Origin of the sequence: Moorena sp. SIO1G6 (genome assembly GCF_010672795.1) — a bacterium.
In the GTDB taxonomy this organism is placed as follows: domain Bacteria; phylum Cyanobacteriota; class Cyanobacteriia; order Cyanobacteriales; family Coleofasciculaceae; genus Moorena; species Moorena producens.
In genome coordinates, this window is the sequence record NZ_JAAHFZ010000013.1 from 95,506 (window position 1) to 141,668 (window position 46,163).

General features: G+C 43.5%; 42 protein-coding genes and 2 pseudogenes. 26 read left to right on the forward strand and 18 right to left on the reverse strand.

The features are described 5' to 3' along the window. Positions 1–276: 276 nt before the first annotated feature. Positions 277–807 (forward strand): gamma-glutamylcyclotransferase family protein, encoded by a 531-nt coding sequence (locus F6K63_RS14760; RefSeq protein WP_008190370.1) that lies wholly within the window; start codon positions 277–279, stop codon positions 805–807. Positions 808–868: 61 nt separating this feature from the next. Next, positions 869–1,084 (forward strand): hypothetical protein, encoded by a 216-nt coding sequence (locus tag F6K63_RS14765; protein WP_287312520.1) that lies wholly within the window; start codon positions 869–871, stop codon positions 1,082–1,084. A gap of 306 nt (positions 1,085–1,390) precedes the next feature. On the opposite strand, the gene F6K63_RS14770 is transcribed toward F6K63_RS14765, so the two are convergent. Further along, positions 1,391–1,765 (reverse strand): hypothetical protein, encoded by a 375-nt coding sequence (locus F6K63_RS14770; protein ID WP_287252031.1) that lies wholly within the window; start codon positions 1,763–1,765, stop codon positions 1,391–1,393. Between the two features lie 828 nt (positions 1,766–2,593). Between F6K63_RS14770 and F6K63_RS14775 the strand changes: the two genes are divergently transcribed. The 6 genes and pseudogenes from F6K63_RS14775 (at position 2,594) to F6K63_RS14800 (ending at position 9,089) form a co-directional block, all read left to right on the forward strand. Continuing rightward, positions 2,594–2,719, forward strand: coding sequence for a hypothetical protein (locus F6K63_RS14775; RefSeq protein WP_008190366.1), 126 nt, complete (start codon positions 2,594–2,596; stop codon positions 2,717–2,719). A gap of 455 nt (positions 2,720–3,174) precedes the next feature. Next, entirely contained in the window at positions 3,175–3,321 is a 147-nt protein-coding gene (locus F6K63_RS14780) for a hypothetical protein (RefSeq protein ID WP_287312522.1), read from the forward strand. 245 nt (positions 3,322–3,566) lie between these two features. Beyond that, the gene (locus F6K63_RS14785) at positions 3,567–4,850 is read left to right on the forward strand and encodes an AAA-like domain-containing protein (RefSeq protein ID WP_287312524.1); all 1,284 of its coding nucleotides are present in this window, start codon (positions 3,567–3,569) and stop codon (positions 4,848–4,850) included. 227 nt (positions 4,851–5,077) lie between these two features. Then, positions 5,078–5,272, forward strand: coding sequence for a hypothetical protein (locus tag F6K63_RS14790; protein WP_287312525.1), 195 nt, complete (start codon positions 5,078–5,080; stop codon positions 5,270–5,272). Continuing rightward, the gene (locus tag F6K63_RS14795; RefSeq protein WP_287312526.1) at positions 5,232–8,660 is read left to right on the forward strand and encodes an eIF2A-related protein; all 3,429 of its coding nucleotides are present in this window, start codon (positions 5,232–5,234) and stop codon (positions 8,658–8,660) included. Before F6K63_RS14790 ends, F6K63_RS14795 begins: the two co-directional genes overlap by 41 nt. 93 nt (positions 8,661–8,753) lie before the next feature. Beyond that, positions 8,754–9,089 (forward strand): annotated as a pseudogene (locus F6K63_RS14800) (XisI protein). Positions 9,090–9,112: 23 nt separating this feature from the next. Here the strand turns inward: F6K63_RS14800 and F6K63_RS14805 are convergent. From F6K63_RS14805 to gyrB, 11 genes are all read right to left on the reverse strand, one after another. Further along, the gene (locus F6K63_RS14805; RefSeq protein WP_287312528.1) at positions 9,113–9,436 is read right to left on the reverse strand and encodes a XisI protein; all 324 of its coding nucleotides are present in this window, start codon (positions 9,434–9,436) and stop codon (positions 9,113–9,115) included. Continuing rightward, positions 9,424–9,840, reverse strand: coding sequence for a XisH family protein (locus F6K63_RS14810; RefSeq protein WP_287312530.1), 417 nt, complete (start codon positions 9,838–9,840; stop codon positions 9,424–9,426). The genes F6K63_RS14805 and F6K63_RS14810 overlap by 13 nt, the downstream gene beginning before the upstream one ends. Before the next feature lie 114 nt (positions 9,841–9,954). Further along, the gene (locus F6K63_RS14815; RefSeq protein ID WP_287253011.1) at positions 9,955–10,389 is read right to left on the reverse strand and encodes a nuclear transport factor 2 family protein; all 435 of its coding nucleotides are present in this window, start codon (positions 10,387–10,389) and stop codon (positions 9,955–9,957) included. A gap of 361 nt (positions 10,390–10,750) precedes the next feature. Further along, positions 10,751–11,722, reverse strand: a complete 972-nt coding sequence (locus F6K63_RS14820; RefSeq protein ID WP_287312531.1) for a CobW family GTP-binding protein — start codon at positions 11,720–11,722, stop codon at positions 10,751–10,753. Positions 11,723–11,749: 27 nt separating this feature from the next. Continuing rightward, positions 11,750–11,995 (reverse strand): hypothetical protein, encoded by a 246-nt coding sequence (locus F6K63_RS14825; RefSeq protein WP_287312533.1) that lies wholly within the window; start codon positions 11,993–11,995, stop codon positions 11,750–11,752. A 5-nt stretch (positions 11,996–12,000) separates the two neighbouring features. Continuing rightward, positions 12,001–13,059, reverse strand: coding sequence for a WD40 repeat domain-containing protein (locus tag F6K63_RS14830; protein ID WP_287253020.1), 1,059 nt, complete (start codon positions 13,057–13,059; stop codon positions 12,001–12,003). Positions 13,060–13,183: 124 nt separating this feature from the next. Continuing rightward, the gene (gene cynS, locus F6K63_RS14835; RefSeq protein ID WP_287253022.1) at positions 13,184–13,627 is read right to left on the reverse strand and encodes a cyanase; all 444 of its coding nucleotides are present in this window, start codon (positions 13,625–13,627) and stop codon (positions 13,184–13,186) included. A gap of 201 nt (positions 13,628–13,828) precedes the next feature. Then, a complete protein-coding gene (locus F6K63_RS14840) occupies positions 13,829–14,713 on the reverse strand; it encodes an ABC transporter ATP-binding protein (protein ID WP_287253024.1) in 885 nt (294 codons plus the stop codon). A gap of 9 nt (positions 14,714–14,722) precedes the next feature. Continuing rightward, entirely contained in the window at positions 14,723–15,559 is an 837-nt protein-coding gene (gene ntrB / locus F6K63_RS14845; RefSeq protein WP_287253026.1) for a nitrate ABC transporter permease, read from the reverse strand. Positions 15,560–15,892: 333 nt separating this feature from the next. Then, positions 15,893–17,542, reverse strand: a complete 1,650-nt coding sequence (locus F6K63_RS14850) for an ABC transporter substrate-binding protein (protein WP_287312534.1) — start codon at positions 17,540–17,542, stop codon at positions 15,893–15,895. 380 nt (positions 17,543–17,922) lie between these two features. Then, entirely contained in the window at positions 17,923–20,370 is a 2,448-nt protein-coding gene (gene gyrB, locus F6K63_RS14855) for a DNA topoisomerase (ATP-hydrolyzing) subunit B (protein WP_287312535.1), read from the reverse strand. A gap of 198 nt (positions 20,371–20,568) precedes the next feature. Here gyrB and miaA point away from each other — a divergent pair, with 198 nt between their 5' ends. The 3 genes from miaA (at position 20,569) to F6K63_RS14870 (ending at position 22,754) form a co-directional block, all read left to right on the forward strand. Next, positions 20,569–21,567, forward strand: coding sequence for a tRNA (adenosine(37)-N6)-dimethylallyltransferase MiaA (miaA, locus tag F6K63_RS14860; protein ID WP_287312536.1), 999 nt, complete (start codon positions 20,569–20,571; stop codon positions 21,565–21,567). 493 nt (positions 21,568–22,060) lie between these two features. Further along, positions 22,061–22,513 carry a hypothetical protein gene (locus F6K63_RS14865; RefSeq protein ID WP_008190345.1) on the forward strand — a complete coding sequence of 151 codons (453 nt, stop codon included), beginning with the start codon at positions 22,061–22,063 and terminating at the stop codon, positions 22,511–22,513. 28 nt (positions 22,514–22,541) lie between these two features. Further along, positions 22,542–22,754, forward strand: a complete 213-nt coding sequence (locus F6K63_RS14870) for a hypothetical protein (protein WP_287312537.1) — start codon at positions 22,542–22,544, stop codon at positions 22,752–22,754. On the opposite strand, the gene F6K63_RS14875 is transcribed toward F6K63_RS14870, so the two are convergent. Beyond that, complete coding sequence (locus F6K63_RS14875; RefSeq protein ID WP_287312539.1) at positions 22,706–24,208, reverse strand: RecQ family ATP-dependent DNA helicase; 1,503 nt, start codon at positions 24,206–24,208, stop codon at positions 22,706–22,708. The genes F6K63_RS14870 and F6K63_RS14875 overlap by 49 nt on opposite strands. A 227-nt stretch (positions 24,209–24,435) precedes the next feature. Between F6K63_RS14875 and F6K63_RS14880 the strand changes: the two genes are divergently transcribed. The 4 genes from F6K63_RS14880 (at position 24,436) to F6K63_RS14895 (ending at position 28,590) form a co-directional block, all read left to right on the forward strand. Continuing rightward, the gene (locus tag F6K63_RS14880; RefSeq protein WP_287312540.1) at positions 24,436–25,362 is read left to right on the forward strand and encodes an Rpn family recombination-promoting nuclease/putative transposase; all 927 of its coding nucleotides are present in this window, start codon (positions 24,436–24,438) and stop codon (positions 25,360–25,362) included. Between the two features lie 114 nt (positions 25,363–25,476). Then, positions 25,477–26,316 carry an Rpn family recombination-promoting nuclease/putative transposase gene (locus F6K63_RS14885; RefSeq protein ID WP_287312542.1) on the forward strand — a complete coding sequence of 280 codons (840 nt, stop codon included), beginning with the start codon at positions 25,477–25,479 and terminating at the stop codon, positions 26,314–26,316. 259 nt (positions 26,317–26,575) lie between these two features. Beyond that, complete coding sequence (locus F6K63_RS14890; protein ID WP_287312544.1) at positions 26,576–27,424, forward strand: Rpn family recombination-promoting nuclease/putative transposase; 849 nt, start codon at positions 26,576–26,578, stop codon at positions 27,422–27,424. Between the two features lie 566 nt (positions 27,425–27,990). Beyond that, a complete protein-coding gene (locus F6K63_RS14895; protein ID WP_008190336.1) occupies positions 27,991–28,590 on the forward strand; it encodes a DJ-1/PfpI family protein in 600 nt (199 codons plus the stop codon). A 441-nt stretch (positions 28,591–29,031) separates the two neighbouring features. On the opposite strand, the gene moeB is transcribed toward F6K63_RS14895, so the two are convergent. Both moeB and F6K63_RS14905 read right to left on the reverse strand, forming a co-directional pair. Continuing rightward, the gene (gene moeB, locus F6K63_RS14900) at positions 29,032–30,204 is read right to left on the reverse strand and encodes a molybdopterin-synthase adenylyltransferase MoeB (RefSeq protein WP_287312546.1); all 1,173 of its coding nucleotides are present in this window, start codon (positions 30,202–30,204) and stop codon (positions 29,032–29,034) included. 34 nt (positions 30,205–30,238) lie between these two features. Further along, a complete protein-coding gene (locus tag F6K63_RS14905; RefSeq protein WP_287312548.1) occupies positions 30,239–30,721 on the reverse strand; it encodes a M67 family metallopeptidase in 483 nt (160 codons plus the stop codon). A gap of 63 nt (positions 30,722–30,784) precedes the next feature. Here F6K63_RS14905 and F6K63_RS14910 point away from each other — a divergent pair, with 63 nt between their 5' ends. The 8 genes from F6K63_RS14910 (at position 30,785) to F6K63_RS14945 (ending at position 37,972) form a co-directional block, all read left to right on the forward strand. Next, the gene (locus F6K63_RS14910) at positions 30,785–30,913 is read left to right on the forward strand and encodes a hypothetical protein (protein ID WP_267872113.1); all 129 of its coding nucleotides are present in this window, start codon (positions 30,785–30,787) and stop codon (positions 30,911–30,913) included. A gap of 450 nt (positions 30,914–31,363) precedes the next feature. Then, positions 31,364–32,581: a hypothetical protein gene (locus F6K63_RS14915; RefSeq protein WP_287249548.1), complete on the forward strand. Its 1,218-nt coding sequence runs from the start codon at positions 31,364–31,366 to the stop codon at positions 32,579–32,581. A 397-nt stretch (positions 32,582–32,978) separates the two neighbouring features. Then, positions 32,979–34,682, forward strand: coding sequence for an ABC-ATPase domain-containing protein (locus tag F6K63_RS14920; RefSeq protein ID WP_008190329.1), 1,704 nt, complete (start codon positions 32,979–32,981; stop codon positions 34,680–34,682). A 55-nt stretch (positions 34,683–34,737) separates the two neighbouring features. Beyond that, a complete protein-coding gene (locus tag F6K63_RS14925) occupies positions 34,738–35,109 on the forward strand; it encodes a DUF433 domain-containing protein (RefSeq protein WP_008190327.1) in 372 nt (123 codons plus the stop codon). A gap of 190 nt (positions 35,110–35,299) precedes the next feature. Further along, positions 35,300–36,157: an alpha/beta fold hydrolase gene (locus F6K63_RS14930; RefSeq protein WP_353813022.1), complete on the forward strand. Its 858-nt coding sequence runs from the start codon at positions 35,300–35,302 to the stop codon at positions 36,155–36,157. Between the two features lie 177 nt (positions 36,158–36,334). After that, complete coding sequence (locus F6K63_RS14935; protein ID WP_008190325.1) at positions 36,335–36,703, forward strand: YccF domain-containing protein; 369 nt, start codon at positions 36,335–36,337, stop codon at positions 36,701–36,703. A gap of 601 nt (positions 36,704–37,304) precedes the next feature. After that, positions 37,305–37,550, forward strand: coding sequence for a FitA-like ribbon-helix-helix domain-containing protein (locus F6K63_RS14940; RefSeq protein WP_008190321.1), 246 nt, complete (start codon positions 37,305–37,307; stop codon positions 37,548–37,550). After that, positions 37,550–37,972, forward strand: coding sequence for a type II toxin-antitoxin system VapC family toxin (locus F6K63_RS14945; protein ID WP_008190319.1), 423 nt, complete (start codon positions 37,550–37,552; stop codon positions 37,970–37,972). Before F6K63_RS14940 ends, F6K63_RS14945 begins: the two co-directional genes overlap by 1 nt. Before the next feature lie 112 nt (positions 37,973–38,084). On the opposite strand, the gene F6K63_RS14950 is transcribed toward F6K63_RS14945, so the two are convergent. The 3 genes from F6K63_RS14950 to F6K63_RS14960 all read right to left on the reverse strand — a co-directional run bounded on the left by F6K63_RS14950 (position 38,085) and on the right by F6K63_RS14960 (position 44,691). After that, on the reverse strand, positions 38,085–40,679 hold the full coding sequence (locus F6K63_RS14950; RefSeq protein WP_287312550.1) for a CHAT domain-containing protein: 2,595 nt from the start codon (positions 40,677–40,679) through the stop codon (positions 38,085–38,087). A 292-nt stretch (positions 40,680–40,971) separates the two neighbouring features. Further along, positions 40,972–44,310 carry a two-partner secretion domain-containing protein gene (locus F6K63_RS14955; RefSeq protein WP_287312552.1) on the reverse strand — a complete coding sequence of 1,113 codons (3,339 nt, stop codon included), beginning with the start codon at positions 44,308–44,310 and terminating at the stop codon, positions 40,972–40,974. 168 nt (positions 44,311–44,478) lie between these two features. After that, positions 44,479–44,691 (reverse strand): hypothetical protein, encoded by a 213-nt coding sequence (locus tag F6K63_RS14960; RefSeq protein ID WP_287312553.1) that lies wholly within the window; start codon positions 44,689–44,691, stop codon positions 44,479–44,481. 92 nt (positions 44,692–44,783) lie between these two features. On the opposite strand from F6K63_RS14960, the gene F6K63_RS14965 reads away from it, so the two are divergent. From F6K63_RS14965 to F6K63_RS14975, 3 genes and pseudogenes are all read left to right on the forward strand, one after another. Next, on the forward strand, positions 44,784–44,939 hold the full coding sequence (locus tag F6K63_RS14965; protein WP_287312554.1) for a hypothetical protein: 156 nt from the start codon (positions 44,784–44,786) through the stop codon (positions 44,937–44,939). A gap of 45 nt (positions 44,940–44,984) precedes the next feature. Continuing rightward, a pseudogene (locus tag F6K63_RS14970) lies at positions 44,985–45,242 on the forward strand (alcohol dehydrogenase catalytic domain-containing protein); the annotation flags it as partial. Between the two features lie 198 nt (positions 45,243–45,440). After that, positions 45,441–45,914 carry a pentapeptide repeat-containing protein gene (locus F6K63_RS14975; RefSeq protein ID WP_008190303.1) on the forward strand — a complete coding sequence of 158 codons (474 nt, stop codon included), beginning with the start codon at positions 45,441–45,443 and terminating at the stop codon, positions 45,912–45,914. Positions 45,915–46,163: the final 249 nt, after the last annotated feature.

The following is a 46,163-nucleotide window of genomic DNA, read 5'->3' on the forward strand; positions in this document are numbered from 1 at the left end:
TGGAATTATAGCAAGTCTTATACCCATGAGGTACAACTTGATCCCCCTAAATCCCCCTTAATAAGGGGGACTTTGAGGTTGAGAAGCGTACCTCATAAATTCTAGAAACGCTATATCTAATATCTTAAAGTTTAAACCTCTGCATACTTTGCCTTTCAATATTCAATAATTGTCCCACTGGTTTAAACGGTGGGATTTTTTTTTGCTGAAACGTTTTTGATAAAATAAGTTTTTATTTGCCAAGGTCTAGGTATAAGTTAGGAAATAGTATTGCGTATGTCAGCTGCCGAGCTAAACACTGACAGAAAACACCAACGTCACACAGAGTCAGGCTTTTACTATTTTGCTTATGGCTCTTGTATGTGTCCAGTAGATTTAAAGCGATCGCTTGGGGAAGATACTCATAATTTTGTGATTGGTACTGCTACTCTCAAGGATTATCATATTGGTTTTTATCGCAAATCTCGACGTCGTAATTGTGGGACGCTGGATGTGGTGAAAACTCCTGGGTCAAGGGTTGAAGGAGTTTTGTATCATTTACCTTGGCGGGTGAGTGAAGCTTTGGATCTGCGGGAAGAAGTGCCTCGCGGTGGCTACCGACAGGAAATGGTAAATGTCCACTGTCAAAATAAGTTGTATCAGGGCGTTCGGACTTATGTGGTGGTCAATAAGTTAGATCAGGAAATGGCTCCTAATGATTGGTATTTCCATGTGGTACTCCGGGGTGCTGTTACCTGTGGGCTATCTGAGGAGTATTGCTGGAAGTTGTTTGATCATATGCATCAGTTGCAACTAAAGGCGAGCTGAGGATTGCTAGCAAAGGGAACAGGGAACAGTTGATGTAGGGTGGGCAGTAAGTATCATCCGGATGGTAAGCTTTGGAATTGGTATTATTACTGCCCACCTTACGATTAATTTTATTATATTTTACCATGAATTTTCTGTTGGTGGGCAGTGCCGATTTAACTTTATACAAGCTGGAAAATTTCTAGGAAGCACTGCCCACCCTACGATTATTTTTACGATTAATTTTCTGTTGGTGGGCAGTGCCGATTTAACTGACTACAAGCTGGAAAATTTCTAGGAATCACTGCCCACCCTACGATTATTTTTACGATTAATTTTCTGTTGGTGGGCAGTGCCGATTTAACTGACTACAAGCTGGAAAATTTCTAGGAAGCACTGCCCACCCTACGATTCTACGATTAATTTTACTGCCCACAATACGATTAATTTTATTTTGAATAAAACAGGTATTATTCAAAAGCTGAATTCTGAATACTTACCTATCAGATACACAGATTTTTTTTACTATTCCCTATTCCCTGTTCCCTGTTCCCTGTTCCCTAAAACCCAGGAATTTATACTAACCGAATTAAACAATATAGATTTACTCGTTATCAAAATTTATCCAATCTTTCCATTCTTGATTTTCTTGATAATAGTCTTTCATGGCTTCTGCTTGTTGGGCTAAAATGCGACGACGTTCTTCTAGGGGAAGTTGTTGAAAAGCTTGGCGTTCCATTGAATTATTTTGTGCGGTTTCAGGTACGATTAAAATCACTTCTATGGTTTGTCCTACCGGTAAATTGGGAAGGGAAATCTCAAGGCGGTTGCCTTGTTGAACGGTTGTGGTTAGATAGTGGGTTTGTTTCATTACAGCAGTTTTCAATTCGTTTAGGTATAAAGTCTTGGGTTTTAGGGAGTAGGGAGCAGGGAGCAGGGAACAGGGAGCAGTTGATGTAGGGTGGGCAGTGAGTATCATCCCGATGGTAAGCTTTGGAATTGGTATTATTACTGCCCACAATACGATTAATTTTATTATATTTTACCATGAATTTTCTGTTGGTGGGCAGTGCCGATTTAACTGACTACAAGCTGGAAAAATCCTAGGAATCACTGCCCACCCTACGATTATTTTTACTGCCCACAATACAATTAATTTTCTGTTGGTGGGCAGTGCCGATTTCACTTTATACAACCTTGAAATTTTCTAGGAATCACTGCCCACCCTACGATTATTTTTACTGCCCACAATACAATTAATTTTCTGTTGGTGGGCAGTGCCGATTTCACTTTATACAACCTTGAAATTTTCTAGGAATCACTGCCCACCCTACGATTATTTTTACTGCCCACAATACAATTAATTTTCTGTTGGTGGGCAGTGCCGATTTCACTTTATACAACCTTGAAATTTTCTAGGAAGCACTGCCCACCCTACGATTAATTTTACTCTATTTTACAATTTATTTTCATTAATTTTCTGTTGGTGGGCAGTGCCGATTTCACTTTATACAACCTTAAAATTTTCTAGGAAGCACTGCCCACCCTACGATTAATTTTACTCTATTTTACAATTTATTTTAATTTATTTTCTGTTGGTGGGCAGTGCCGATTTCACTTTATACAACCTTGAAATTTTCTAGGAAGCACTGCCCACCCTACGATTAATTTTACTGCCCACAATACGATTAATTTTACTCTCCACAATCTCCATATTTCGTAATAATCAAAAAATTCTAAATCCCTTGACAAATGATTAACTTATAAATATATTAATAGTATGAACCATTTACAGGAGTCACGATTCATGACCAAGAACATTCCACCTAACTCGAATGAAAATAACACCCCAGAAAACCCTGGTCGCAAACCTAAGAAAGTCAAGCTGATCTTGATCGGTTCTCCTGAAAAAGTTTGGAAGACAATGTCTTGATGCAGTCGCTCATGGGGGGAACCCCCAAGACCGCGCTGCATCGCTTATTGCCCTTTATGGCCTTAAATACGCCTATCCCAACGAGTGGAGCACTCCCGAGCCTACGGGGAAGCCTGATGAGATTATGACTTTTTTGATTCGCTATTTTTACGTAGACTAGGATAGTAATTTGCCAGGGTTTTGACGCCCTGGCGACTATGAGTGCAATTTGTTTTGTGGAGGTTAGTTTACTGAGTTGGAATGTTGTTGTTTTGGATCAGTTGCTGAGGTAAGTGGTCAGTAGTCAGTGGTCAGCCGTCAGCCGTCAGCGGTCAGTGGTCAGCGGTCAGCGGTCAGCCTTTTGCTGATAACTGTTCGCGTAGCGTGCGCGTAGCGCTTAAGCTGATAGCTGATAGCTAATCAGCTGATAGCTGATAGCTGATAGCTGATAGCTGATAAGCTAAGCTTTAATTGTAGTGGTTTATATTATAGAATTCGGTCAAGCATTGGTTAACCAAACCTTGACCGATTTTTTTTTATTGGTAAGCAGTCAGCGGTCAGCGGTCAGTGCTCAGCCTTGGCTAAAGGCCACGCTACGGGAATGGCTGATAACTGATAGCTAATAACTGATGGCTGATAGCTGATGGCACCTCAAGTAGCGTGCGCGTAGCGCTTAAGCTGATAGCTTACAAACAAACTTCAGGTTACTTCATGGCACTTCACATTGGTGACGGTCGAAGAATATATTTGTGATTATTTTTTCACAGCTACACAAACGTTGTGAACTTGTTGTCTCAATCTGGCTCAACTAATGAATAATACTCTAAACTAACTATAGGACTAGCTAAGGCACAAGTAGCGATCGCTTATGATTAGTAAAGAAGCCTTCGAGGAAAAATTCAAGACCATGCCCTGGAAAAGGCGACAAGTGTTGGAGGCGGTGGTTGGTGGCAAGACAGATCAAGAAATCAGAGAAAAGGTGCTGAAAGTCTATGATATATCTACGGTAAGAAAGCATATTTCTAAAATCTATAAAGATTTTGATATTGAAGCTAATGGTTTTAATTGTCGTTGTGAGTTAGTTGAAATCGTTAATACCTATAAGCCAGAGTTAGTGGCTGATCAAGTATTAAATGATTGCAACTTATCCCTTCGCCCTAGAGCAACTCAAGAGATATATATTGAGCGCCCACCTATTGAAGCTCGTTGTGATCAGGAAATTGTCAAACCGGGAGCGTTAATTCGGATTAAAGCACCGAAACTGATGGGCAAAACGTTACTAAGTCATCAGATTATCGCCCATGGTGAAAAACAGGGTTATGCTCAGGTGTATTTAAATATGAATGAGCTACCTTTAAATAATTTAGATAGCTTTTTACAGTCCTTTTGTGTACGAGTTGCTGATAACTTAGGATTGTCGGATAACTTAGACAGTTATTGGAAAAAGCGTTTACCCAGCAAGGTAAACTGCAAACGATACTTAGAGCAGTATTTATTAAAGTCTTTAGATACTCCGGTAGTTTTGTGTTTGGATGAAGTAGAGCAAGTCTTTTCTCATCAAGATGTGGCTGAAGGGTTTCTGACTTTGCTGCGCAGTTGGCATGAAGATGCTAAGAGTAAAGAGGTTTGGAAAAAACTACGATTGATTGTGGTTTATGCTACGGAAGTTTACGTTAGCTTACCTACCGAACAGTCGCCGTTTAATGTGGGATTACAGATAGAGTTACTAGAGTTTAATGAACAGCAGGTTAATAGCTTTGCTGAGGCTTATGGGTTGAATTTGTCTGGGGATTCAGTAACGCAACTAATGGCAATGGTGGGGGGACATCCTTATTTATTGTCCCAAGCTTTTGATTATCTCAAGAATCACCAAGCAGGAGACAACACACTGGATACCCTTTTGGCTAATGCCCCCACAGAAGCCGGAATTTATGGCAGTCATCTCCGTGAACTGTTAACTAGTATTCAAGAGCATCCCGAATTACTGGACGCTGTTAAATTATTAGTTAGTACCACTAAACCCGTGCGCCTGGATGCTACTATTACTCGCAAGTTGGAAAGTATGGGTCTGGTGCAACGCTATGGTAATGATTGTAGTTTGATATCTAATTTGTATCGTCTGTATTTTAGCGATCGCATTAAGCAGGGGTAGGGTGCGTTAGGGACGGGCTAGACCTAGTTTGACACCGGTTTGGGTCTGGTTGAAAAACCCCGTACCGTAACGCACCACTAGATATCGTTTGCATAAGAAACTTAACTATACCTCATAAGTATGATCAACTCCAGATCATTATTATCAAAAATTATCAACAGATCAGTTTGACCCAATGGTGCGTTACGGGACGGACTTTTCTAAGCCTCGCTTTGAGGCGGAAAATAATGGTGAGTCCGTCCCTAACGCACCCTACGCAACTGTTTGACCCAATGGTGCGTTACGGGACGGACTTTTCCAACCCTGGCTTTGAGGCGGAAAATGATGGTGAGTCCGTCCCTAACGCACCCTACGCAACTATTCCCTGTTCCCTTTCCAACCATGACCAATCAACAATCAACAATCTACAAAGTAGGAGGTAGTTTACCTCAGGATGAACCCACTTATGTGACCAGACAAGCGGATGACGAGCTTTTTCAGGCATTGATGGCTGGGGAGTTTTGTTATGTGCTGAATTCCCGACAGATGGGTAAGTCTAGTTTGCGGGTAAGAACGATAAAACGCTTGAAAGAAGAGGGATTTGCTTGCGCGTCTATCGATCTGACCGTGATTGGTAAAGAAGATATCACGGTGTCGATGTGGTATGAAAGTTTGATTATGTTATTGGTGGATGATTTCGAGCTTTTCGGAAAATTTGATGAAGACAGTTGGTTAGACGAGCGTGCTCAAATCTCTCCGGTGTTGTGCTTAAGTAAGTTTATTGAGCAGATCGTATTAAGCAGTATTCCGGGAAATATTGTTATTTTTCTGGATGAAATTGATAGTATTATTAAAGTTAGGTTTAAAGATGATTTCTTTGCCTTAATTAGAGCCTGTTACAATCAACGAGCTGAAACGCCAGCTTACAATCGTCTCACCTTTTGTTTGCTGGGGGTGGCAACTGCTGCAGATTTAATTCAGGATAAACAGCGCACTCCGTTTAATATTGGTCAGGATATTCAATTAACTGGGTTTACCTTTGAGGAGGCTAAAGGGCCGTTGGTTCCAGGTTTGGTAGGTAAGGTTAATAATCCTGAACAGGTGTTGGGTGAAATAGTAAACTGGACGGGAGGACAACCGTTTCTGACTCAGCGCGTGTGTCGTTTGGTAGTGCAGACCTGGGAATCGGGTAATAGTCTTTCCCTAGACCAGATCGTGCGTAGCAAGATCATTAACAATTGGGAAGCCCAGGATGAACAGGAGCATTTGAAGACTATACGCGATCGCATTCTCAGAAAAGAGCAACGGGCTGGGATGCTGTTGGGTTTGTATCAGCAAGTGTTGGAGCAAGGGTGTATAGCTGCTGATGGTAGTCAGGAACAGACGGAATTAAGGTTATCGGGGCTGGTGGTTGAGCGCCAGGGTTGTTTAGAGGTTAACAACCGGATTTATGGGGAGGTTTTCAATTCCAATTGGGTCAATCAAGAATTAGCTAGACTACGCCCCTACTCTGAAGCGTTTACCGCTTGGGTTGATTCTAGGTTTAAGGATGAGTCTCGATTGTTGCGGGGGGGAGCATTAGACCAGGCGGAACAATGGTCTAGGGGAAAAGCCTTAAGTGATTTGGATTCCCAGTTCTTAAGAGCTAGTCAGGTTTTAGATAAGGGAGAAGTCCAAAAGGCTTTGGCTGCTGAGAAAGAGGCTAGTGAGATATTAGCTAAGGCTAAACAGGAAGCGGAAGCGTTGCTAGCAGAAGCCAAATTATTGACACGACTAGAACGGAAAGCCCTCAGTATTTTACGACAGTTACCGGATAATAATGTTTACTACGGCCCCAGTACAACAGGGGAAACGCTTTTGTACCAGGCCATGGAGAATGGGCAAGATCTATTTAATATAGTAACAGATGGTCGCCCCCTGGATGACTATCCTGCTACTAGTCCTCTATATGCTCTCCAGCAAAGTATTAGTAAATTCCGAACAGGGGCTGTGCTCACCGGGCATCAGGACTCGGTATGGAGTGTAGCCTTCAGCCCGGATGGACAGAGGCTGGCCACTGCTTCAGATGACAAAACTGCCAGAATTTGGGACAACCAGGGCAATCAAATCGCCGTGATCACCGGGCATCAGGACTCGGTATGGAGTATAGCCTTCAGCCCGGATGGACAGAAGCTGGCCACTGCTTCAGATGACAAAACTGCCAGAATTTGGGACAACCAGGGCCATGAAATATCTGTGCTCAGAGGGCATCAGGATGTGGTATGGAGTGTAGCCTTCAGCCCGGATGGACAGAGGCTGGCCACTGCTTCAGATGACAAAACTGCCAGAATTTGGGACTTACAGGGCAATCAAATCGCCCTGCTCACCGGACATCAGTCCAGGGTAAATAGTGTAGCCTTCAGCCCGGATGGACAGAAGCTGGCCACTGTTTCAGATGACAAAACTGCCAGAATTTGGGACAACCAGGGCAATCAAATCGCCGTGCTCACCGGCCATCAGGACTCGGTATGGAGTGTAGCCTTCAGCCCGGATGGACAGAGGCTGGCCACTGGTTCAGATGACAAAACTGCTAGAATTTGGGACAACCAGGGCAATGAAATCGCCCTGCTCACCGGCCATCAGTTCAGGGTAAATAGTATAGCCTTCAGCTTGGATGGACAGAGGCTGGCCACTGGTTCAAGGGACAACACCGCCAGAATTTGGGACAACCAGGGCAATGAAATCGCCGTGCTCAAGGGGCATCAGTTCTGGGTAAATAGTGTAGCCTTCAGCCCGGATGGAAAGACACTGGCCACTGCTTCATTCAACAAAACCGTCATAATTTGGGACTTACAGGGACATGAATTAACTGTGGTCACCGCCCATCAGGACAGGGTAAATAGTGTAGCCTTCAGCCCCGATGGACAGAGGCTGGCCACTGCTTCATCCGACAAAACTGCCAGAATTTGGGACAACCAGGGCAATGAAATCGCCGTGCTCACAGGGCATCAGTCCAGGGTATGGAGTGTAGCCTTCAGCCCCGATGGACAGAGGCTGGCCACTGCTTCAAGGGACAACACTGCCAGAATTTGGGACAACCAGGGCAATCAAATCGCCGTGCTCACAGGGCCTCAGAACTCGTTAAATAGTGTAGCCTTCAGCCCGGATGGAAAGACACTGGCCACGGCTTCAGATGACAACACCGCCACAATTTGGGACAACCAGGGCAATCAATTAGCTGTGCTTACCGGGCATCAGAACTGGTTAACGAGTGTAGCCTTCAGCCCGGATGGACAGAGGCTGGCCACTGCTTCAGTTGACGGCACTGCCAGAATTTGGGACAACCAGGGCAATCAAATCGCCGTGCTCAAGGGGCATCAGTCCAGGGTAAATAGTGTAGCCTTCAGCCCGGATGGACAGAGGCTGGCCACGGCTTCAGTTGACAACACTGCCAGAATTTGGGACAACCAGGGCAATCAAATCGCCCTACTCACCGGGCATCAGGAAAGGCTATTAAGTGCAGCCTTCAGCCCGGATGGACAGAAGCTGGCCACTGGTTCATTCGACAACACCGCCAGAATTTGGGACAACCAGGGCAATCCATTAGCCGTATTCACCGGGCATCAAGACTGGGTATCAAGTGTAGCCTTCAGCCCGGATGGAAAGAGGCTGGCCACGGCTTCAGATGACAAAACTGCCAGAATTTGGAAGGTTGAAAGTTTAGGTGAGCTGCTGCGTCGGGGCTGTGAATTGCTGGAAGATTACTTTGTTAGGAATCCTGGAACTAAGGAGAAGTTATGGGTATGTTGGGAAGAGGGAACAGGGAACAGGGAACAGGGAACAGGGAATTAGGTTCAGAGGCTCAACTGTAGAACAGGCTTCCAGCCTGTGATGGGGTGCGCTTACAATTATTGTTTTTGACCCGGAAGAGGAGGTCATTACAAAATGGATAAATTAGAAAACTATCGCCAAATTATTCGTCAAATCTTAAGCCCTTATGTTAACATTAATTACTCTAATGTTAATATCCGTAACCATGCAGCATTTGACCCAGAAACAGACGAATATTTAATTGTTTCTGAAGGATGGAATAAGCAATAACATATTCATAGTTGTTTGATTCATGGGTCAATTAGTAATTATAAAATTTGGATTCAATGTGACAACACTGAAGACGGCATTGCTAATGATTTAGTGGCAGCAGGTATTCCAAAAAGTGATATTGTTTTAGCTTTTCATCCTCCAGATATTCGCAAATTTACCGAATTTGCTGTTAGTTAAAATCCGGTTAGGTTGCGCATTTACTAGTCTTCCATCGCAGCAGCAATAAGTTTGCGGACGCTGGGAGAGCGAAATCCCAGTATAATATCTTTGGGAGAAACACCCCGCTCAATCAGTTCACGATCGATATAAATCTCAGTACTATTGTGCTGTATCCAGATTTGACCTTCGATTAGCTCAAGATGCATGGCACAACCATAGATGCGGTACTCATTACGCCATTCGTTGTGGAAAACCAGATAACGATCCCGTTCTCTATCAAAGATAAGTTGGGCATTGAGATCATAACTAGCAAAGCTTTCTAAAAATTCGCAGGTAATTTGGCGATACTGATCTAATTTATCCATTGGTCAATCACCTCATGATTTGCATCGTAAACAATTAACCGGACTTCATATCGTTCAATCACAGTTTTGGCAGGTTCAAATCTGATGAACATTTGGTAGGTATCTTTGGGAATCGCCAGATACAAAATGCGTTCTGGCTCATCAGAGATTTCTAAGGCAATCCGATAGTTAAGAAACTGACCAAGAGCGGTGTGAAATTGAGAGATAGTTGAGCCACGGACAAAGCTTTTAACCTCCACTGCTATTTTACAACCTTCTTTCTCAGCAGCGATCGCTTCTTCCGCAGCCAGATCGATATAGATATCAGCCATGCCGTAGCGCAGTTGATAGGGATCGTGAGTAATCAGCCAACCATCTTTTTGCAGAGCTGTTTTAACTTTATTGTGGAAAATATCTTTGGCCATATTTGATTATTATAATAAAATTCCCAACACTGGCGGTGCGTTACGGGACGGGCTATCCCAACACTACCAGGCCGAAAATCAGTGCGAGCCCGTCCCTAACGCGCCCTACGGCTGTCACGAAATTACAGACCGTTCCCACAAAAATTTTCTTTCAGACTCTTTAATCGGTACATCATTAATACTAGCTTCCCGTCTCTTCATTAAGCCATTTTCCGCAAATTCCCAGTTTTCATTGCCATAAGCACGATACCAAAACCCAGAATCATCATGCCACTCATATTCAAAGCAAACTGAAATGCGATTATCCATAAAACTCCAAAGTCGTTTTCTCAGGCGATAATCTAATTCTTTTGCCCATTTCCGCTTCAGAAACGCAATAATTTCCTCTCGACCACTAATAAATTCGGCACGATTGCGCCATTCGGAATCAATGGTATAAGCTAGAGCAACTTTCTCGGGATTGCGGGTATTCCAGGCATCTTCAGCAGCTTGCACCTTAGCGGTTGCAGTTTCTAACGTAAAAGGAGGTAGAGGTGGTTTAGTTTCCATAGATAGTAATAGTCCAAAAAAATCGATAGCAAATCTAGCAGTTATCATACTTCAGCCGTCAGCCGTCAGCCGTCAGCCGTCAGCTATCAGCCTATGCGCTACGCGCACGCTACTTGAGGTGCCGTCAGCCGTGAGCTAAAAGCTCACGCTACGCGAACAGCCGTAGCCCATAAGTTGATAGCTGAATGCTGAATGCTGAATGCTGAATGCTGAATGCTGATAGCTAATAGCTGAATGCTGATAGCTAATAGCTGATAGCTGATAGCTAATAGCTGAATGCTGAATGCTGAATGCTGAATGCTGAATGCTGATAGCTGAATGCTGAATGCTGAATGCTGATAGCTTAATTCTTACATAAACTCTAAACAAGACAAGCTTGGAAATCTTGACGAAATTGGTTTTCATCAAGATTGCGACCAATAAAGACTAACTCATTTTTTCGGGTTTCTTCTGGTTTCCAAGCACGGTCGGGACGACCATCAAAAATCATATGTACTCCCTGGAAGACAAATCGATTGTCTTCTCCCATCACATTCAGAATACCTTTCATTCTGAAAATATTTTGCCCTTGGGTCTGTAATAATTCCGTTAGCCATGTGTTTAATTTTTCCAAATCTACTGCTCCTGGTTCCACAATGGCAAAGGAAAAAACGGATTCATCATGTTCATGAGCATCTTCTCCTAATAAGTCCGGGTCAATTTCTAGAGCTTGTTTAAGGTCAAAAGCCCGCACCCCTAACACTGAATCCATCGCAATTTCTGAGTTTTGGGTACGATAAATTTTGACTAAACCATTCATCGCTTTGATTTTTTGCTCTAACTCCTCCAGTTGTTGAGGTTCTACTAAATCAATTTTATTGAGCAAAATCACATTAGCAAAAGCAATTTGTTCCTGGGCTTCATCACTATCCCAGTGCTCTAAAATATGCTTAGCATCAACTACCGTTACCACGGCATCAAGGTCTAACTGGGTTTGAATCTCTTCATCCACAAAAAACGTTTGAATTACCGGGGCAGGGTCAGCAAGTCCAGTGGTTTCAATAACTAAATGGTCAAACTTATCCCGCCTACGCATCAAGTTACCAATGATTCTAATTAAATCTCCCCGTACGGTACAGCAAATACAACCGTTGTTCATTTCAAATATTTCTTCATCGGCATCGATAACTAACTGATTATCAATACCAACTTCCCCAAATTCATTAACAATTACGGCTACTTTTTTCCCATGCTCGTGGGTCAATATACGGTTGAGTAAGGTAGTTTTTCCGGCTCCTAAATAGCCAGTTAAAACCGTGACGGGAATAGCGTTGTTTACAGTAGTTGCAACCATGGATTTTGAGTAAAATGAATTAGGTGTTTAAAGTTGTTTAATGTCTAGTTCTTGAATTTCTGCTATGGATTGATGAATTTTGTATTGTTGCGGAGGTGTTTTCATGATGGCAATCACGGTTTCTATGGGAGGGCAATCTGGTTCATGGCATTGTAACTGACTAACAGAAATAGGGATTTCCGGATCTATGGCCAAGTGCTGATAAACCCAGTTTTTGATTTCCCTAATTTTAGCTGAATTAGTTGTAGATTTAGAGCTCTGAAATAAGTTCATTGTTATTAACCAAATCCCCTACTGGGACTGGAAATAGAATTTTGCCAAATTATTACTTCACCATTTTGCCCTCCGGCAGCTAAATAGTTTCCCGTAGGGTTCCACGCTAAACAAGAAAATTTAATTGTTTTGCTAACTATTTTGGTAAGCTTTTTAGCCTTTGACCAGAGTTGAATACCACCATCATTACTAGCGGAAATTAGTAGGGATGAATTGGGGGAAAAGGTGATGTCTTGTATGGCTTGGTCATGTTGTAACACACGATTTTGCCAGTTCTTGATTTCGTTGCTAAACTGCCACACAATTACCGCATCTTGACAAGACGCAGCTAAAACTGGATCAGACGTATTTGACCAAACAACTTGACTGACTTTGCCGGGGAATCCTTGCATTAACCAGGGGGGAGGATTACCCCAGTGAAGTAAAGAAATAGTGCGGTCTAGATTGCCTGAAGCAAGATACTCACCATTGGATGACCAAGCACAATCTAGACTAGCTCCAGGGACTTCAAGGGTTTCTGGTGGCTCTGACCAGTTTTCAATGTTCCAGACTTTAACACTACCATGGCCACTAGCAGCCAGGAATTTACCCTGGGGATGCCAAGCTACATTGAAAACTGATGAGTCTGCAAAGTTTAACTCTGCCATTAGTTGCCCTTGGTCAACATCCCAAACCTTAACCTGGCGATTGACAGCAAAGGCTAATAGATTTTTTTGGGGATGCCAACCGAGGGAGTCAATCCAAGCGTTGCCCTGATCCAGGGTTGTAATTGGCGTAAACTTGGGGGAATTGACCCCCAATTGCCAGATACTAACCTTGCCTTCTTGTCCAGCAGTCCCTAGATAATTGCCATCTTGGGAAAAGCCCACACAGTCTAGGGAATAGTCATGGCTGGGTGTCAAAATTTCCAGATTACCCTGTTGCCATAAAGCCAGTTCTCCTGCAGCAGTAATAATAGCTAGATAATTACCTTGGTTTGACCAGACTAAGGCTCTGATGTACTCAGAAAATTGCCGTTTATCTAACTGTTTTAGTGTGTTCGTGGTTTTGGATTTAGTGGACACTGATTCCCTAGTAACCTGTGGCTACCCTGTAATTGCCGAGGTTAAGAAATTGTAGTGAATAGTAGTTAATAACTTTGTAGTCGGGATAACTTACCTTTACCCCGACAGAATCAATCTTGCTAAGCTACCACTTTTTGTAAGGTAGGAATTTACCACACATAATGATTTGTACGCGATCGCCTTTCGGGTCTTCCACTTTCTCTACTTCTATGGAAAAATCAATAGCACTCATAATCCCATCCCCAAACTTCTCATGGACCACCGCTTTAATAGGCATACCATACACCTGCATAATTTCGTAAAAGCGGTAAATTAGGGGATCCGTAGGAATTTGAGGGTCTAGGGAACCCTTGAGAGGTGGCACGGTTAATTCTTCAGCTACGGATTCTGGTAAACCCAAAGCGGTGACTAGTTTGGTGGCTTCCTCCATATCTGCGCTAGCTTGACGATAGATCACAGAAGCGACCCAAGTTTCATCCCTACCTACAACTTTTTCCAAATCTTCAAAGGTTAGTCCTTTTTCTTTTTTTGCGGCTAACAACTGTTGAGTAATGTCTGCAATTGCCATAATATTGATGTCTCCTGATTTTTGACCTTTGGTATTTTACACTGTAAGCATTCAGCTATCAGCTATCAGCTATCAACTTATGGGCTACGGCACCTCAAGTAGCGTGAGCTAAAAGCTCACGGCTAAAGGCTGAAGGCTTACTAGCTGACAGCTGACCACTGACGGCTAAATGCTTACTTTACACTAACGGAGGATTTTTAGTTAGTGAATTCGTGCTTCTTCTACAGCTCTAGTTTCCCGATATAGATGGTTTTCCATTTCCTGTTTCAGTTCCATATAGGCAGGATGATGCTCAACGGTAGTGCGATCGCGCGGACGGGGGAAAGGCACTTCAAGCACCTCATCAATGCGCGCCGCAGGGCCTTTGGTCATCATCACAATCCGATCGGATAACAGGAGGGCTTCATCAATGCTATGGGTAATCATAATGGCAGTTTTACGCTGCTGTTCCCAAATGCGCTCGATTTCATCCTGTAAAAAGCCCCTAGTCAGAGCATCTAAAGCACCAAAAGGTTCATCCATTAACAAAATTTGGGGATTAATAGCTAAAGCTCTCGCAATACCTACTCGTTGTCGCATACCCCCAGATAGTTCATGAGGATGCTTTGTCTCTGCCCCGGTTAAACCAACTAGTTGGATATTTTCCTTAATAACCCGTTTTTGCTGCCTGGCAGACATTTTGGGATAGACAGTTTCCACCGCAAACCTAATATTACCTTCCACAGTCATCCAAGGCATAAGGGCATAGTTTTGAAAGACCATACCCCGGTCAGGTCCTGGTTGAGTCACCAGTTGCCCATTGATGATCACTTCGCCACTGGTGGCGGAACTCAAACCCGCGATAATATTCAGCAAGGTGGACTTACCACAACCCGACGGGCCAATGATCGACACAAACGTGTTGTGCTCAATATCTAAATTGATATCTTCGATAGCTACAAAGTCTGGGGAAGATTTGCCAGTGATTTTATCAAACCAACCCTGTTTACCAGGGAACGTTTTTGAAATATGACGTAATGAAATTTGAGCTTCACTGTCATTGTCACTAATGACCTTACGGCCCTTGGAATAAAAAGAAGTACTCATAATGATGCTTCATGATGATTTTTTACCGAAAGAAACCATTTTTTCAAAATATGCAAATATTTGATCAAGGACAATACCCACAATTCCAATAATAAAAATAGCCACCAGAATATTGGGTATGTAAAGGTTATTCCACTCATTCCAAATGAAGTAACCTAAACCCGTACCCAATAGCATTTCTGCTGCCACAATCACCAACCAAGAAATCCCCATACTAATTCTCAAACCAGAGATGATGTTAGGTAGGGCAGCGGGAATAATCACCTTAAAAATCGTGCGCCATTTAGAAGCGCCCAGAATTTTAGAAACATCAAGGTAATCTGGGTTAACATTGGCCACACCAAAAGCCGTGTTGGTTAGGGTTGGCCAAATACTAGCAATGGTAATAATGAAAATCCCAGTCATCTCTGAGTTCCGGAATATATATAGCCCCAAAGGTAACCAAGCCAGGGGAGAAACCGGTTTAAGAAGCTGGAAGTAGGGGTTAAAGGCTTTAAATGCAATTTTGGAAATACCTACCAAGATTCCCAAAGGCACAGCAATGATTGAGGCTAACGTGTAGCCAATGGCTACTCTCCGCAGGCTAATTAACAAATTCCAACCAATACCCAAATCATTAGGTCCATTGTCATAAAATGGATGGGTTACCCAATACCATAATTCCTTAATTGTTAAGGATGCAGTGGGCATGCCCTTAGCAAAAATTTTCATCTTTGCTCCTAATTCCCAAAACAGTAAAAATATGCCTAGGGAAACGATAAATAGCAACAGAGCTCTGAAGTTTTCATTTTCAAGGATTGTGAGTTGTTGTTTTTTTTGAGTTACGTTTTTGGGTATTGATGTCATATTGTATTTGCTTTTATCTGCAAAGAGCTTGGTGAGGTAGACTTCGTCAGCTATCAGCATTCAGCATTCAGCTATCAGCATTCAGCATTCAGCATTCAGCATTCAGCATTCAGCATTCAGCATTCAGCATTCAGCATTCAGCTTAAGCGCTACTTGAGGTGCTATCAGCTATCAGCTATCAGCATTCAGCATTCAGCATTCAGCATTCAGCTATCAACTTATGGGCTACTGCTGTTCGCGTAGCGTGAGCTTTTAGCTCACGGCTGACAGCTGACGGCTGACGGCTGACGGCTGACGGCTGACGGCTGACGGCTGACGGCTGATAGCTTACCTTTAAAAACCGTATTTTTTGATTTGTTCATCCACATACTCTTGGGGTTTAGCTGGATCAAAGGTGTCAAATTCCAAGGTTTCTGTACGGTAAATCTCTGTAGGTGGAGTTTGTCCCACTTCCTTAGCCAATTCCCTAGCTAAATCTGTCAGAAAAATTTCTTTACCCACTTCATCATACTTTTCCGAGGTAATTGCTGATTTTACTTTTCCATCTCCTTGCAAATCCCAACGCACTAACTGAGAAGAAATCCAATTCGCAAAGCTCTGCCAAGGATAGGGATCAAAATCAATTCTGTCTGGTACAGCTTTGGTATTACCTTGACCATCTTCAAAGTTACCCGTTAGTACAGCTTCCACCACTTCCACAGGCTGGTTCAAAAAGGCTCTTTCGGAGATGGCTTTAGCAATTTCTGGACGATTGGCTGGGTTACGGGCATAACCTGCAGCTTCGATAATTGCTTTGTTGAGGGAGCGGAAAGTGTTCGGGTTTTCCTCTATCCAAGCATCGCTGGCGGCAAAAGCACAACAGGGGTGTCCTTCCCATAACTCCTTGGTAAGTTTGTGGATAAATCCAGCGTCTTCATAGACAGCCCTTTGGTTAAAGGGATCGGGCATCAAGTAAGCATCAATGTCCCCTGCAACCAACTGAGCAATACTATCTGGTGGCGGAACAGGGCGAATTTTTACATCTTTATCAGGATCAACTCCACCAGTGGCCAGGTAGTAACGCATTAAGAGGTTGTGCATGGAGTAAGGAAAAGGTACACCGATGGTGAAGCCTTTGAAATCGGCGGGACCGTTAATTTTACCTTTGTACTTGTTAGCTACAGTTATGGCTTGACCGTTAATGTTCTCGATGCTGGCTAGTTTAACTCCAAAGGTGGCGGAACCTAAACCCAAAGTCATGGCAATAGGCATCGGGGCTAGCATATGATAAGCATCCAGTTCTCCTGCGATCGCGGAATCTCTAACCGCACCCCAGCTAGGCATTTTTACTACTTTGGCATTAAAACCATACTTGGAGTAGAACCCTAAAGGTTCAGACATAATAATTGGAGTGGCACAGGTGATGGGGATAAATCCAATTTTTAGGTCTGTTTTTTCTAGACTGTCTGCATTTGCTGGTGGTTCATTCTCCCCTGTCTTTAAATCCTGAGTTTGCTGTTTAGAGGTACAGTTGGCTAGGGTAACTAATGCAGCACCTACTGCTAAATTTTTCAAGAAGCGGCGGCGGCTGAAACTATTGTAATGCCTAACATCCCCGAAAAATTCTCCAGCTTTAGGACCAAAGGCAGCGGCAAAGGCATTTTCTATACCACCAGCTTGTTTAGCTAGCTCTAGGACTAATTGCTCCCTATTAGGGTCCCCTTTACCAGCTACTTTTAGTAGCAGTGCCTTTCTAATATCAGCAGCATTAACCGCATCTGCCATCTTAAACGTATCGGGTTTATAAACTCCCATTTTTGTGAGGTCTTCGATCATATCCACTGGATCTTTAGGCATATCTTCTGCCATAAATTTCCAATGGTCAGCGGTCATGTGGAAGCCACCACAAATAATACACCATAGATCTAATTCACTCAGATTCCCTCTTTGGGAATCAAGGTTACCCCATTTTTCTGTAGCGTTTGTAACTGATGAAATTACCATAATTACATCACATATAAAATATGTTGATGTAGTTAGGTTACGGCTGATGCTTCCCAGTATTTTGTAGCTAAAAGTACAGAATCCTCGATTTTTTTTTATTCAGGACTTACCCAAAGACACCAGATGTGGAGTATAGCCCATTGGTTACAACTTAAGGCTGAATCCATTGGTGACCAGGGCAAACGCATCTAAATTCCAAAACCCTTATCCAGTAAGGATTTCATCAATTGATTAAAAACCGGACTTGATCGCTGAAATCCTCACACCGCTCGCCTTTCAAAAATCAAGATGCCTTTGCCCTGCCAATAAAGGGTACCCTTTTCTCGTGAAGGAATACCCTTTATTGGTGAACGAGCACCGATTTGTGAGTAAAGTAGACGTTAAATATCTAAATCGTTTAGATTGAGTCGAGCGCCATAGGTTTCAATGAATTGGCGGCGAGGAGCAACCCGGTCTCCCATGAGTACAGTAAAGATTCTGTCTGCTTCAGCAGCATCTTCGATTTCGATTTGCTTCATGGTGCGAGTTTCTGGATTCATGGTGGTGTCCCACAACTGCTGTGGCATCATTTCACCTAATCCTTTGAATCGTTGGATGTTATAGTTAGCGTTATCCGGAAATTGGCTAATCCGCTGTTGTAGTTCGCGATCGCTATAACAATAGTTATGGTTGCGACCTCGTTCTAGTTTATATAAGGGCGGACAGGCGATGTAGATGTAGCCTTGGTCTACAAGGGCTCGTTGATAGCGGTAGAAAAAGGTTAGTAATAAAGTACGGATGTGAGCGCCATCCACATCAGCATCAGTCATAATTACGATGCGGTGGTAGCGTAAATTGGACGGATCGAATTCTTCTCCTTTTATCCCTAGCCCTAGGGCTGTAATTAGGGATTGGATTTCTGTGTTCTTGTAAATTTTGGCATCATCAGTTTTCTCAATGTTGAGGATTTTTCCACGGAGGGGGAGAATGGCTTGGAATTGGCGATCGCGTCCTTGTTTAGCACTGTTGTGAACAAATACCCCACTCTCTAAAGCGAAATTATGGGTATGAGGCACTTCGATATCATAGACATCTACCAATTGTTCTAGGGGTTCAATAGCAACAACTTGGTAGTTATAGTTGGCAACAGGGTCACAAACCTGTGTCTGATTACCAGCAAAAGCGGAATAGGCTTCTTTGTTTTGGGTTTTGACCTTTGCCTGTTTCCTGATTTCTGCCAGTGGCCGATACAGAGGCATTAGCAAATCATCACGAGTCAGAGATACTGCTGGCTTATAACTACCATCTTGCAACATGAACAGGTGATCGGGAGTGCAAATAATGGTTTCTGAGTTATCTAAGGTAAGTTTGATGACTTTAGCATTGGCTTTGGTCATCCTGGGATTGATAATCCGTTCTATTCCGATGCTGCCATTATTGGTAATCGTGTAGCAAAAATGCTCTTTACCCATAGCTTGTTCAGCTACAAGTTCTTTGAAGCTCAAAGAACGTCCATCAGCCAGGGCAACCTGTGTCTCTCCAGAAAAACAGCCCCCTGCACTATCTCCCTCAACGATAAATATCTCTGATTCCGCTGGGTCCCGAGAACTACAATCGGCTAACTTACCGGGTAAGGGAGAAGACTCTAGTACTGACTTGCGCCGGACTAACTCACGAGCACGACGAGCAGCTTCTGCGGCTTTATAGGCTTGAATGGCTTTTTCTAAGATAGTATCGACCACTTGGGGACGAAAATCCAGGTATTCAGTCAAGACTTCCCCAACTAGGGAATCTACAATGCCCCTTACTTCTGTATTCCCCAGTTTAGTTTTGGTTTGACCTTCAAATTCTGGCTCTGGGACTTTGACAGAAATCACCCCAGTTAATCCTTCTCGGATATTCTCACCACCTAGGTTAGACTCACTTTCTTTGATTTTATTCCGCTTGCGTGCGATCGCATTCATGGTTCGGGTCAAGACTGTCTTGAGCCCCTCCAAGTGGGTACCACCATCAATGGTGCGAATATTGTTAGCAAAACCCAGCAAATTATCACTATAGGCATCAATGCACCATTGTAGTGCCACTTCCACTTGGATACTTTTGCGTTCCCCTTGTATATAGATAATCTCCTCGTGTAGGGCGTGCTTTTCTCGGTTCATGTAAGCGACATATTCCTGGATACCTCCCTCGTAGTGATAGGTTTCTACTCTGGGTTCTTCCAGGCGATGGTCTGAGAAGGTAATATTAACACCAGCATTGAGGTAAGCCAGTTCCCGCAGACGTCCGGATAAGGTAGTGTAATCAAACTCAATACCGTTACTAAAGATTTCGATATCTGGTTTGAAGTTTACTGAGGTACCAGTGTGGTTTTTTTTATAAGGCTTGACGAGTAGTTCAGTCATGGGGACACCCCGCTCATAGCGCTGGGTATGTTCTTTTTTCTCCCGCCACACCGTTACATCTACCCACTCAGACAGAGCATTGACTACGGAAACCCCAACACCGTGCAATCCTCCAGAGACTTTATAGCCGCCGCCACCAAATTTACCACCGGCATGAAGTACGGTCATTACGGTTTCCAGTGCTGATTTCCCTGTGGTAGGGTGGGTGTCTGTAGGTACCCCTCGTCCGTCATCGGTAACGGTTACGGAACCATCGCTATTGATATCAACTTCGATGTGAGTACAATACCCAGCCAGCGCTTCATCGATGGAATTGTCTACAACTTCGTACACTAGATGATGGAGACCCCTAGGTCCAGTTGTCCCGATGTACATCCCTGGGCGTTTCCGCACCGGTTCGAGACCTTCTAGAACTTGAATCTGATCGGCACTGTAACTACTCGTCATAATCTTTCGGGGTTCTCCCTTAAAAGCTTGGAAAGGCTATGATTCATCAAAAATGATAAAACACCCGAAAATTGTAACACAAAAGCCTTACAGGCGACCACAGACCACTTTCATAGGTTATTTCTATAGGGGATTGACTATATAGGTTATCACCCAGTGGGTCAGTGGTCGAGTGGGTTCCGAATGTCACCATGCAAGATGAAACAGCCCTCCGCTCAAAACTCAAAACTCAACACTGAGCACTCAGCAGTCATAGTAATTTGCGGTGCTACAGCCACAGGTAAATCTAGTCTAGGGATAGAATTAGCCCAGCGGGTTAGTTCGATAATTCTTAATGCTGATTCTCGTCAGGTTTACCGAGAATTTGATATTGGAACGGCTAAGCCGACACTCGCTCAACAACAGCAGGTACCCCATTATCTGATCGACATCTGTGATCCAACCGAAACCTTAACTGTAGCTGATTATCAACAGCAAGCCCAGGAAATTATAGCTAGCAAACATAGGGAACACCAGGAAGACCGGGTAGATCAGGCAGACTTAAACAATAAACCTCTTTTCCTTGTTGGTGGTACTGGTTTATATATCAAATCCGTAGTGCGGGGGTTAAAAATTCCTCGGGTTGCACCTCAGAAAGATTTGCGATCGCAACTAGCTGCTCTTGGTCAAGCTCAGCTCTATAATTTCCTCCAACAGATTGACCCTGTTGCTGTTGGGAAGATTCATCCCAATGACCAAGTGCGGACATTGCGAGCATTGGAAGTATTTTATGTAACTGGAATTCCGATATCACAGCAGCAGGGAGAGAATCCTCCTAATTATCCAATTCTCCAGATTGGTTTGGAATGTCAGGATTCTGAAACTATTACCCAGCGGATTGCTCAGCGTACTGACCAAATGTTAGCAGCAGGATTTGTGGCTGAGGTGGAAACTATTGCTCAGAAGTATGGTTGGAATTTACCGTTACTGGATACGTTGGGATATCGGGAAATTAAAGATTATCTTGCTGGTAACTTATCCCTTGATCAGGCCAGAGAGTTAACTGTTGTCCACACTCGCCAATTTGCTAAACGTCAACGCACTTGGTTTAAGGCTTATCCTGAGATTGAATGGTTTGATGCGGATTGTCCTGATTTGTTGGAGAAAGTTTGGGAGCGGATAGAAGGTTTTTTAGAGGAATTAAGAATTAAGAATTAAGAATTAAGAATTAAGAATTAAGAATTGAGAATTGAGAATTGAGCGAATGTAGGGTGCGTTAGGGGCGGGCTTGCCCTCATTTTCACCCCGAAGTAGCCAGTATTAGGATAGCCCGCCCCGTAACGCACCACCAAGTAGAATTAAGAATTTAGAATTAAGAATTTAGAATCGGGAATCGGGAATCGGGAATCGGGAATCGGGAAGATTAGGAACAAGAGCTGAGGAGTTTTTGGTGTGAAGTTGTTGTGCATTTAAATTGGATATTATTCAGTTATAAAACAAACCGTGTCTTGATGCCATCGCTGATGGGGGTTTCCTCCAAGACTGCTTAGGTGCGCTTTAAGAGAGATGTCCGCTCTAATCCAGCTATATTAATTACTATAGCTGGAACTTAAACAAGAAATGGAGAGCACTCTATGAAACGTTTCAAGTGGCTCAGTATCTTTCACTGTCTTGATGCAGTCGCTCATGGGGGAAACCACGGCAGTTGCTCATGGGGGGAACCACGGCAGTCGCTCATGGGGGAAACCCCCAAGACCGCGCTGCCTCCCCAAGACCGCACTGCCTCCCCAAGACCGCGCTGCATCGCTATATTTGGGGCGGCATTTATTTCTTCTTTGGATTGTTCGTATTTCGTATATATTTCGATTTTTCGAGATATATAATCCAGATGCGTCCTTCATTATGTATTAATGAACCTTTCCGAGGAGATGCATGTGATACTTGGATAATTTTCTTCACTATCGCCATGCATATATTTCTACTTGGGTTTGGAATTGTTAATATAATGGCAGGATTCTTCTATCAGCGAGCCAAGCCAAATACTGCTAACTGGATTGCGGCATGTGTGAATCTGTTGAGTTTACCAATTGGTACAGCATTAGGAATATATAGTCTGTTGAAACTAAATAATTATTTAAAAGAATTACAGGAATCTCAACAATAAAAATTGAATAAGCTGTGTCAGTCTTTGAATGAATAGGAGTAGAGTGGGCATCCTGCCCGACCCAAGAGATCAAGGGACAGGCAAGATGCCTATTCCACCGGTCGCAGCTCTCCCTACTCCCTACGGTGCGCGCCTCCTAGGGCGAGTAAATCGCCCTTGGGTCGCACCGCTCCCTACTCCCTTTGATAAATGCTATGAGCAATTATCACAGCGATCGCATTTAAAACCAACTGCTTCCTGAGTAAAACCAAATGCCTTTAGTAAAAATTGCCAACGACACTGGCGAGTTTTCAGGTATTGATTCATCTGAGACTGGGCTTGCTGTTGGATATTACTAACCTGTGCTAGGGAGGAAGATTTTTGAGACCGGTGTTGCCGGTAATGGAATGGATCAATCCATTCTAGTTGACCAGCACTATCGAGGAGTGCTAAGGCTATGGCACCATTGGGAAACTCTTTGGCTACTTTGGCTACTTCTCCCTGGGCTGGTAATTGCTTTGCTAACTGTTGAGCCTGTTGGTATTGCGATCGCATTTGATGGGCAAAAAATTCTTGTCGTTGCTTATCCTCTGGATTGAACCATCCCGTTGGTTCACTGACTAAGGTCAAAGCATCCGCTGGTTTACCATCCCTGCCGCCACGACCTACTTCCTGAATATATTCCGATAAGAGTAAAGGTGCTTGGAAATGCACCACCCAGCGTACATCTGGCTTATTAATCCCCATGCCAAAGGCACAGGTACATACCACAAATTGGGTCTGACCACTAATCCAGCTGGCTTCAATTTTCCGACGCTCCTGAGCACCCAAGCCAGCGTGGTAAGCTGCGGTGGAATATCCCAAGGAAGTAAACCATTGCGCTAACACTTCACTATCTTTTCGGGAACGCACATAGACTAAACCAGCTTGTTTAGGTCTGGCTTTAATATAGTTCAATACTCGTTGGCGACGTCCTTTGGGAGTCCAGACGGTTTGGACGTGGAGGTTAAGATTGTCTCGATAGGGGCTAATTAAAAATGTTTGGGGTTGTTGCAGTTGCAAGACTTTGCGGATGGTTTGTTGAGCCTTGGGGTCAGCGGTAGCAGTAAAGGATGCGATCGCAATTTTTGTTCCCTTCGGCTTACACTTGAGCAGTGCTGGTCTTACTGCACCCAAACGGCGATAAGCCGGTCTAAAGGTATCACCCCATTGAACCAAACAATGGGCTTCATCTAAAATCAATCCATTAATCTGAACCTGTGGCTGACACAACCGTTTCCACACTGCTGCACTGAGTAGGGTTTCTGGGGATAAGTAGAGCAATCGGAGTTGCTGGTTTTCGATAGCTTTAAGAGTTTGTTGCCGTTGGTAGCGAGGTAATTCACTATGTAACAGAGCAGCAGGTAATTTGCGATCGCGCAATTCCTGCACCTGATTTTCCATCAATGCTACCAGTGGAGAAATCACTAATGTTAATCCAGTTTGTAGTAACGCTGGTAGTTGAAAACAAATCGACTTACCACCACCAGTAGGCAAAATAATTAAAGCATCCCGTTGTTCTAAAATCATCCGAATAATTTCACCTTGGGGGGGTCGAAAATCCTCGTAACCCCAGAATTGTTTCAACGCTGCACGAACATCATGCCATTGATTATTACTGGATTGATTAGTATTAGTATTATTGCTAGTATTTTTACTACTATTTTTAACAACCATCCTGCTTCACTCCCGTTGATTCCTTCCGTTGATTCCTTGTCTTGATGCAATAGCGAGTGGGGGAAACCCCCTTTGGCCAACTGCATCGCTTTAAGCTTAGAGAAATGCTCACCGGTTATACACTAGAATATCAACGGATTTTGCTAGGATGATGAATGAAACGATGTCCGTGAGATTCCCTAGGAAAGACATTGACTAACCACTCTACCTCATAAACTGGTAAAACCATGAGATTCATTAGTCCCAAAACTGACTTTGCTTTCAAGAAAATCTTTGGCTCAGATCAAAGTAAGGATATTCTGATTTCCTTCCTCAATGCCATGATCTACTCTGGGGAGTCGGTAATCCAGGATTTAGAAATCCTTGACCCCTATAGTGCCGGGGATGTAGTGGAGTTAAAAGACACTTATCTGGATGTTAAGGCAGTATTAGAGGATCGAACGACTGTGCTGATTGAAATGCAAATCTGGAATGTGGAGGCTTTCGAGAAGCGAGTGGTATATAACTTGTGCAAAACCTATGGGAATCAACTAAAATCGGGACAGGGATATTTCCATCTAAATCCAGTCATTGCTTTAACCATCACGGATTTTCAGTTATTCCCCTCAACAGAGAAAGTAATTAGCTGTTTTTACTTTCAAGAAGAAGAAGACCACTTGCCTTATCAGGAGAATGAATTAAAGCTGGTGTTTGTGGAACTTCCCAAATTTAATAAACAACTGGAAGAGTTAGAAAGTGTGATAGATAAGTGGATATATTTTATCAAAGAAGCGCCCAGCTTAGAAATTATTCCTGATAATCTCAGGGAAATACCACAGCTAGAAAAAGCGTTAACTATAGCGAATCAAGCGGGGTTGAGTGTGTCAGAATTGGAAAAACTCCGCAAGCAGGAGATGGTGTTGGAGGACACTCGAGGTGCATTGAGTCTAGCTCAACGGGAAGGAATAGAACAGGGAATAATACAGGGACGAGAAGAAGGGGAAAGAAGGGTAATATTGCGACAGCTTGAGCGCCGTTTTGGCAAACTAACCAGTGATGATATCGCATTAATCGAAGCCTTGACGAATCAAGAGCTAGAGCGTTTATCAGAAGCCATCTGGGATTTTAAAACCAGTGAAGACTTACTCAACTGGCTCCAAGATAACTCTAACTAAAATCAAGGGCTATATCATAGCTTGACTCCATAAACAAGATCCAGGTGCGATCAATTTTTTTGCTCGGATTCACTACACTATCTGAGATAGTCAAACATTTGTGAAAAAGTTGCCTTGGCCTACGATAATATCTGTAAATACTTAGCAGAAGAATACCCATCGGAGTTTTTTCAGTGGGTATTGGGTGAAGAACCTAGAGATATTCAGGTACTGAAAGCCGAATTAAGTGCTGAACCAATTCAAGCTGATGCTCTGAGTGTACTCCAAAGTACTAACCAAATTCTGCACCTAGAATTTCAAACCCTACCCCAATCTGAGCCACCACTACCATTTCGGATGTTAGACTATTGGGTCAGACTACAACGGAAATACCGATGTCGGATTGACCAGGTGGTGATTTTTCTAAAGTCTACGACCTCACAGATGGTATTCAATAACGAGTTTAGGGATACTAACACCTGGCATAGTTATAGAGTAATTCGTCTGTGGGAACAAGACCCTCAACCACTTTTGGCCAATCGAGCTCTGTTACCCTTGGCCACTTTAGCCAGGAGCAATAACCCTAATCAATTGTTAGAGCAAGTGGTTGCTCAAGTGGATAACATTGAAGAAAAACCATTACGGGGAAACCTAGCCGCCTGTGTGGATGTGCTGGCTGGTTTACGGTTTGATCAAGAATTAGTTCGTCGATTGTTAAGCGAGGAAGTTATGGAAGAATCAGTCACCTATCAAGATATTATCCAAAAGGGAGTCCAAAAGGGAATCCAGCGCGGAAAGCAGGAGGAAGCAGTATTAATTGTGATGCGTTTGCTAACCCTGAGGTTAGGTTTAATTGACCCTGTGCTCCAACAGCAGATTGAGGGATTATCGATTACTCGATTGGAGGAATTGAGTGAAGCGTTGTTGAATTTTGAGACAGCAACGGATTTAGCGGTTTGGTTGGAGCACGGCTGATATTGAACTGTTAGTGTTCACCAGGATTTTTGGTGGGAAGATGATTTTGAAAAGACCTGATTAGATCAGGTCTTTTTTAGATCTTATCTAAATCATTAGTGCTGGGGTATCATAGCTTGACTCCATAAACAAGATCCAGGTGCGATCAATTTTTTAGATGGGATTCACTACACTGTCTTGATGCAATAGCGAGTGGGGGAAACCCCCAAGACCGCGCTGCATCGCTGTCTGAGATAGTGTTAACTTTGAACAATTTGCCTTGGCTTACGATAATATCTGTAAATACTTAGCAGAAGAATACCCATCAGAGTTTTTTCATTGGCTCTTGGGTGAAGAACCTCGCGATATTCAGGTACTTAAAACGGAATTAAGTGCTGAACCAATTCAAGCTGATGCTCTGACTCTAATCCAAAGTACTAACCAAATTCTGCATCTAGAATTTCAAACCCTACCCCAATCCGACCCACCATTACCATTTCGGATGTTGGACTATTGGGTCAGACTACAGCGCAAGTACCGATGTCCGATTGAGCAGGTGGTGATTTTTCTCAAGTCTACAACCTCAGATCTGGTATTCACGAACGAGTTTAGGGATACTAACACCTGGCATAGTTATCGAGTAGTTCGTCTATGGGAGCAAGACCCATTACCACTGTTAGCCAATCGGGCTTTGTTACCCTTGGCCACTTTAGCCAGGAGTAATCAGCCCCTACGATTGTTAGAGCAAGTGGTTGCTCAAGTGGATAGAATTGAAGAAAAACCATTACGGGGAAACCTAGCGGCCTGTGTGGATGTGCTGGCTGGTTTACGGTTTGATCAAGATTTAGTCCGTCGATTGTTAAGCGAGGAAGTTATGGAAGAATCAGTCACCTATCAAGATATTATCCAAAAGGGAGTCCAAAAGGGACTCCAGCAGGGACTCCAGCGCGGAAAGCAGGAGGAAGCGGTATTAATTGTGATGCGTCAGCTAACCCTGAGGTTAGGTTTACTTGACCCTGTGCTCCAACAGCAGATTGAGGGATTATCGATTACTCGATTGGAGGAATTGAGTGAAGCGTTGTTGGATTTTGAGACAGTAACAGATTTAGCGGTTTGGTTGGAGCACTAAATCCCAATTTTTGAATTAAGAATGTAGAATTAAGAATTAAGAATTAAGAATTAAGAATTAAGAATTAAGAATTAAGAATTAAGAATGTAGAATTAAGAATTAAGAATTAAGAATGTAGAATTAAGAATTAAGAATTGCTCTCCTAGACTGATTATAGGAAATGAGTAGTTTAAATCAGCGATTACCCCTTAAATAGCAAGGGATTCAATCAACTAAAAAGACATTTTGATTAAATTTGTATTTTTAAATTACTAAAACCATTGATTAGTAAGGGCTATGGCGATTATTTTATACTAATTTATCATAGCCACTCTAGGAGAGCCTTAAGAATTAAGAATTAAGAATTAAGAATTAAGAATTCTACATTCTACATTCTACATTATGCATTCTACATTCTACATTCTGCATTCTGCATTCTGCATTCTACATTCTACATTCTGCATTCTACATTCTACATTCTGACAGACAACCTTGGCCAAAAGGCCACGCTACGCGAACAACGTCAGAACCTTGATACATTAAGATTGGTCAAGAGCTATTCCGATTCAAACCACAGGAGTAATAACATGGCCGGAAAGCAAATCTTAATGCTCGTAGGTGACTTTGTAGAAGACTACGAAGTGATGGTTCCGTTCCAAGGGTTGCAGATGGTAGGACATACCGTTGATGCTGTCTGTCCTGACAAAAAAGCTGGGGACATTGTTCGCACAGCGGTTCATGACTTTGAAGGAGACCAGACTTACACGGAGAAGCCTGGTCACAACTTCACTCTCAATGCCACTTTTGATGGGATCAATCCTGAAGATTATGATGCCCTAGTGATTCCAGGGGGGCGAGCACCAGAATACATCCGCCTCAATCAAGATGTGATCAAAATCGTGCAGCACTTTGCCCAAGCCAACAAACCAATCGCAGCAATTTGTCATGGTGCTCAATTGTTGGCAGCAGCAGATGTAATCCAGGGTAAAAAATGTTCCGCTTATCCAGCCTGTGGTCCCGATGTTACCCGTGCTGGTGGAACCTATGCTGACATCCCAGTAGATCAAGCAATAGTAGACGGTAATTTAGTAACAGCTCCTGCTTGGCCTGCTCATCCCCAGTGGCTAGCAGAATTCCTCAAAGTTTTAGGTACTCGCATCGAGCATTTAGACCCAGTTGTGGTTTAGTCGAAAGTTTAGTCGAAAGTTCATGTAGGGTGGGCAGTGCACCAGACAGATAATGAAGCTTGCAAAGCGCGTTGGTAGGCACTGCCCACCCTACGATTAATGACTTTTAACTATCACTTTTAACTATCAAATCAAGCATCAGGAATAAACCAATATAGCAAGTCTTATAGCTATGAGGTACAAAGCGATCCCCCGTTTACCTTAAAAAGGGGGACTTTTAAGTTGAGAAGCGTACCTCATAAATGCAAGAAGGCGTTGCTGAATTAAGGAATGAATGCGCGATCATCTGGTTTTGTTGAAGCCCCCTAAATCCCCCAAGTTTGGGGGACTTTTAGAGTTTTTTTCCCCCCAGAATTGGGGGGTTAGGGGGGCGAAACCATACCCATAATCAGCAACGCCTGCAAGAAAAGCTATAGATCCGTTTCATCCTTCATACTTGATTTAATATTGCGGTACTGATGAATCAATTTCCTGACTCCAGGCGGTAATACCCCCTTTAACATTAATCCCTTCAATACCAGCTTCTTTCAAAATTCCCAAGGCTTTAGCTGAGCGACCTCCCTTTTTGCAATGGGCAATCAAGCGATGACCATTAACCAGTTCCTTGACTTTTGCTACACCAGAACCCTGTTCAATATCCGGTAATGGCACTAGCACTGAGCCAGAAATCTTAGCAATATCATACTCATGGGGATTGCGGACATCAATCAAAACAAAATCATCCGCACCACTATCGATGAGTTCCTTGAGCTCCTGGACATTCATCTCTTTGATATCCATCTGGCGTTTGGCTTCCTCTTCTTTAGCTTGGGGAATGCCACAGAATTGTTGATAGTCAATCAACTGCTCAATCACCGGTCGTTCTGGATTGGGTCGCAGTTTCAATTCCCGGAAGGTCATATTCAAAGAGTTGTACAGCAACAAACGTCCACTGAGGGTATCGCCCTTGCCTAAAATAATTTTGACCGTTTCCGTTGCTTGGATCACGCCAATAATTCCTGGCAGAATGCCCAAAACCCCTCCTTCGGCACAGGAAGGTACCATTCCTGGTGGTGGGGGCTCAGGGAACAAGTCGCGGTAGTTGGGACCACCTTCGTAATTAAACACTGTCGCCTGTCCCTCAAACCGGAAAATAGAGCCATAGACGTTTGGCTTATTCAGAAGTACACAGGCATCATTGACTAGGTAACGGGTGGGAAAGTTATCTGTACCATCGACGATAATGTCATAGGGTGCCATGATTTCCAAGGCATTCTCGGAATTCAGCAGGGTTTCGTAGAGGTCTACCTGACAGTGAGGGTTGATTTCTAGAATCCGCTCTTTGGCCGACTGAATTTTGGGTTTACCTACCCACGACGTCCCGTGAATTACCTGACGTTGGAGATTAGAACTATCTACAACATCGAAATCTACTAGACCTAGGTTTCCAATTCCAGCAGCAGCAAGATAGAGCAATAGGGGTGAACCTAATCCACCACTACCTATACATAGGACACTGGCAGCTTTGAGACGTTTTTGTCCTTCTAAGCCAACTTCGGGCAAAATCAGGTGTCGGGAGTAACGTTCGTATTCGTCTTTACTTAATTGGATTTCATCTAGATTGGGATTTAACATGGCATGTTGGGTTTGAAGCGGTAAGACTCAGGACTTAACCTTTGATAATGATAGTTTCTTCTGGCTGGAACTGGTGGTGTTCATCCAGGCTCCAACTTCTGAAGTCACACGCTTTACCTTCCTCAACAGCAACAATAATATACGAGTATTGCTGCCAAGCGATCGCACGATCAAATTCTGAAGGTACCGCTGGGTGATCCGGATGAGAGTGATAGATCCCGATTATATCGAGATTGCGATCGCGTGCGTCTTTTTGTGCCCGCAGTAGCACCTCAGGAGCAATGCTGAATCGGCGCTGTCTGCTATAATCTCCCTGATGTTTGCCCTCAACCATAGGATAGGCATCAGCTGCTTCACCATCCCAGTTGTTCGGTGTGGGTAATACCTCAACCAGCGTTTTCACATCACCCCGGTGCTTACCCAATAGTAAACCGCAGCACTCTTCAGGATAGGTGCTCTCTGCGTGATTTTGAATTGCCAGTTGATGCTCACTGTCCAGTCTTAAGCCCATACCCATTTAACCATCACCATGTCTTGATGCAACTCTTTTTTGTTCACAGTTGAGTGTATATGTAAGCATATGCGCTACGCGCAGGCTAAGCCAACAGCCGTCAGCCGTCAGCCGTCAGCTTATTTTATTCAAAAGCTGTTCGGTGTAGCGTGGCCACAGGCCAATGGCCACTCAAGTAGCACCATCTGTAGTGCGTAAGCATTCAGCTATCAGCCGTCAGCCGTCAGGTTATTTTATTCAAAAGCACCATTAGTAGCCTAAGCTATGGGCATAAACTGTTCGGTGTAGCGTGGCCACAGACCTTTAGCTGTTCAGGTAGCATGGGCGTAGCGCTAATCGCTGTTCGCTGATAGCTGACGGCTGAATGCTTACGTAGCGCTAATCGCTGTTCGCTGATAGCTGATAGCTGATACGCGACACGCTGATAGCTGATAGCTTACGTGTATATTACCGTCAACTGTCAACCGTTAACCAAAAATTATCAATTATCAAATTATCAACTATAATATCACTTGTAATAGGTAAGATATTGTCGGGTGTAATACGTATTAGTCTTCAGTGTTGGTCAAATTTAAATTAACAAGTCTCAAGTCACAAGTCTCAATCGTAAATTTTCAATTAACAAGTCATTAAGGACCAGGGTTTGATATGACTCCTAACCGCACTATAACAGCAAACAACGAAGAGTATCGATTTTTTTTTCAGGAGAATGCTGCCAATATTTTTAAACACCATGACCGGGAAGTAATAGACTGCTTGCAACGTCGTAAAATTTCGATTAGCAACATTATACCATTGGATCAGGTTTACAATATATCTGTAAAAATCGGTAAAAATATTCCCTTTAAGTCAGTAAAAAAGTTGGCCTTACAACAAATGGAGGCAGTAGGAGAATTTCTTCAATATTTTCAAATCAGCATCCTCGGTCAACCCACCAGTATCTTCCAACTCCATGAGATTGAAATTAAAATAGATAAAATTTTTACCCCTGGCTTAACCTATGAGGGCGGAAAACTACTAATCTCTATTCCCGACTCGTCCTTACCGTTTCAGTCCCGTTACCTTAGCGATCAGGAGCTGAAAAATCAATGGAATAAGGGGAATCATCTTTCCAAAAAGTCTCTGTCTCGTAAAGCTTGGTGGTTATTAAATCCGATCGGGGAATTTAGGACTAACCTCAGAACAATGCTATGGCAAGCTGCCCAAAAGCAAATTTTAGGTATTGACAAACTATTACTTAAGTTTGGCTTAATTGATAGATATGATAGCAGTCAACAAAGTGGTGAGCAACCCAGCTTACTGTTCAACCAGAATCCACCACCACAAGATCAGGGGTTGAGACAGAATCCTCCAACACAAGATCAGGGATTCAGAGAAGGTGCGATCGCATTGATCAAAAACTCTGTAAATGAAGAGAAGCTGGGAATAGACTTAGAAGTCGTACTTAAGGATCAAGATGAGGCTACTTTAGGGAAGCTGCTGGGATTATTTAGGCAAAACTTGGCAGACGCCGGCCAAATGGAAGAACTGATTGAAGCTGGTGCTTTAACCCTACAACAAGCCGTTTTCCATGAACAATCTGAAATTGATATTAAGATGTTTGGGTTTGTGAATGTGGGTAATTATCATCGCATTGATGTATCGCTGAATATAAGTGCTGGTTACTTGAAAAAATATGTTGAATTGATTCCCAGAAAGGCTGTTATAAAAGCAATTCAATTCGGATTTGTTAACGTCTATACTATAGACGATATTACAGTAAATCCTAACTTCCATGGAGCAATTAAGCTCTATTGGGAAACTGCTGCTCTGGAAAAATCACTGCAAGAATTAAGTCTAGTAAATCTCTCAGAGCAGTCAAGTTAGTAAACGTCAGCGGTCAGCGGTCAGCGGTCAGTGGTCAGCGGTCAGTGGTCAGTTATCAAGTATGCAGACGGAAGTCACATTAAACAGATAGTTACCTGTTATATTCAAAAGCACCTCAAGTAGCGACTGAATCAAGACAGCGTGGGCGTAGCCCATAAGCTAATAGCTAATAGCTGATAGCTGATAGCTAATAGCTGATAGCTAATAGCTGATAGCTGATAGCTGATAGCTGATAGCTGATAGCTAATAGCTGATAGCTGATAGCTGATAGCTTAAGTCATTACTCAATAGTCATCAGGGTACTCAACAGTCAACAGTCAACAGTCATTAATCCCTTGTTAATTGACAAGTTGGTAGTAACCATTGACAATTAACAAGCAATTTTCTGCTTGCAATTATGGCCACTAGCAATCAATTGGAGTCTTTACTCCTACAACTCGATGACCGCAGCTACAAATCCTACAGAGATATCAAGGGCAGCTATCAGTTTCCAGATTTCACTCTAGTGATTGACAGGGTTCAGGGAGACCCCTTTGCCTCTCCTAGCCAAGTGCGCGTGTACTTACCCCAGTCAGTGGCTGGTTTCCCCAGTGAGCTTTATCGCACTGACAGCCGAGCCATCGCCCTAGAAGATTATCTAACTCGCTCATTTGATTGGGTAGCTGGGGAAATGAGCTGTCGGCGGGGTACTGGGAATAGTGGCTTGATTGCCATTACCCGTGTCGGACAATCCGTGCTGGAGCGCACCTCCGCTTTGGTTAGTGATCAAGGGGTAGAAATCCGGTTTGTGGTAGGATTACCAGCTCGTGGTCGTCGGATTTCTGGGCGTCAGGCCGCAGAAATGCTATGCCAAGATATCCCTGATATTATTGACCAATCCATCAAGTATGAAGTCCTCGATCCAGCTGAGATTAAGCATCATGTAGAAACAGTGGAAGATGCCGATTGGCTGCGTCAACAGCTCGGACCCCGTGAATTAGTTGCCTTTATTCCTAACGGTGCCATTTTGCCACGCTCCAGTGGGGTGGATGACAAACCATTACAAGAGGATGCGATCGCATTTCAATCTCCCAAGACACTTCAAGTCGCATTCACTTGTCCCAATCGAGGATTAATTACCGGTATGGGAATCCCAGAAGGGATCACCTTGATTGTAGGAGGTGGCTATCATGGCAAGTCCACAGTGCTCAAAGCCATTGAATTAGGAGTTTACAATCATATTCCTGGAGATGGACGGGAATTAGTAGTCACCAATCCCACCGCCGTCAAGATTCGGGCTGAAGATGGTCGGGGGATTTCTGGTGTAGATATTTCCCCATTTATTAATCAATTACCTCAAGGTCGCTCCACTGAAAAATTTTCCACCACCAATGCTAGTGGTAGCACCTCCCAGGCCGCAAATATTATGGAAGCACTGGAGGCCGGTACCGAGTTACTGTTGGTAGACGAAGACACAGCAGCAACTAACTTTATGATTCGCGATCGCCGTATGCAGGAGCTGATTGCTAAAGATAAAGAACCGATTACACCATTTATTGATAAAGTCCAACAGCTCTATACCGAGTATGGTGTCTCTACTATATTAGTCATGGGAGGCAGTGGAGATTACTTTGATGTAGCCGATACGGTCATTGCCATGGACAACTTCCAACCCCAGGATGTCACGGAAAAGGCTCAGTTAATTGCCGAAAAATACTTTACCGAACGCAGCGCTGAAGGCGGGAAACACTTTGGCACTATTACCCCACGAGTACCATTAGCCCATGGGATTGACCCCAGTCGTGGACGCAAAGCCGTAAAATTGAAAGTCCGAGATGTAGATGAGGTAGGGTTTGGTGCAGAAAATATTGATTTATCTGCTGTTGAGCAGATTGTAGAAGTAGGTCAGTTAAGAGCAATTTCCAAAGCTCTTGTTTATGCTAAAGAGCATTATATCGATGAACGGTTGACCCTATCGGAAATTTTAGCTCTGGTGATGAGGGATATTGAAGAAGAAGGATTCGATGTACTAACGTTCTTTCCTGAAGGGGATTTAGTTCAATTCCGCCCCTTGGAATTAGCAGCAGCGCTGAATCGATTGCGGACCCTGTCAGTGCTTTGAGGGGAATCCGGATCAACAGTCCTTTTAAAATTATCAATTATCAATTATTGAACTGATGAAAATAGAAGACTATTTTGATTTTATGGCTCCTGATGATATTCGCATCAAAGGAACCCGAGTGGGCATTGAAAATGTGCTGTATGAGTACATTTATCGTAATCGTACTCCAGAAGAAATTCTTAACTGTTTTTACACCATTACCTTAGAACAAGTTTATGCTACAATTCTTTACTACTTAAATAACAAAGAAGTTGTCAGCCAATATATTTATGACTGGCTGGAATGGAGTCATCAGCAACATAAAGCTCAAGAACTAAACCCTCCTCCAGGTATAGTTAGATTACGAAAATTAAAAGCGGAACAAGAAGCTAATAAGGTAAGCATTCAGCTATCAGCTGTCAGCCGTCAGCTAATCAACGGAAGGTAGTAAACAAACTAGGGGGTGCTGGTACGACTGGTTGAAAATCCCTGCTGGTTTTACTCATCCGATCCCGTGCAGTTAAAGCGCCTGATAGCAGCTCAAGTAGCGTGCGCGTAGCGCATTAGCTGATAGCTGACGGCTGAATGCTTACCTAATAAGAAAGCCTGTACCATGGCTTAATCGCAATCATCCCATCATGCCCATACGTCAAACCTTAGACTTACCAAACATCCAACTGTCTTACCTAGAATGGAACCAAGGCCAAACTCCCTTGTTACTCTTACATGGATTAGCAGACCATGGCCTAGTGTGGTCTAGCCTCGGGGATTACCTTGCCCCAAAGTATCATATCGTTGCTCCAGATCTGCGCGGTCATGGGGAAAGTAGCAAGCCGGATCTTGGCTATACCTTTGATGATCACATCGCGGATTTAGAAGCCTTAATGGATCACCTAGGATGGTCTAGTGCTGATATCCTCGGTCACTCCTGGACTGGTAAATTAGTTCCGATCTGGGCTAAGCAAAATCCATCGCGATTACGCAGCCTAATTTTGGTGGATCCCTTTTTCATCGGGAAAATTCCGATGTGGTTTAAGGTTCTGTTTCCCATACTGTTCCGTGTCTTGCCTTTTGTAAAAGCTATGGGACCCTTTGTCAGTTATGAGCAAGCGGAAGCACAAGCTAAACAATTAAAACAATACCGGGGCTGGAGTCCCTTTCAGCAAAACGTCTTTCAAGCCAGCATTGAACCTAAACCTGATGGCAGTTGGGGCAGTAAATTTGTGGTTCAGGCCAGAAATGAGATTTTTGAAGACGTGATGCGCGTAGCAGGACTAACGGAAATCATTGATATTCCTACGGTATTGATAGTACCAGAAAATGGTCTTAATCGCTCCGATGGACAGCTAAAACCCTATAAAACTTATCTCAAAAATCTAACTATTCGTCAAGTTTATGGGAATCATTGGCCATTTTTAGTAGAGCCGGAAGAGTTTAATCGGGCTGTAGAGCTGTTTTTGGAAGAGCAACAGCAAAAGCCCTGTGACGTTGACTGATCACTGTTTGCTCTGAGCTTTTTGCTGTGATGTTTCAGGATTAGACCATTTAATTTTATTACCCCTATTCCCTACTCCCTACTCCCTACTCCCTACTCCCTCAAACCTAGGACGAAGTCCTTTATCCCATTAACTGGTATAGTTAAGTAGCACCAAGGGAATTAATAAAATAGAGTCATGAGCCTTTTAGGAAACATTATCTGGTTAATTTTCGGCGGTTTAGTTGTTGGTGCCGGTTACATTATCGGTGGATTAGGGATTTGTCTGACTATTATTGGCATCCCCTTTGGAATACAGGCTATAAAGTTGGGCATCGCTACTCTGGCACCATTTGGCAGAACAATTGAGGAAACTTCAGAGGCTGGTAGCCTCCTCAATATGATTTTTAACATTATCTGGTTGATCGCTTTTGGCTGGGAGATTGCTGTGGCTCATTTGGTATCAGGGCTAATTTTAGCCATTACGATTATTGGTATTCCCTTTGCCCAACAGCATTTTAAATTAATTCCCCTGTCTCTATTTCCCTTCGGAAGAGAATTGCGCTAAATTTGTAAGCTATCAGTTATCAGCTATCAGCTATCAGTATATGCTTTGATGGGCTTTTATCCAGACTTTAAATTATGATTAATCTCGAACTATTAAATTATTCCGTTTGTGCGATAAGCACGCTACGCTGGGTTTATTATCAGCTGACGGCTGACAGCTGACGGCTGAATGGTTAACTAAATTTTATATTCAATACTTTTGTATTTATGGATAACACAGTTTTATTTGGTATCGGCACTTTGCAGGAGTGGCTAACAGTATTAGGTTATACATCTTTAATTGCTTTTGTTTTTTGGCGCGTGATGCTTACAAAGCCGAAGTGATATATTGAGATACTCTAGCAAAGGGAACAGGCTTGTAGGGTGGGCAAAAACAGTTTGGTTCAAATGAGTATTCTAGATAATATTACTTTGCCCACCCTACTTTAATTGGGATTTTTTTTACACTACCTTAATGTGTAGTGCTATATATTGAGATACTGCCCATAACGTAGGTTAGACGATGAGCGCGATCGCGTAGTGGCTCTGAAAGAGCATCCCACTCCCATGGGTTGGTTTTCTACTACTATGCTATCATGATAGTGTAAACATTAGGGAAAACCATGACCAATTTAAGTCTACGAGATATTCCTGAAGAGCTTTACCAAAAAATCAAAGCAATGGCTGCCCGAGAACGCCGTTCTGTGAATCAACAGATTCTGGTGTTATTGGAGCGGTCTGTGGGACTCTCCCAGCGACCTTCAACACAGGTTCTCGAAGCAATTGATCGCACTAGAGAAACAATCTTTACCCGAGTCGGTGTCATGCCTGATTCAGTGGAGCAAATTAATCAGGACCGGAGCCGTTAATGCTGTTGGTGATTGATAGTAGCGTTGTTGCTAAGTGGTTGTTTGTGGAGCCATTAACCAAACAGGCTCTGGCTGTCCGTAAACATTGGGAGTTATCCAGAGTAGATTTGATTGCGCCACAACTGATCCTAGCAGAAGTCGGAAATATCATCTGGAAAAGACAAAGAGTGGGTTTGATTACTGAGCAAGAGGGAAATAGTCTCATTGCCCACCTACTAGCACTATCTCTGCCAACAGTAGAGACAGAATCTATTTTACCCAGAGCCTATAGTTTGGGAGCAGTTTTTGACCGGACTGTCTATGATGCCCTCTATCTAGCCTTAGCAGAGGCAATGGCAGCTAAGTTCATCACGGCAGATCTGCGCTTGTATAATGCAGTTAGTGGGAATTTACCATTCATTGACTACTTGGGTAATTACTAAGTTGACTTGTCCTTCTTGTTGTAAAGATATCACCCCAGAGCATCTTTATCCTTGGCTTGGTGCGTTATTAACGCACCCTACTCCCTACTCCCTACCCCCTACTCCCTACTTTTCACAACCAATTTCCCAGCAAAATAAAAGCCGACCAGTAAATGGGGTGATTAAATGCCTCGCTCTGCAACAGCTCCAGTTGAGCTTGTCGCAAAGCTTCAGCCTTGGTAACCTGGCCTGTGGCTAACCTCTGATAGAACCGAGTCATTAACTCTGTAGTAGCAAGATCGTCCGCAGTCCAGAGACTGGCAATGGTACTGCGTGCCCCCCCACGCACGGCGATACCAGCTAATCCCAACGCTGCTCGGGAGTCTCCCACGGCGGTCGTACAAGCACTGAGGACGAGTAATTCAATCGGATTTTCTTGCTTTTGATCCGCTGAGATCAGAGTATTTAACTCATTGAGATTGATCACGTCATCCCAGGTCAGCAGAAAGGTTTCTTCCGCTACTGAACTAACTTGACCATGAGTGGCGAGATGAACAATTTCGTAACCAGAGCTATTAACTACTGTATTGAAGTTGGATTCAGTAAAGGACTCATTGAGTAAAATCAATGAAGGAATTTGACCCTTGATATTCTCTAATTCCACCTTCACCCCAGGAAGTGCTCCTAAATTGGGACGATGGGGACGAGTTTCGCTAACTCCAGCAGTTAGAACTGAAACGTTTTGTCTGACATTGGCTTTAGGGTCGATTAGTTGTAAACTAGGTGCTACCGCAATACTGTATTTCTCGATGGAATAGCGTTCCCCGTCATAAAGCACCGACATGGGAAGATCGCGCAGACCCCCATCGGGAATAAATACTAGGGTGCGGATGTTACTGTTGGCTAATTCGACTTCAACCGGACCGATTAACCAGTCGTGTATTGTTTGTAAGTTGTCCTTTCTCAGACCTCGCCAAGAATTAATAATATTGATGTTTACCGAAGCCAGTTGTTGTTCTATTTCTGGTTGAGGTAAGTTAGTAGTAATCTGGCGCAGGGGTTGTCCGGGCAAAGTGACAATTACTTCCAGGCGGTCTGGCAAGATAATGGTATAGAATATAGCGGCGTTGGGGTCTATTTCGTCGAGATTAACAGGTTTAGCATCTAGACAAGCATCCCGAAAGAAGTTGTCTAGTTCTGCTAGTTGTAGGGATTCAATTACATCTCGTGCTTGTTTGAGGTTTTCTTGAGATGCATTCGGTTCCAGCAGTAGTCCTACTAATTCTCGGTAGACTGGTTCGACGCTTTCTCGAAACCCAAATTGAATATCGCTACTAATCGCGACTAGGTCGCTACGAATAGATTTGAGGGTTTGCACCGATTGAGCATAGGCGGCAATCGCGTTTTTCTTATCTTGTTTTAGATTCAGAATTCTCCCCAGTTGCCATTGCCATTGATAGGCTAAATCCGGAGCCTGGATTTCTTGAGAAATTAGTAACGCTTTTTCGGTTAAGTCTTCCGCTTCATCAAGACGTTGATTGTATTCGTATAAAGTCCCCAAGTTACCGATCGCTTCCGCTTCCGCTCGTTTATCTCCTAAATTCCTAGCTAGCTTAATAGCATCAGCGAGATAAGTAGCAATATCTTTGGGAGATGTGAGTTGTGATGTTGTCGGTTTTAATAGGGTTTTAGCTAGATTAATTCTAGCATAAATTGCAGCTTTACTGGGAGATAATTTAGTTAAACTATTGTCGATAGCAGGCAATAATTCTCTGGCTTGTGACCACTCTTGTTGAGCTATCACTATACTCAGTTGATTTAATTGCCCTTGAATTTTCATATCAGCTAAGGGAGATTCCTCCACAACCCGTTGATAGAACTCTAAAGCGTCTGCTGTGTCTCCTTTTAATCTAGCGGTATTGCCCAAACTGATCAGATTATCAGCAATCAAGGTCTGATCTCGTAAGTTTTCCGCTATCGCTAAACTTTGTTGTAAAATTGCTTTAGATTCTTTGAATTTACCTACTCGGCGCAGCACATCACCTAGGTATTGGAGGGCGGTACTTTTCAGGGCGCTATCGGGTTGGTTTTCGAGAGTTTCCTGGATTTCAGTTAAGGTTTTAGTCGCTTTATGATATAATCCTAATACTCGCAAGGCTTGGACTTCGTAAATCTGACTTTCTGTGAATCTAGTTAAGTCTCCGATATCTTGGTAAATAACACTAGTTTCCTGCCAAATTGATAAGGCTTTTGACCCCTGACCTAGAGATAAGTATATTTGTCCTTGGACTTCTAAAGTTTGGGATCTTAATTGTTGACGTTCTTTGGTATTATCAAGTTTTGATATTTGGCTAAAACTCTGGGATAGTGTTTCTTGAGCTTGGTCTAGGTCTCCCAAGGTTTGATAAACTAAAGCTAGATTTACTAAGGCGTTAATTTCACCAATAAGGTCGCCACTGTCGGTGTAGTTACTAATAAGTTGCTCCAACAACGGTATCGCCTCTTGATATTGACCTGTTTCATAGAGGTGTTGGGCTTGTTGGTCTAGGGAATCGGGAATCGGGAATCGGGAATCGGGAATCGGGAATCGGGAATCGGGAATCGGGAATCGGGAATCGGGAGTCGGGAGTCGGGAATTGGGTGTGATGACAACAGAGTTTGATAAGGCTTTACCGGATGGTAGGAAGCAGGTTAATGCAATAGCAATTAGAAATGATAGTTTTTTCATAATAATTAAGGGAATTTAGAATTTAGAATTTAAAATTTAGAATTTAGAATTTAGAATTTAGAATTTAGAATCGGGAATAGTACTATAATAATAGTTTATTAACTCTTGCCTCTTGCCTTTCTTTAAGAGAGTATGTTCACAACTTAAATAAAAATTATATAGGTTTTATTGCATGTAGGAGGTACACTTATCAATCTCAAAGTCCCCCTTTTTAAGGGGGATTTAGGGGGATCCCTTTGTACCTCATGGGAAAGAGAATTGCTATATATTACTCTTCCCTACTCCCTACTCCCTATTCCCTATTCCCTGTTCCCTGTTCCCTATTCCCCCTTCCCGAATGACAATCAAGATTGGGCAATATCTGCTCCACAGGAGTCCCGTTAAACGGTTGCGCCGTCAGAATAATCGTGCCATCCTTTGCTACTACCCAGCCTTGGGCTTCGATAATCACTTTTTTGTCTTGAGGGGGTCTGACTGTTCCCGTAGCGTGGCCAAAGGCGTTTGCTTGGGCTTCTAATGGTTTTCTGGTGCTGGGTAACCTGGGACGAGTTCGCCACCTGACTGTCCTGTGGGCATTAATCACTGGATCTTCTGGAGTGGGTGGTAAACCGCCTTTGCCGATAATGGTAAAGGAACTGCCCCCAGCAATGCGATCATTCTCAAAGCCACAAAGGTCATTGGCCAGGATCGCTTCTGCATCGACCAGGATTCCTGGCAATTCGTTTAAGCCTGAGGTGGGGTCTATCTGGGAGATGTTGAGGATTACCTCACCGTTGAAGGATGAGCCACGTTCGGAGGTGGAAGTGATGTCATTGTCTGAAGTGAGACGGTCTCGAAACTCTAAACCAAAGATGCCCTTGGCATTAATCTCAACACCACCTCCTCGGCCTTGTTGAGCATTGGCGGTGATGTCGCTATTTCCCAGACCAACTAGGGTATCAGTATCAATAAATATATTGCCCCCAGTGGTTGTATTCTCAGCGTCAGTTAGAATCAAGCTTCGGTTGAGGAGTCGGATATCACCAGCTTCCAGCCTAATATTGCTGTCGTTTCCTCCTGCTGTTTCTGCTGTGATCCTGGCATTGTTGTCAAGGAAGATGGAGTTGGCATTAATCTTTACTTCGCCTGCTGAAGTTCTCTCTTCAAAACTTCTAGCACTAACAACTGCTCCATCAGAGATGATTAACTTATCAGTGGTAATATTCAAGAACTCTCCTGCATTTCCTGTCCCTTGAGCTTCAGTAAACAAGCCGCTGATCAACTCATCATCGCCTAAGGTACCAATCAGTTCAACCGTAGAGGAAGCATCCACTATCAAATTTCCTCCGTCCCCTTCACCAAGAGTCCTAGCTGAAACTTGTGCTCCATCTTCAACAATTAAATGCCCAGTGGTAATTTTCAAATCTCCCGCATTTCCTTTCCCTTGAGTTTGAGTAAACAAGCCACTGAGAAACTCAGCATCGGCTGAGGTACCAATCAGTTGAATAGAGTCGGCATCCACTGTCAAATCTCCGCCGTACCCTTCACCAGAAGTGCGAGTTGAAACAAATGCTCCATCAGAGACCATTAACTGCCCAGTGGCAATATTCAAATCTCCCCCTTTTCCTGTCCCTTCAGTTTCAGTAAACAAACCGCTGACATGCCGACCATCGGCTGAGGTACCAATCAGTTGAATAGAGTCGGCATCCACTGTCAACTTTCCGCCGTCCCCTTTATCTCTTGTGGTAGCTAAAACAACGGCTCCATCAGAGACCATTAACTTATCAGTGGTAATATTCAACTCTCCCGCATTTCCTGTTGCTCCCCGATTAGCTTGAGCAAACAAGCCGCTGACACGCCGACCATCGGCTGAGGTACCAATCAGTTGAATAGAGTCGGCATCCACTGTCAAATTCCCGCTGTCCCCTTCATCAAAAGTGCTAGCTGAAACAAATGCTCCATCTTTGACAATTAACTGTTCAGTGGTAATACTCAAATTTCCGGCATTTCCTGTCGCTTCAGTTAGAGCAAGCAAGCCACTGCCAAACAGACCATTGGCTGAGCTACCAATCAGTTGAATAGAAGAGGCATTCACACTTAAGCTTCCCCCATCCCCTTCACCGCTTGTGCCAACTGAAACTTGTGCTCCATCAGAGACCATTAACTGCCCAGTGGTAATATTCAACTCTCCCCCATTTCCTGTTGAGTCTTCATTAGCTTGAGCAAACAAGCCGCTGCGAACCCGACCATCGGCTGAGGTACCAATCAGTTGAATAGAGTCGGCATCCACTGTCAAATTTCCGCCGTCCCCTTCACCAAAAGTACTAACTGAAACTTGTGCTCCATCTTTGACAATTAACTGCCCAGTGGTAATATTCAACTCTCTCGCTTTTCCTGTCCCAAAAGTTCGAGCAAACAAGCCGCTGCTAAGTTCAGCACTAGAGGAGGCATTCACTGTCAAATTTCCACCGTCCCCTTCACCAAAAGTGTCAGCTGAAACAAATGCTCCATCAGAGACAATTAACTGCCCAGTGGTAATACTTACATCTCCCCCATTTCCTGTTACTCCTGGAAAAACTCTGGCTGCCAAGAAACTGAAAGTACCATTAGCCGATACACCAATTACTCCAACAGATTCAGTGGCATCCACTGTCAAATCTCCCCCCTGTCCTGAGCCAAATACATCCGTAGTTATTCCAGAACCACCCTCAAGACTGAACTGTGAAGCTCCAACCTCTATCCCACCGCCACTGCCACTGCCGTTGGTATCCGCAAAAATAAAAGAGCGATCGCGTAAACTCACATTACCCCCCTGCATCTGGATACTCCCACCACCTTCACCACTGGTATCAACAAGAGCACCCTCGGACAAACTAATATCCTGAAACTCGTTAACTGCTGAATAATCCAACCCAAAACTACTATCCCTTGGCGTCAGCTTGACCACACCATTAGCACCAACACTTCCCAGCTCAATTCGTCCATCGATTGCTCTTAAGCCACCACCAGGAATATTAATGTCACCACCAATTAGCCCTAAGGTTTGACCATCTGGTACCTCAAGACCATTACGTCGTACCCCAAAATCATGACTAGAATGATTAGTAATACTTCCAGGATTGGAACCATATTGCAAACCAGATGGAATATTAATGGTCAATAACGGTTTTTGATTGGGATTTTTAGTGCTGAAAACTGTGCCATCTTCAAACAAGACACTATCAGCAGTACTCCCAAAAAATGAACCTCCCACATCCAGTCTGCTATTGGGACCAAAGACAATACCGTTGGGATTAATCAAAAATAAATTAGCATTTCCCAATACTCCCAGAGTCCCCAAAATATTGGAAACATTACCTCCCGTTACCCGACTCAGGATGTTAGCAACTCCAGCAGGATTAGCAAAATAAGCTCCTGCGAACTCGGCCACATTAAAATCTGAAAAGCTGTGGAAAAGATTACTGTCTCTAATCGCGCCACCTTCAATTAAATCTGCCAGGGCACCGTTAACATTCACATTGGGCGTTACCACAGAGCTTTCATTGCCTAGGGTATTATCTGGAGTAATTTGCCCTAATGCCGTAGTTGCAGCTAGTAGAGAATACAGCACAAGGCTAGTTGCTGGCACCAGTCGGGAAATCGGAGGTTTCATTGCAATCAATCAGCTATCGAGTTTTCTGATTATTTCAGTAGTAGGGTGGGCAAAGTCATGATTTCGTGAGTACTTAAAACAATCAAACTGTTTTTGCCCACCCTACAAGCTGATTATTCCAGGAAATATATTGCAGTTGGATTAATTTACAAATTCTTTACAAAGACTTTACTGAAAATTCACAATAACAGGTAGCAGGGAGTAGGGAATGGGGAATCGGGAATCGGGAATCGGGAATCGGGAATCGGAACCCACCCCTAACCCCTCCCAGGAGGGGAACGGGAATCGGGAATCGGGAATCGGGAATCGGGAATCGGGAATGGGTAATGGGGAATGGGTAATGGGGAATGGGGAATCGGAAAAAAATTCTGTGTACCTCATGAATGGAAAAAACCGCTGTAAACGTTTTTTAGATTATGATAAATCAGCTTTAATTAGCTTTTTTTAAAGTTATAATATACAGTATTATGATTATGGAAATTTTATTCCCTGTATTAATGCAGTGCATTCCTATTAAATTTTCCCTGTTCCCGACTCCCGACTCCCGACTCCCGACTCCCGTTCCCCTCCTGGGAGGGGTTAGGGGTGGGTTCCGACTCCCGACTCCCGACTCCCGACTCCCAAATTAAAACTGCTATAAATGAAGACATAAATTCACACCATAAATTCAAACAATGATTCGAGCCTACGCAGCCCACGAACCTGGTGGAGAACTGAAGCCTTTTGAATACGACCCAGGGGTTTTGGGGGAAGAGGAAGTAGAAATCAATGTGGAATACTGTGGTATTTGCCACAGCGACATGAGTATGTTGGATAACGAGTGGGGACTAACTCAGTATCCATTTATACCAGGTCACGAGGTAGTTGGTACCGTGGCCGCATTGGGAGAGAAGGTGACCACCCTCCAAGTTGGACAACGAGTGGGACTAGGCGATCGCTTAATCTCTTAGCACCATAATCCCTTAACTTTCACAATTGTGTGTCTTTTCTTAACAAACTCAGCAATTTAAGGATTAATTCCATAACTAACCTTAACAAATCATCATTATAATCCCGCACCACTAATCGGTTATAATGAAATTGGGATGAACAAATACATCCTGATGATTTAACTTCTAGGGAGGCCAAAAATGAAATTCAATATTTTGGCAACGCTAACTTTAGTCGCTTCTCTGTTCTTCACCGGTTCAGCCGTAGCTGAAAACCCAGACCAGGTGCAACAGTTGCTTTCAACTGGTGAATGTCCAGGGTGTAATTTAAAAGGAGCGGATCTATCGGGTGCACATCTACTTGGGGCTGATTTGAGGAATGCTAACCTGCAAGGAGCAATCTTAATTGAAGCCAACCTAGAAGGTGCTGACCTGACTGGTGCCAACTTAAACGGGGCTAACTTAACCCAAGCCTTTGTCACCAACGCTAGTTTAAACTGTGCTAATCTCAACCAAGTGAATTTGACAGCGGCCAAGCTTTACGACACCGATGTGTCTGGAGCTGTCATGAACAAAGTTACCTTAACTAATGCCGAGATATTTGAAACTGGCATTGGCATTGGTGGTAGTGCCGAGGAATTCAATTTCAATGTCGAGTGTAGAGTAGATTCTTGACTGTCAAGGTAGGGTGGGCAAAAACATTTTGGTTCAAATCAGTATTAATGATTAGACAACTTTGGCCACCCTACTGTCAAGGTGGTAGGTGGTAGGGTGGGCAAAAGCATTTTGGTTCAAATCAGTATTAATGATTAGACAACTTTGGCCACCCTACTGTCAAGGTGGTAGGTGGTAGGGTGGGCAAAAGCATTTTGGTTCAAATCAGTATTAATGATTAGACAACTTTGGCCACCCTACTGTCAAGGT

Excerpts from the sequence above, each read along its gene's own strand:
- F6K63_RS14760 (WP_008190370.1), top strand. The coding sequence starts at position 277 with ATGTCAGCTGCCGAGCTAAACACTGACAGAAAACACCAACGTCACACA.
- F6K63_RS14765 (WP_287312520.1), top strand. The coding sequence starts at position 869 with ATGGTAAGCTTTGGAATTGGTATTATTACTGCCCACCTTACGATTAAT.
- F6K63_RS14770 (WP_287252031.1), bottom strand. The coding sequence starts at position 1,765 with ATGATACTCACTGCCCACCCTACATCAACTGCTCCCTGTTCCCTGCTC.
- F6K63_RS14775 (WP_008190366.1), top strand. The coding sequence starts at position 2,594 with ATGACCAAGAACATTCCACCTAACTCGAATGAAAATAACACCCCAGAA.
- F6K63_RS14785 (WP_287312524.1), top strand. The coding sequence starts at position 3,567 with ATGATTAGTAAAGAAGCCTTCGAGGAAAAATTCAAGACCATGCCCTGG.
- F6K63_RS14790 (WP_287312525.1), top strand. The coding sequence starts at position 5,078 with ATGGTGAGTCCGTCCCTAACGCACCCTACGCAACTGTTTGACCCAATG.
- F6K63_RS14795 (WP_287312526.1), top strand. The coding sequence starts at position 5,232 with ATGACCAATCAACAATCAACAATCTACAAAGTAGGAGGTAGTTTACCT.
- F6K63_RS14805 (WP_287312528.1), bottom strand. The coding sequence starts at position 9,436 with ATGGATAAATTAGATCAGTATCGCCAAATTACCTGCGAATTTTTAGAA.
- F6K63_RS14810 (WP_287312530.1), bottom strand. The coding sequence starts at position 9,840 with ATGGCCAAAGATATTTTCCACAATAAAGTTAAAACAGCTCTGCAAAAA.
- F6K63_RS14815 (WP_287253011.1), bottom strand. The coding sequence starts at position 10,389 with ATGGAAACTAAACCACCTCTACCTCCTTTTACGTTAGAAACTGCAACC.
- F6K63_RS14820 (WP_287312531.1), bottom strand. The coding sequence starts at position 11,722 with ATGGTTGCAACTACTGTAAACAACGCTATTCCCGTCACGGTTTTAACT.
- F6K63_RS14825 (WP_287312533.1), bottom strand. The coding sequence starts at position 11,995 with ATGAACTTATTTCAGAGCTCTAAATCTACAACTAATTCAGCTAAAATT.
- cynS (WP_287253022.1), bottom strand. The coding sequence starts at position 13,627 with ATGGCAATTGCAGACATTACTCAACAGTTGTTAGCCGCAAAAAAAGAA.
- F6K63_RS14840 (WP_287253024.1), bottom strand. The coding sequence starts at position 14,713 with ATGAGTACTTCTTTTTATTCCAAGGGCCGTAAGGTCATTAGTGACAAT.
- ntrB (WP_287253026.1), bottom strand. The coding sequence starts at position 15,559 with ATGACATCAATACCCAAAAACGTAACTCAAAAAAAACAACAACTCACA.
- F6K63_RS14850 (WP_287312534.1), bottom strand. The coding sequence starts at position 17,542 with ATGGTAATTTCATCAGTTACAAACGCTACAGAAAAATGGGGTAACCTT.
- gyrB (WP_287312535.1), bottom strand. The coding sequence starts at position 20,370 with ATGACGAGTAGTTACAGTGCCGATCAGATTCAAGTTCTAGAAGGTCTC.
- miaA (WP_287312536.1), top strand. The coding sequence starts at position 20,569 with ATGAAACAGCCCTCCGCTCAAAACTCAAAACTCAACACTGAGCACTCA.
- F6K63_RS14865 (WP_008190345.1), top strand. The coding sequence starts at position 22,061 with ATGGGGGGAACCACGGCAGTCGCTCATGGGGGAAACCCCCAAGACCGC.
- F6K63_RS14870 (WP_287312537.1), top strand. The coding sequence starts at position 22,542 with ATGAATAGGAGTAGAGTGGGCATCCTGCCCGACCCAAGAGATCAAGGG.
- F6K63_RS14875 (WP_287312539.1), bottom strand. The coding sequence starts at position 24,208 with ATGGTTGTTAAAAATAGTAGTAAAAATACTAGCAATAATACTAATACT.
- F6K63_RS14880 (WP_287312540.1), top strand. The coding sequence starts at position 24,436 with ATGAGATTCATTAGTCCCAAAACTGACTTTGCTTTCAAGAAAATCTTT.
- F6K63_RS14895 (WP_008190336.1), top strand. The coding sequence starts at position 27,991 with ATGGCCGGAAAGCAAATCTTAATGCTCGTAGGTGACTTTGTAGAAGAC.
- moeB (WP_287312546.1), bottom strand. The coding sequence starts at position 30,204 with ATGTTAAATCCCAATCTAGATGAAATCCAATTAAGTAAAGACGAATAC.
- F6K63_RS14905 (WP_287312548.1), bottom strand. The coding sequence starts at position 30,721 with ATGGGTATGGGCTTAAGACTGGACAGTGAGCATCAACTGGCAATTCAA.
- F6K63_RS14910 (WP_267872113.1), top strand. The coding sequence starts at position 30,785 with ATGCGCTACGCGCAGGCTAAGCCAACAGCCGTCAGCCGTCAGCCGTCA.
- F6K63_RS14915 (WP_287249548.1), top strand. The coding sequence starts at position 31,364 with ATGACTCCTAACCGCACTATAACAGCAAACAACGAAGAGTATCGATTT.
- F6K63_RS14920 (WP_008190329.1), top strand. The coding sequence starts at position 32,979 with ATGGCCACTAGCAATCAATTGGAGTCTTTACTCCTACAACTCGATGAC.
- F6K63_RS14925 (WP_008190327.1), top strand. The coding sequence starts at position 34,738 with ATGAAAATAGAAGACTATTTTGATTTTATGGCTCCTGATGATATTCGC.
- F6K63_RS14930 (WP_353813022.1), top strand. The coding sequence starts at position 35,300 with ATGCCCATACGTCAAACCTTAGACTTACCAAACATCCAACTGTCTTAC.
- F6K63_RS14935 (WP_008190325.1), top strand. The coding sequence starts at position 36,335 with ATGAGCCTTTTAGGAAACATTATCTGGTTAATTTTCGGCGGTTTAGTT.
- F6K63_RS14940 (WP_008190321.1), top strand. The coding sequence starts at position 37,305 with ATGACCAATTTAAGTCTACGAGATATTCCTGAAGAGCTTTACCAAAAA.
- F6K63_RS14945 (WP_008190319.1), top strand. The coding sequence starts at position 37,550 with ATGCTGTTGGTGATTGATAGTAGCGTTGTTGCTAAGTGGTTGTTTGTG.
- F6K63_RS14950 (WP_287312550.1), bottom strand. The coding sequence starts at position 40,679 with ATGAAAAAACTATCATTTCTAATTGCTATTGCATTAACCTGCTTCCTA.
- F6K63_RS14955 (WP_287312552.1), bottom strand. The coding sequence starts at position 44,310 with ATGAAACCTCCGATTTCCCGACTGGTGCCAGCAACTAGCCTTGTGCTG.
- F6K63_RS14960 (WP_287312553.1), bottom strand. The coding sequence starts at position 44,691 with ATGAGGTACACAGAATTTTTTTCCGATTCCCCATTCCCCATTACCCAT.
- F6K63_RS14965 (WP_287312554.1), top strand. The coding sequence starts at position 44,784 with ATGGAAATTTTATTCCCTGTATTAATGCAGTGCATTCCTATTAAATTT.
- F6K63_RS14975 (WP_008190303.1), top strand. The coding sequence starts at position 45,441 with ATGAAATTCAATATTTTGGCAACGCTAACTTTAGTCGCTTCTCTGTTC.